This is a genomic window from Tildeniella sp. (assembly GCF_059505325.1).
In genome coordinates, this window is sequence record NZ_JCACKI010000028.1 from 1 (window position 1) to 56,870 (window position 56,870).

Genomic DNA, 56,870 nt, shown 5'->3' on the forward strand with positions numbered 1-56,870 from the left:
AGCTGATAGCTGATAGCTGATAGCTGATAGCTGATAGCTGATAGCTGATAGCTAAATGATTAATCGTTGCCTCTATGCGTTGCCTCTGATGATGCTACGGGCGACCAACGCACCGATCGTTTCCAGCTTGAAGCCCCATCCTTGAGGCAGGTTATCGTCACCATCATTTTGTCCGAGATCGACGAAGATGCGGGGAGGCACAAAGTATTTGCGATCGTCTGCCCCAACAAGCATCTCATCGGCTTTCTGCATGATGCCATCGACTATGGTGTCAAACTCGGTGAAGGAGCTGTAGGACTGGTCAAGCTGCTGACTGACCTGTTCGACAAACTGGCTCACACCAATGACCTTCGGGTCACTCGACGGCAGATTCTGCAAGCCCAACTGTTGCAGAAGCGCGGGTTCCATAAACTTAAAGAGCCGTGCCTGCGCCTCCACTAACTTTGCGTCACCAAATTTTTCGCGCGGTAAAAGCGTGCGGAAGGCACGACGGATTACCTGCGAGATTTTGAAGGGCGGAAAGGAAAGGCTGTTGGGCGCGATCGTCTGCCCATGCTGCGCCATCAGTACATCTAGCGGCGGCAGATCTTCTGGTACGGGCGGCATGGCGAGATTGAACGCTTTGAACTCTGGGTTATCCGTCTTCTTGCTCAGCAGGTTTGCCTGCTTACTATTTTGCAGATCCTTTAGCTCCAAAACTTGCTTCGCTTTGAAGCTGTCGCCATCCAGCAAACTGGTAATGGTTTTTAAGTTAAAGGGATAAATCGGTGTATTCAAGCTGATGAAGATGAATTCAGCACAGTAGGTCTTATTGACGGGGTTGTTGAAGAAGCTCAGCGCGCGCGGATCACCCACCGCAGCAAGAAGACCCTGTTTCAGAAATTCCTTCAGAGCGGCGCGATCGCAGACACGTGTGGGGTCGCCGCCGTTATAGTCTCTGGGAAACTGGGCAAAGGGATTGAGTAGCGCCATCCAGTTAATGATGGAGTTGGTATAACCCCGTGCTTGCTCTGGCGTGACAAAGGATGGAAAAACAAGGCGCTGCGCCACGGCAACGTAGCCATCTTTGCCATACATGCCGCGATGATAGTCATTGGGTTCGTTGAAGGTGCCGAACGAGTCGATCGGTTGCCCTGACTGATCCATTCGTTTCGCAGGGACGATTGCCCCGGCATGATGCCCTTCATTTTTAATAAACGCTTCTTGAAATAATTCTAATGAGAGTGGACGGCGTGTGTCGATCAGCACACCATAGCGTTCTTTGTGCCATTGATAACTCGTAATCAACAAACCATCTCTGGCTAAAAATTTGGCGATGTCTGCATGTCCTGAAACCTTATTGCCTGCCGGATCAGTGACGCTAACGGCATCACTAATGCCAATGTAGCCAGGGACGGCGATCGTCTCAACCTCTAGAGTCGTCGCATCGTCAAGCACAACTTGCTTGGTGAAGAGCTTCTTCAGGTCGGTGATGGGTTGACCTTTCCAATCGCCGACCAGAGCATTAAAACGGCTGATATCAATGGCGCTTGGTGCTCGCAGAGGCAGCTTTGAAGTGGATGATGTGCCGACTGCCGTTTGAGTCGAGGTACCAGAACTGGGTTGCACTGAGGCGATCGGCTTCGGTGCAGTTGCGGTGCTTGCGGAAACGTGAGTAGGAGCACTGACAGCAGGTTGCTCTGAGGCTTTTTGATCTGAAGGCATAGGGTAAACCTTGGTTGTAGATTGTGTAGGGGTTAGACGGCAGTCCTGAGAGGGTCGTGCTACCGTCTATTCCTTAGCAAGAGAGATTGCTATGAGTATCTACAACCGTGGTCATCACTTTCCGGCTAACGGATGCCGCCAAAGACTGCAAGTTCAAAAAACTTAAAAAAACAGTCTACCTGCTGAAACCCGATCGCCCGCAGCCAGTCGCACTGAACCTCAACAGGCGCAAGGATGTTCGCCTTTTTGTCTTCCCGATAAACAAACCGTTGCCCCACCTCTTCTCGTGATAAAACGTCATCTTGCGTCTGGTGCCATGCGTAGATGGCATCGACCAGCGTGTCGTTAAACAACGCCTCGCCCTAAGGTGTGGCGGAGGCAACGTGCTCGATGTTGAGAAAACCACCGCCCGATCGCAGCAAGTGAAAGATTTCACGGTAGAGTGCCTGTTTGCGATCGTCTGGCAAGTGGTGAATGCAGTAGCCCGATAGCACTGCATCAAACGGCTCCAACCCTTTTTGCCAGTCTGGTGTGTAAAGATCTGCTTGCACAATCTCTACCCGTTTGCCAAACGGTTGCAGTCGCTGTTGTGCCTGTTCGAGCATCGGTTCTGAAAAGTCGATCGCTGTGACGTGCGCGTCTGGATAGTGGGTGAGGATTGCGTGGGCGATCGCGCCATCACCACAGCCCAGGTCGGCTACTTGCTGGATGGGTCGATCGAGCTGGTCAAGCACTCGCAGGGCAAGGTTAACTTGTTCTGTCGCAAAGGGAATTGCGCCCCTCACACCCGTCAAAAAATTCTCCGCTACAGTGCGGTTTTGCCAAATTTGATCGGTTCTCATCGTGAATGCCTTTCCTATGCCAAACTGCTGGGGCTAAGGGGAACCATGCTCCCGGCGATCGTTAGCCCTAAGAGCATCGGTTCGTTTGGCTGGATGAGTTTAGCGGTGAGCACGCAGCGTTCTTCCTGCTGTGCTGTAGCAGCGACGGTAGCGCGGATGTCGGTAAGCGAAATTTGAGGTGTGTAGTCTCCCGACTTTTGCTGGACGTACTGCCAGAGCACATCCCGAATGAGTGACTGATAGCCTTGATTACCGGAGAGTTCTTTGAGTTTTTCTTTCAGCTCTCGCTCCAGTCGAATGCTGGTAACTTCCATGTCGGTTGTAGCGGTGCGGGTCAGTATATGCATTACGGTCTCCTTCCTTGTTGGATAGTTCGTAATACAAGTGTAGTATGCCGGGTTGATTCTGGAAGCGATCGCGCCATTACAGCCCCAAAGCCTTACAACCGCGTTTAACTCTGCACAGGCTGAAACAACTCGCGCAGTGTTTGCAGCGATCGCCGAATGTCCTCTAGTTCTTGCTCGTTGAGTTTGCCAAAGCGTTCCTTGAGGTGGGCAATATGAGCTGGAAACACTGCCTCAAAGACGCGATCGCCTTCATCTGTTAGCACAATCATGAAGCAACGACGGTTTTCGGGTGGCACTTCGCGGCGCACCAGTCCTTTGCGTTCCAATCGATCAATAATGCCCGTTAACGTACCCTTTGTGACCAGGGTTTTTTCGGCTAGCTGCCCCATTGTCATGCCATCTGTATTACCTAGCGTGCTGATGACATCAAACTGAGGTGCCGTTAAACCCAATTGCCGGATATGCTCATCGTCGTATGCAGTAAAGGCTTGAAACGTTCGCGCTAGCTCTCGCACGACTGGAAGAAACGGTTCTTTAGCTGCTTGTCGCGTTGCTGCCTGTGGTTCTGATTGATGTTGCTGAATCTCTGCTTGCTTCAAATTGCTGCCTCTAAAATTACGATTCTCACTAGACTCACTCATCAATCCCATGATTTGCAACTAAATTTGCCCTCATCCCCACTCTTCTCCCTGAGGAGAAGGGCTTTCTGACTTTTCCGGTGCCCTCTCCCAGCAGGAGAGGGCTAAGGTGTAGCTTGCTTCCCGAAGGGTGCGCAGCTTTTGCAACCATTTTAGGAAAGTCACACATCGCGTCTAAATCACATAAGGCGATGCATAAGCCTAGTCTACAACACAAACAGTACTAATTCAAACTAATTTTTAGAAGCTGACCAAAGGCGGTTTAGTGCCTGTTTGTTCATGCGACAATGCACATAGATGAAGCTAAGCGGCAACTGTTATGAATCCAGACTTTGAGATGCGTCGCCTTTTGGATGTGATGCCCGCATCTGGTCGCATGGCGACGAAGCTTGTCAGCAAGCCCGAACAGCGGCTCGTAGTGGACAGCACCTTTCCCATGCCCTGGGTGCGCGATCGCCCCATTTGGATTAACTTTGACCTGTGGGAACGGCTTTCTCGACCGCAGCGCGATCTACTCATTCTACGTACCGTGAGCTGGCTGACGGGCGTGAAATGGTTCCGCCCTAGCCTCTATCAAGGTGTCGTGCTAGCAGGTGTTGTTGGTGGCATTGTGGAACTGGTACAGGGCGATCCGGTCGGCATCATTGCAGCGGGTGGGTTGACCGCGATCGCGGGTGCCCAAATTTGGCGCGGCAATCGGAGTACCCAAACCGAGCTTGATGCGGATGAAGCTGCCCTTCGAGTCGCGCAACGACGTGGGTATGAAGAGCCAGAAGCCGCTCGTCACTTGCTGACTGCTATTGAAGCCGTTGCTGAGATCGAAGGACGATCGCTGAATTTTACGGAGTTACTGCGGACGCAAAATCTGCGCTCGGTGGCAGGACTGTCGCCCGTTGGCGTCCCCGATCGTGCTCGACAAAACTGAAGGTGAGGTAGGAGACAGGTTTCGCCGACTCCTTTGCGCGGCTAAAGTTTGGTTACTCTTTCCCGCAAAAGATGAACGATCGCCTTCACCAACACCTCTGGCTCTAGAGGTTTCGTGATGTGAGCTTGAAAGCCTGCCCGGAGTGCTTTTTGCTGATCAAGTTCGGCGGCATAAGCGGTGAGCGCGATCGCTGGAATCGCTCCTCCTTGATTCAGTGGGCGCGAACGAATGTGCTGCATCAGCATATAGCCATCCATTGCAGCCATGCCGACATCACTGACAATCACATCAGGAGTGAACTGCTCTAGCGCCTGCAACGCGGCTAAACCAGAGTCAACCGCTGTCACCGCTGCTCCGTTTTGTTCCAGCAGAAAAGCCTGAAACTCGCGGGTATCAGTGTCATCATCCACAAGCAAAATTTGCAATCCAGTGAGTGGGGAGTGGGGAGTGGGGAGTGAGGGGTTATCCGGCTGTTCCCCATTCCCTACTCCCGATTCCCTACTCCCCGACAGCGGCAGCCTCACGATGAAGGTCGCGCCTTGATGTTCGCCTTTGCTCTCTGCCCAAACAGTACCGCCATGCATTTCAACAATTTGTCGCACGATCGCCAACCCCAACCCCAACCCGCCAAATCTGCGTGTGGTTGACCCGTCTTCTTGTCGAAAATACTCAAACATATGCACCAGGAAAGCGGGCTTAATGCCCTTGCCTGTATCCACTACCCGCATTTGAGCCAATTGGTTGACTTGTCTCAATTCAACCGTTACCTGTCCGCCGTGGGGTGTAAATTTGACCGCATTGGTGAGTAAGTTCCAGACGACTTGCTGCAAGCGGGCAGCATCGCCAGAGATGGGGGCGATCGGATCAAGCTCAAGCTGTAATTCAATGTTTTTCGCTTCTGCTGCTAAACGCACGGTTTCGACTGCCGCAGCAATCACCAAGGGCAAGCTCACAGGAGCCGCTGTTAAGGACAGTTTGCCCTGCATAATGCGGGAGATGTCGAGCAAGTCTTCGATCAGTTGGGCTTGCAGTTCGGCATTGCGTTCGATCGTGGCGAGAGCCTGAGCTGTCTGTGCCTCATCTAGCTTGCCCTGCCGCAACAGCTTTGCCCAACCGAGAATGGGATTGAGCGGCGATCGCAGCTCGTGTGAGAGGACAGCGAGAAACTCATCTTTGATGCGGTTGGCTTGTTCAGCGGCTTCTCGTGCCGCCTGTTCTTGCTGTAAAAGCCGCTCCCGATCGCGCTCAAGCTGCACGCGATCGCTAATGTCGTTGGCGATGCCAATCAACCCAATCACCTCTCCAGCTTCGTTCCGGTAAGGAGCCTTCATGCCCAAAAAGGTGCGAATGCCATCGGGCGATTCTTCCACCACTTCCGTTTGTCCCGATGCCATGACGCGCTGATCATTTGCCATCACCTCAATGGCATCCTCAAGGTTGGGATAGAGATCGCAATCGCGGTAACCAATGACTTCAGAAGCCGCTTTGCCCAGCACCTCAAGCGTCGCCGGGTTAGCATAAATAATCCGTCCCTCGCGATCTTTAACAAAGATGGGGGTGGGGGCTGATTCGTTTACCGCATCCAAAATGGCATTTTTTTGCCGCAGTTCGGCTTCGGCATGTTTGCGAACGGCTTCGGCGCGCTTCGCCTCGGTAATATCTGCCAGAAAAACGGTCAATCCGTTCGGTGACGGATAAATGCGATGGTCATGCCAATGGTTCCAGGGGAAGTAAAGATACTCAAACTGGAGCGGTGTTTGTTCCGTCATTGCCCGCTGGAATTGCACATAAACATCAGTATCAACGGCAGCCGGAAATAGCGTCCAAATGGTTTGCCCCAGAATCTCGGCTCGCGGCATTGCCACCATTTTGCAATAGCGATCGTTAACGTAGGTGAACCGCCAATCACGATCCAGCACATAAAAGCCATCTCGGATGCTCGACAAAATGGTTTCAACCTGCTGTTTTACCGTTTCTGCTTCCAGTCGTAATGCCTGCTCTTGCTGAATTGCCATGCGTCGCAGTTGCGCGAGCTTCAAATTTGCTTCCACCCGTGCTAACAACTCACGGGCAGAAAACGGCTTGGTCAAATAATCATCTGCTCCGGCTGCCAACCCTTCGATGCGGGCTTCCTCTCCAGCACGAGCTGACAATAGAACGATCGGAATATCCTGAGTTGTAGGGTTTGTGCGGAGCAACCGTAACAACTCAAATCCATCCATCTCTGGCATCATCACATCCATTAATACTAAGTCGGGTGGATTTACCTGGATGGCATTCAGCGCTGTCCTGCCGTTGGTTGCAGTTTCCACCTGAAAGTGCAAACTCAACAACCGCTTTACATAGTCGCGCATGTCGGCGTTGTCGTCAGCCAGGAGAATGTGAGGAGGTGAGGGAGTAGGGAGTGGGGAGTAGGGAGTGGGGACAGACATTTCTTCTCCATTCCCCATTCCCCATTCCCCATTCCCCTCTTTTGCTAGCCAGCGCCACGCTTCTTCGACAAACGTTGCGGCTCCCAGCGCCGTTGATTCTAAGGTGTGAGCGGACTGAAGGCGATCGGGCGGCAAATGAGCCGAGCCGAAGGGAATCGCGATCGTAAAGGTTGTTCCTTGATCCACCTGGCTTGTCAGTTGAATCGTGCCACCGTGAAGCTTGACCAACTCTTGTACCAACGCCAGTCCAATGCCAGAACCTTCATAGGTGCGCGATCGCGTGCCACTCACACGATGAAAGCGTTCAAATAATCTTGGTAATTCCGCTTCAGAAATGCCAACGCCTGTATCGGCGACGCTCAAAGCAACGACATCACCAACCGGGTGTAAGCGCACGGTGATGCTGCCAGTAAACGTAAACTTAAATGCATTCGAGAGGAGATTGAGCACAATCTTTTCCCACATCTCGCGATCGACATACACGGGTTCCGGTAGGAGTGGGCAGTCAATGACCAACTGTATTCCCGCCCGTTCAATCAGCGATCGAAAGGTGCTGGCAAGCTCTGCTGTATAGATGGCTAAATTGGTCGGTTCATAGGATGCCTGGACGCGTCCTGCCTCAATCCGGGAGAAATCAAGCAGCGTGTTGACGAGCTTTTGTAGTCGTAAGCCGTTGCGCTGCACTAGCTGTAGCTGTTCTCGTTCTTCTGGCTGCAAGCGCTCATGCAATGCATACGATAGCTCCTCCAGCGGACTCAGCATCAACGTTAAGGGCGTGCGAAACTCATGGCTAACGTTACTAAAAAAGGCGGTTTTAGCGCGATCGAGTTCGGTTAGAGCCTCAGCCCGTTTGCGTTCTGCTTCATAGGTTTGAGCAATGGTGATTGCCATGGCAATCTGTCCGGCAACTTGAGCGAAAAAGTCGCGGTAGTGATCGTCGAGTCTGCGGCGTGGGCTGGCTACGGCGATCAGTACTCCGCTTGCCTTGCCTTGCCCAGGGGCAGCGATCGGCAACACCATTGCCTCTTGTGGTGGCTCTGCCCAGGGACTACCAGGAAGTGCCCCAAAACGTGACACCAGATCATTAACCACTTGGGGCTGGAGGGTACGAGCCGCGAGAGCGATCGACCAGCCGCTAGGATCATCTGCCGCTGCCAGATCGATCACCGCAGGACTCATCGGGCGATCGGACGCGTACCCACTGTCGTTACAGAGTCGGGCATATTTTCCATCTGGGTCAATCAGGTAGAGCAGCGCAAACGGAATGTCAAGCGGATCAGACTTGAGAGCCTCCACCATCAGGGCACCCGCCTCTTCAGCCGTCTTTGCAATCCCAGTTTTCGCTGCCACTTCGCGCAGCAGTTGGGCGCGGCGATCGTTCAACACCCGGTAGGTCGTCTCACTGCCGACGTTAAACACGCCACCAGTCACACCACCCTCACCCTGGATAGGATTGAAGGTGTACTCAAAGAAACATTCTTCGGTATAACCAAAGCGATGCATCGACAACAGGTCATCTTTGTGAAAGGTGCCCTCGCCCGTCGCCAAAACGCTGGCAAGCTCTGAACCGATGTCGTCCCAAATCTCAGCCCAAACCTCACGAGCCGGACGACCAAGCGCCCAGGAATGTTTGTCACCCACGATCGGTCGCCAGGCATCGTTGTAGAGCAGCAAGCAGTCTTTTCCCCAGTAGATGGCAATGGGAAAGCGTGAGTTGAGACAAATACTCAGTGCCGATCGCAGGCTTTGAGCCCACGTCTCAACAGCGCCCAGCGGCGTTTGCGACCAGTCGAGCGATCGCATCAGCCCTGCCATTTCACTATTGCCTGCAAAAATCTGTGCCACTGCTGGATCGTGCTGGGTCATGTTTTTTCCTTCATTCCGCCCACACATCAAGGATCGATCGTCCTGGGTCGCCACCCCTACTGCTTGGCAAGCTGCTTGCTTAAGAGCGCTTCACTGCTATCTCGCAGCGCTTCAGTAGAAGAATAGTTGAGTTAATGCAAGACGGAAGCAACCTTGCCTTGAGGCAAGCAGGGATGACTGCATATGATCGTTTTTTCGACGGTTCAAAGTGCTGTAAGTCATACCCAGCCGCTCTGTATGTTCCTGGTTTGTAGGCTTCTGTGTTAACTGAGTTTGCCGGATTTCTCGAACCAGATTGCCTGCTTCTGGCTGCCTCAGCACGAGAGCTTGTTTAAGAATTACCGATTCTGAAGAAGACCACATTTGTTCATTACGCTGTAGCACGCATCTTAATGATTCTCTACCTTTTGACGGAAGTAGCATTCGATCTATCGATGTAATTTCGACTCAAATATTAAGACTAACTAAAAGCCAGGACTTAACGCAAGGGATGACATAACACCGATTGCAGCGACCTTGTCAACGCCATTCCCTTTACGCGACACGATGCCACTTTCACGCCAATCGTAACACCTGGAACAGACGCTTATTCACACCCAATTGCAGCAGGCGATCGATGGATGTGCAACTCATAGCGATCCTACAGCCGTTTTCATTTGCATTCACCACACCCCACACCCCACACCCCACACCCATATTCGCTTGACTGTGGCTTACCCAATCAGTAACCGCTGTAAATGAATCGTGAGACGCGATATGGCTATCAGCTCTTTGCGATCGGCGGTCAGCGATCGGCGCTCAGCGGTTGAAGAAACGCTAGTAGCTGACCGCTGATGGCTCAACCATTAAGTTCCACTCATCACTGATTTGAGACTGCTATATCTCTTCATCGTCTTAGCTCAATGATTTTCATACGCTTGCCCTGAGTCCCTGTCTTGCCATCAAGCAGCCTGTAACTCATCAGTAGTCGGGGATTTGCGTATGATCTCTCCAATGAGAGAGGGAAGGTTGCCTCCAGTTTTCTAAAACTGTTTGTGATGGAACGTATCGAGCCTGCTAGAACGAATCATCTTAAACACGTTGCAACCCATTGGCTCCTACAACCAAGCGCATTTCTGAGGATTTAAGTCGATGAGGCAGGCTTAAGTCTTCCTATCCTGCATGGTGAAGCTTGCAGTCATCGGAATTGGTGGAAAGACCAGGCAGAGCGAGTTTGCTGCTGCCACGGTTACTGTTGCACAGCGCTGTACGCTTGCTCAGCCAAGGGGCAGCCGATCGCTCACTTGCATACGTCTACCGATGCTGATTCACGCTTGAGGAGACAGGACAAATGGTTGGTCAGTTGCAGAAGTTGCCGACTGTTGAAATAGTAGGGCTGAAATAGTAGGGCTGCGATGAACTCAGATTTCGATCGAACAACAAGCATAAGAGGCAATAGTTGTGAATCAACCCATCAAAGTTGAAAAAACACTGACGATCAACAAACCCGCAGCAGAACTCTACCGCTTCTGGCACAACTTTGAGCACTTGCCTCATTTCATGAAGCATCTTAAAAATGTGAACGTTTACGACGAGAAGCGATCGCACTGGATTACGAGCGCGCCGCTAGATACCACCGTGGAATGGGATGCGGAGATCACTGACGATCAAGAAAACGAACTGATTGCTTGGCGATCGGTCGAAGGCGCTGATGTGGAAAACTTTGGTTCCATCCGCTTTCAGCCAGCCTCACACGATCGCGGTACTGAAGTAAAAGTGATTACCGAATACAAGCCACCTGCCGGGGCGATCGGCTCTGCCATTGCCAAACTCTTTGGCGAATCACCCGAACAGCAGTTAGGCGATGATCTACGTCGCTTCAAAATGCTGATGGAAACAGGTGAAATTGCCACAACCGAAGGTCAATCTTCTGGACGCAAGTAGTTTTTAGCTGTTCTCTACTGACACTGACCATTGACGACTGACCACTGACTAAGTAATCACTAAGGATTTACAACAATGAAAGCTGTTTGCTGGGAAGGCACTGGAAAAGTCAAAGTTGAAACTGTACCCGATCCTAAAATCATCAATCCACGGGATGCGATCGTCAAAATCACATCCACTGCCATCTGTGGTTCCGATTTGCATTTGTATGATGGCTTCAATCCCACTATGAAATCAGGCGATATCCTGGGACACGAGTTTATGGGAGAAATCGTTGAACTCGGTAGTGGCGTTAAAGACGGGAATCCACGCAATAACGGTGAACCGCTTGCTGTGGGCGATCGTGTCGTAGTTCCCTTCACCATCGCCTGTGGCAGTTGCTTCTTCTGCAACCGCACCCTCTGGTCTCTGTGTGATAACTCCAACCCAAATGCCTGGATGGCAGAACAAATGCTGGGGCATTCTCCAGCCGGTCTATACGGTTATTCCCATCTCACAGGCGGCTACGCAGGTGGTCAAGCGGAGTATGCCCGTGTGCCCTTTGCTGATACGGGACTGTTCAAGGTTCCCAGTGAATTGACTGACGAACAAGTCCTGTTTCTGACTGATATTTTCCCCACTGGCTATATGGCGGCTGAAAACTGTGATATTCAACCGGGTGATACCGTCGCTATTTGGGGTTGCGGTCCAGTGGGGCAGTTTGCCATTCGCAGCGCCTTCTTGCTGGGTGCCGAGCGGGTGATTGCGATCGATCGCGTACCTGAGCGTCTCCAGATGGCAAAAGACGGTGGGGCAGAAGTCCTTAACTTTGAAGAAGTCGAAGTGGGTGAAGCATTGAAAGAAATGACTGGAGGGCGCGGTCCTGACTCGGTGATGGATGCCGTGGGTATGGAAGCACATGGAATGGGTTTGGAAGGCTTTTACGATAAAGTATCGCAAGCCGCACGGCTGGAAACCGATCGACCCAATGTACTAAGGCAGGCGATCGTAGCGTGTCGCAAAGGCGGTACTGTATCTGTTCCTGGTGTCTACACAGGCTTCATCGACAAGGTGCCTATGGGTGCGTTCATGAACAAAGGCTTGACGATGAAGACAGGGCAAACGCACATCCATCGGTACTTGCGTCCACTAACCGATCGCATTCAAAAGGGTGAAATTGATCCATCGTTTCTCACAACCCATCGTCTGCCGCTAGAGCAGGCACTGCACGGCTATGAAATCTTTAAGCACAAGAAAGATAACTGCATCAAAATCGTGCTTAAGCCAGGTCAGGCTGCCTAAAAGCCGCACTCAACAGGACGAGAAAACTCTCTTTGTTAAGAACAGCTCATCGATTGTTCCTATAAAGAGGATTACTTAGCTAGAACATAAGCTAAGTAATGTTGAAAGTGCAATGAGAAAAGATTAATTCAGATTGATCCAATAAGCGAAACAGTAACAGGAGAAAAACAATGACTAAGGTAAACCCAATTCAATTGCAGAAGTATCTCAAGGGCGTTGATTACCCTGCCAACAAGCAGGACTTACTCGATCGCGCTCGACAAGAAAGTGCCGACGAAAATATTCTCTCAACCTTAGAGCAACTGTCAGACGAGGAATTTGAAACGCCAGCAGACGTTAGTAAAGCCGTTGGCGCGATCGAGTAGAGACATCCACGAAATGTTTAGAGGCTGTTAAGGAACTTTGTGCTTTAAGGCTTAAGGTGTCATCCAACATCGTAACTAGCTCTTGAAGCCATGAGCTTATTCTTAACAAGCCCTTAGCTCCACTCAACCATCATTGATTTAATTTGAACAGCAAACAAAGGAATGACTACAATGACAGGCAAAAGATTGGCTGGCGAAATTGCAGTGGTCACAGGCTCAGACTCTGGTATTGGACAAGCAACCGCGATCGCCTTTGCTCGTGAAGGAGCAGATGTTGTGATCACTTATCTTGAAGACCGTCAGGTAGCCGAGCACACTCAGAAGTTAGTGGAAGAAGCAGGACAAAAAGCCGTTCTGGTAGTGCTACACAAGTAATGAGGCATTGTAGTGATGGATGAAATACCAGATCGCACCAATGTGATTCTCCAACGATTTTGAGAAGGATCAGGTTTTGCTGCCCGCAGTCTCGACCTTTGAACCGTTGTTTGCCGTTGTGGATGCGACCATTCTTAACCGTGGAGGAAGCGGCACAGAGGGAGCAGGCAGGCATGAGAGGACAGTAAAAAACGCTACTTCTCCATCATTACATCTTGAGCACTACCGCCGTTCTGACTCAGTTGGATCAAAGCAAACCGGAAGCAGTGGCACAGTTGTTCAAAGAGGTTCAAAGCAAGTTAGGTACTCCGGCGGTGCTGGTGAATAATGCGGGTAAAGATTCAGCAGGAACACCTGTTAAAGATATGCCTTACGAACAGTTGGATCAGGCAATTAAGACAAACTTGTATGGTCCTTTTCTCTGTTGTCAACAATTCATTCGCGGCTTGGAAGGCTCTGAGCAGCAGGGAGTGATTATCAACATCACCAGTGTGCATGAAGAGATTCCGCGTGCTGGCTCTGCTGATTACGATGCTGCAAAAGGGGCACTCCGCAACTTAACCAGAACTCTGGCGCTAGAACTGGCTGATAAGAAGATCAATGTGAATAACATTGCGCCCGGTATGGTGATGACACCGATGAACCAATCCTCGTTAGACGATCCCGATACCTGGAAACAGCAGGTGCAATCTATTCCACTCAAACGAGCGGCTGAACCACAAGAGATTGCCCATGCAGCCGTCTTTTTAGCGTCTAGAGATGGACGTTATATTCATGGCACAACGCTGTTTATCGACGGTGGCTTAATGCAAAATCTGGGACAGGGCGCTTGATGAGCGATGGCTTTCCTGAGATTCGTGATTTAGCCATTATTGGCGATCGTCGAACTGCTGCTCTGCTGACCACTACAGGTACGATCGTCTGGTACTGCCCTAAACAGTTCGATCGCCCGTCGCTGTTTGCCGCTCTGCTTGATCCAAAAGGCGGCTCCTGGGCGTTGCATTTACCCAATGCTACCTTTGCCAGTCGTCGTTATCTCGAAGACAGCGGCATTCTTGAAACGACCCTGACCACACCAGCGGGTGAACTACACATCACTGATTGGATGTCGATGGGTGATCAAACACCCAGAGGCATTTGTCGTCGCTTTTCTCCCGTACCTGCTCAGCTCATAGTGACACTGCAAGCGGCTCCAGACTACGCTCGACGCGCTCCCAATCTGCACCATCAGAATCAATGTATTCAGATTGATCAGCACTATCTCTATGCGTCTCATCCGCTTAAAATTGTCAGCGAGCACGTTGAGTTAACGATTCCTGTTGGTGAAGCAGGTTGGACAACTCTAGTTGATGAACCGCTGACAGAGCCGATCGCGCTAGACACCTGGTTGGAGACAACGCTGGAGTGCTGGCGACAAATTGCGTCTCATGCCGTTTATCACGGACCCTACGAGCGCCAGGTGGCTGCATCCATGCGTGCCCTACGGCTGCTGACGTTTGAGGAGACAGGCGGTGTCATTGCAGCACCCACGATCGCGTTACCAGAGGTCATTGGCGGCAAACGAAACTACGACTACCGCTATGTGTGGTTACGAGATGCAGGCATGATTGTGAGTGCGCTGACTCGTGCAGGTAGTGATGGCACCGAAGAGCGACGGTTTTTAGATTTCATCTGTACGTGCGATCGTGATGGAACCCTTCCCATCTATCCCTTTTCTACTATCAACGGTCAGCCAGTATCCCACGAAGAAACGCTTGCTTTGAGGGGCTACCGTGAAAGTACACCCGTCACGATCGGTAACAGTGCAAGCAATCAACTTCAGCTTGATGCCTATGGCAATGTTCTGCTCGCCGCGAAGCTGATTTACAGTTGCTTTGACACCCGTGAACATTGGTCGTTAATTGAGCAACTCGCTGACTTTCTAGCAGCACACTGGCACAAGCCGGATCATGGGCTGTGGGAAGAGCAGGTGCAGCAACAATACACATCCAGTAAGGTCATTGCTGCCTGTGGCTTAGAGTACATTGCTGAGTTTGCCCAAACAGACTCGCAGGCTCAACGTTGGCAAACTGCGGCTCAAGCAATCCGTAAGTTTGTGACGCGGGAGTGTCTCACGTCCGCAGGCGCTTATGCAGTGGTAGCAGGGAGTGACGCGATCGATGTCTCGGCAGCGCTCTTTCCCGTGTGGGGTTTCACTGCCCCAGACACGCCAGAGATGTTGGCAACGATCGAGGGGTTAGAGCGTGACTATGCAACCGCAAATCTGTATCGGCGGCACCTGGAAGAGTTTGATTCTCGTCAAGAAGGTGCCTTTCTAGCAGGCACTTTCTGGGTCGCTCAGTACTGGATCATGCGTCAAGACTTTCAACGCGTTCATGCGATCTTAAGTGCTGCTTTGGAGTATGCCAATGATTTGGGGCTGTTTGCAGAAGAAGCAGACACAAAGACGGGACGGATGCTGGGAAATTTTCCACAAACGTTTGTTCATGCTGCCTTTATTGGTGCAGTCATTGACCTCAAAGCCGAGGGCATTTCTTGGCAATGTTAATTTCTTAGCAGTGTCAAAGAGAAGCAAAGGCTTGCTCGACAGCGCTTAGAGCTTGATCGATCTCAGCTTCAGTGACAATGAGGGGGGGCACAAAGCGGACAACTTTGGGACCCGCAGGCACAAGCAAGAGACCATTTGCCATTGCGACTTTGACAATATCGGGAGAAGTCAGCGGCGAATCGGCTTTGAGTTCAAGACCATTAATGAGTCCCCAGCCGCGTACTTCGGCAACGTGATTAGGGAATTTTTGCGCGATCGCCCCTAATCCCTCTCTCAGTTGCTTACCCCGATCGCGTACCTTTGCCAACAGGTTTTCGCACTCAATGGTTTGGCACACTGCGAGTGCAACACCACAGGCAAAGGGATTGCCGCCAAAGGTGCTGGCGTGATCGCCGGGTTGAAAAACATCGCAGGAAGACTTGCAGAGCATGGCACCGATCGGGATACCGCCACCGAGACCTTTTGCTGATGTGAAAATATCGGGTTCAATGCCGAGATTTTCGTAGCCCCAGAGTTGCCCAGAGCGACCCATCCCCACCTGCACTTCGTCGAGAATCAGCAGGATGCCGCGCTCATCGCAGAGTTGCCGGACGCGTTGGAAGTAGGCGCGATCGCCCGGACGCACACCGCCTTCCCCTTGCAACGCTTCGAGCAGGATGGCAGCAACTCGCGGTTCGCCACTCTCTAATTCATCCAGTGCTGTTTCTAGCGCAGTGATATCGTTATAGGTGACGTAGTGGAACCCAGGCACCAGCGGACTGAAACTCTTCTGATATTTCGGCTGACCAGTGGCAGTCACAGTTGCCAGGGTGCGCCCGTGAAAGCTGGCGTGTGCCGTAATGATGATCGGATCAGCAATCTGTCGGACTTCATGGGCATATTTCCGCGCCAGTTTGATGGCACCTTCGTTTGCCTCAGCTCCAGAGTTGCAGAAAAAGGCGCGATCGGCACAAGAATGCTCGACTAGCCATTTCGCCAGTGCGCCCTGTTGCGGTACGTAGTAAAGGTTTGAGACGTGGTGCAGCGTTTGAATCTGCTCTGTCACCGCTTGCACCATCACTGGATGCGCGTGACCCAACGTGCAGGTAGCGATTCCGGCAACAAAATCCAGATACTCGCGCCCGTTTGTATCCCACACGCGGCAGCCTGTGCCTCGCTCAAGGGCGATCGCATAACGAGCGTAGGTCGTCATCACATGCTCGTCAAAGTCCTCTGCACTGAAAGAACTTGCATGAGACAAGGGTGGGGCGATCGTGGGTAGGGTTTGAACTAGCGCTTCTGGACTCACTGAAATAGCTCCTCAAGCTGACACAATAATTTGGGGAGAGTACCCTCTAGACGTTGAACTGTACACTTGAGACTCTAGACTGCTGGAATCTGTTAGCGATGCCATCTTTGCGTTTGGTCTAATCTTTGCTTTTAGTCTAGAGTGAAGCGCTCACGTCTAAAGCACTGAACCTGACTATAGCTTATCCATTTGTCAGCTTTCTGCATTGACTCTCAGGTCAAATTCCCATGACATGTCTCCTTGCGGTTGCAGGCAGTGAACAGTCGAATGCGGCTCAATTAGTCACTGTTTTGATCATTCTCTTGCTGGTTGCAACAGGCGTAGCGCTGGTGTCGCGGCGGCTCCGCATTCCTTACGTCACGGGTTTAGTCGTTGCCGGACTTGCCATTACCGAACTGCTGCCCCGCCGCATTGGACTCGATTCGTCCCTGATTCTTAACCTTTTCTTACCCATTCTGCTGTTTGAAGCCGCCATCAACACCGATATCAGTCGCCTTCGCACGACGGTAAAACCTGTGACCTTACTGGCTGGTCCGGGGGTCATCATTGCTTCTGGTGTAACGGCGGTGATCCTGAAGTTTGGCTTGGGCTTGCCGTGGGTTTCAGCACTGCTGGTTGGCGTGATTTTGGCGATTACCGACACTGTTTCGGTGATCGCTGTCTTTAAGGAAGTGAGTGTACCACCGCGACTGAGCACGATCGTCGAGGGCGAAAGTCTGTTTAACGATGGGATCGCGCTAGTGCTGTTTAGCCTGATTTTGAAGGTGAATACAACGGAAGCACTTACGGTTGCTGATGGTATCCGGGAACTGGTGGTGGTGATTTTGGGTGGTGGGCTAGTGGGCTTGGCGCTTGGTTATCTAGGCGTGGGGCTTTACGCTCGATCGGACGATTCCCTGAGCAATATTCTGTTGACGGTTGCGATCGCCCTCGGCACCTTTCAGCTCAGCCAATTTTTTGGGATGTCGGGCGTGGTGGCAGTCGTGGTAGCAGGGCTGGTTGTAGGCAATATGGAGCGCTCCCAGACGGTTTCTGCGTCTAACCGCATCACAGTGCTCAGCTTTTGGGACTATGCAGGCTTTGGGGTCAACACCTTCATCTTTTTGCTCATTGGCATCGAAATCAATCTAGAAACGCTGTTGAGAACCCTGCCTGCTGTGCTTCTGGCAGTCTTAGCTTATCAAGTCGGGCGCTTTCTATCGGTCTACCCGCTGCTGGCGATCGTCAAACACGTCGATCGCAACTTACCGTTACGCTGGCAGCACGTCCTGTTTTTGGGCAACATCAAAGGCTCATTATCGATGGCATTGGCACTAAGTTTGCCATCTACCTTGCCCGATCGCGAGGCATTGATTGCCCTGGTTTTTGGTACCGTGCTGGTGTCGCTGGTCGGACAGGGCGTAAGTTTGCCCTGGCTGGTGCGTCGGCTCGACCTTGTCCAGACCTCCGAATCGCAGCAGTGGATCGAGTCGCTCCAGTCTCAGCTCATCACTGCCAAAGCCGCACAGGATGAACTGGAGACGCTGCTCAAAACGGGTGTGTTACCCAAATCTGTTTACGAAGAAATGCGTGCTGGCTATCAGGTACGAATCGCCGCCGCAGAACGCTCTTTGCGCGACTTTTATAATCGTCGCCCGGACAAATTGACTGCTGCCAGTGGCAGAATTGCCCGTCTTGATGCCATCCGCCGTCGGTTGCTGCTGGCAGAGAAAGATGCCCTCAACGAAGCACTCCGCAAGCGGATTTTGTCGGAAGATGTAGTAAAAGCGCGTGTACAGGCGATCGATCAACAACTGCTGAATCTGGAAGATGACTAAGCGCAGAAGAAGGAGTTATTGGGTGTTAAAGGCTGACCGCTGACCGCTGACCGCTGACCGCTGACCACTGACCGCTGAAAGCTGACCACTGACCGCTGAAAGCTAAAGACATTAAATCTTTGCCGTTCAAGCTCTTGCCCTCAATTTCTACCGTCTCACTAGACTGGAATACAATTGAATTAGTTTGGATCAATTTGACCACCTTCACCCACTCTGCATCGCCGCAGGCTCAACATCTATGGAATCTCTGATTGCCGCCCTGGCTCTAGCAGTGGTTGGCTACATCGCTGGTTCAATCAAAATTATCAACGAAGGTAACGAAGGTCTTGTAGAGCGGTTAGGGCAGTATCGTCGCACCCTTCAACCGGGGCTAAATTTCGTCATCCCCATCTTCGATACCGTTCTGGTCGAATCAACACGCGAACAAATTCTGGATACGGCTCCTCAGCAGACAATTACTCGCGATAATGTACCGCTGACGGTAGACGCTGTCATGTTTTGGAAAATTCTTGATGTCCAAAAAGCCTACTACGGTGTCGAGGATCTGGAATCAGCCTTGACTAACCTGGTAGTCACTGCTCTCCGAAGTGAGATTGGTCAAATGGATCTACGGGAAAGCGTCTCAGGTCGAAACAAGATTAATCAAGCACTCCTCCATCAACTCGACGAAGCCACAGAAAGCTGGGGGGTGAAGATTATGCGGGTTGAAGTTCAAGAACTCGCTCCCTCAAAAGCCATACTAGAGTCGCTAGAGCTAGAGCGATCGGCAGAAAGCAAGCGCAAAGCAGCAATGTCAGAAACTGAGTCGATGGTCGAGTCGATTCAACGCATTTCTAGAGCACTTCAAGGACAGACTAACTCGCAAGCAGTGCTGCAATACCTTTTGGCACAAAAGTATGTTGATGCCAACCTGAAGTTGAGTGAAAGCGATAACTCCAAGATTATCTTCATGGATCCCAAGGCGCTTACAGAGACGATCGGTGAACTGATCTCAGCCGATCAGACCGAGTTAGGAAACAATGGGAGTGGTAACAATCCTTAACGGCTGTGAGCGGCTAGGTTAACCAGGAGAGAAAAGGCTATGGCTGATGAAGAGCAGATGGCGTTGCTGAAACAAGGGGTTCGCGTTTGGAATGATTGGAGGAGAGACAATGCTCAGGTGATTCCCAGCCTGGTTGGTGTTGACCTCAGCCATATTGACCTGAGTCAAGCCGACTTCCAGACTGCCGACCTGAGCGGTTCTGATTTTAGTGGCGATAACCTCAGTGGTGCGAACCTTCATCAGGCTAACCTCAGTGGTGCCAACCTTACGGGAGCACAACTAACAGGAGACGATCTCATTGAAGCCAAGCTTCGTGGTGCCAATCTCATTGGTGCCGATCTCAGCGGTGCTGATCTGAGCGCTGCAAACCTAATCGGAGCGAATCTCATTGGGGTCGATTTGAGCGACGCGAATCTAACTGATGCCGTTTTTCGCAGCGCGAACTTACGCTATGCAAAGTTACAGCGTGCCAACTTGACGAATGCTGACTTTACCGATGCCATCCTTAACCACGCTGACCTCACTGACGCAGTGCTGACAGGCGTACTGCTAACAGGTGCAGATATCAGCAGCGCGAAGCTGAAGCAGGCAAGCGTTGGGGGGTAATTAGAGGTGGCTCGAAACATTGAGCAGACTGGAGCATTAATGCGATCGCACGGTTTAACCAAGCCCCAGGTACGTTTTGCCCAGGTAGCTCGTTAAGCGCTTGAGTGGGTTTGCTGAGAGGGCAAGGCTGGCTGCATCTCCACCATCCGCTACACCCAGCAATGTTGCAAATTCAGCATCAGATAACTCGCCTGCCTGATGCCTCTGGAACGCCTCAACGACAGCAACGAGATCTTCGGCAGCAAAGGCGAAGCCGTTCTGAGCAGCAAAGGCAGCAACAGTAGGGGCACGTTCTCCCTTTAAAGCCTCGGTTTCGGCTGCATCTAGCTCTGCTTCACTGCTAATGTTGCCATCACCTACACCCAGCAGCGCTTCGAGCGCTTGGCGCAGGGCTTTGTCTTCAGCGGTCTTTTGCATGAATCGCAATACGGTTGCAGGTGCCATATCAAAAGTGTCCCGATCGGTTTTCCGTCAAGATGCTAGCAAACGTTTACAACGATGCTGCTTAATAAAAGTTGAAGTTTAGTCCTAATAAGCGGTTATTACTAAAAATTTCCTCCCCCTAAGGCGTTGTACAGAAATAACAGCATGGTCTGTAGCCGTCAGCCGTCAGCTAAAAACTGATAGCTGATAGCTGATCCAAAGTGTGCAGTTATTTTTTTAGCAAGCTCTAAGCGCAGTACGGTGGAAAAAATGGGTAGCCTTATTATGAGCCTGTGATATTGAAAGCCCTAAGGTAGAATGAACGATCGTGCTAACGTCTAAGTTCTGGTTTTCTTGCAGGTCTGCCGAAGCAAGCAATGTCATCCTCTGCAACGGCTTTAGATCCAGAGATGTGGTTGCTTAGAGAGAGTTCCGATCGCCACGCGAAGGTAATGTGCTGCAACAATGACCAATCTAATGCCAAAAGTCGCTGTTCTGGACGATGACGAAACCTGGTGCCTTGCCATCAAGCGTTTCTTCAGAACTCATTTTGATGTCACTACCTTTACAGATGCTCAAAGTTTTCTGAATTCTGCCCTCGATTCGTATGATCTTGTCATCATCGATTTTACGATCGCGCCCAACCATCGCCACGAAACGTCTACGAATGGCATCGAAATCATTCATCAGCTAAAAACCTCACTGAAGCAGCCACCCCTGACGATTCTGACTTCAGCCTTTATTAGCCGCAGCGATTTAGTTCTCGATCATACGCTGGGCTTGCAAGCAGATCTCATCATGCCTAAAGATTGCGGCTTGGATGAAATTTTGCAAACAACGCAACAATTGTTGAACTCTAGAGAGCTTTTAAGCAATTAGCGGTCAGCTATCAGCCAAAGCCCCAGGACGATAAGGTAAGAGAGACACAAGCAATCCAACGCTAGTTGCTGACTGCTGATCGCTCCCAAAAAACATACCTCTCGCCAGGAAGGTCGCTCAGAAATGGTCGCTTCAAGCTTGACGATCGATGATACCGCCGCCCAACAGCACTTCGCCATCGTACCAGACGGCTGCTTGACCCGGTGTGATGCTGGATTGAGGCTCGTCGAAAACCACACGAACGCGATCGCTGGTGGGTGAATCGCTCTCCAGCGGCATGATCGTTGCAGGCATAGCCAGCGAACGATAGCGAATTTGCACGTCTGCACGGATGGGTGCGGTTGGTGCCGCGATGGAAACCCAGTTCAGCCGCTGCACCGTACAGTCTGATGCAAGTGTGGCAGTACGATCGCCCACAATCACGCGATTGTTGGCGGCATCCAGCGCCACGACATACAGCGGTTCACTATGGGCAACGCCCAGTCCTTTACGCTGACCAATGGTGTAGTGATGCACACCTTCATGCTGCCCCAGAATGTTCCCAGCCTGGTCAACAATGTTACCCGACTGTGGCGTAATGTACTTGTCCAAAAACGCCCGCATGGAGCCATTTGCTTCCACCAGGCAGAGATCCTGGCTTTCGGGCTTGTCGGCAGTGTGCAAGCCAAACGCAGCGGCAACACGGCGAGTTTCAGTCTTAGGCTGTTCGCCTAGTGGAAAAATGACTCGTGCCAACACGTCTTGCGACAGGTCATAGAGAAAGTAGGATTGGTCTTTTGTCCGATCGATCGCTCGTAGAAGCTGATAGCGTTCAGAGGCTGCATCGTAGCGAGTGCGCGCATAGTGCCCCGTGGCAATACGATCGATGCCCAGAGTCTCTTGCGCGTAGTGCAACATGGGACTAAACTTCACCGCTTTGTTGCACTGAGAGCAAGGCAGCGGCGTAATGCCTGTGCTATAGCCAGCCACCAGGTAATCCACAATGTTTTCCTGGAAGGATTCTCGCGTATCAACGATGTGATGAGGAATGCCTAACTGCTCACATAGCTGAGCCGCATCCACCATACCTTCTGAGCAGCACTGCCCTTTGCCCTTCATCAGCCAAAGCGTCAGCCCCACGACCGAGTAGCCTTGATCATGCAGAATGGCAGCGGCTGTTGAACTATCGACTCCGCCTGAGAGTCCTACCACAACGTTTTTCATGGACAGTGAAGCAAAGATGCTTGCAAAAGACTGCTCCTCTAGGCTAACACCCGTGAAGGATTGACGGCTTGCTTGAATGTAGAAACCGGGTTTCTTCACGAAGCCACAGGTAGATGGGCATTGCCCACTCTACTGGTGCTCAGGGTGCAACGTCACAGGTAACGGGCATTGCCCATCCTACTGGTGTTGCATGGTGCTTATCGACTCAAACCACAGGTCTCTAGCAAGGTTGCTGATACCTCAAACGTTCTGACAAACGTCTCTCAAGCAAGAAAACATACACAGCACTCGCCAATCGCTTGAGCGAAGTGAACTGAATCTTTAGCGATCGCATCACTGGATATGCCATCCGGTTTGATTGATGAAAGTCATGCTGGATTCGCTTTCAGCTCTAGCTCTCGACGCTCACCGCTGACTACTGACTACTGACCGCTGACCGCTAAACCACTGCATACTTTTCACGAATGATTCAGAACTGCTACAGCAACTCACCCAAGCGACCAGGTGAGCGATCCTTAGAACTTCGACAGCCTGTCTTTTGACGCAGTAGACAGTCGAGTAAACAATAGAGCTTACCGATGCTTTGTTGTGACAAGGGGAACGACTGTGAAAAAACTGTTTGCTGTGCTGCTGGCGATCGTGTGCGCCCTCTGCTTTGCTAACCCGGTGCAGGCAGATGACTCAACCGCTCTCACTGCCAAGGGTGCAAAAGTGTTCAGCGCTAACTGTGCCGCCTGCCATCAGGGGGGAAACAATGTGGTTGCTGCTAATAAGAACCTGAAAGCAGCCGCGCTGAAGCAATATGGGATGGATTCTGCTGAAGCGATTATTACTCAAGTGACAAACGGTAAAGGTGCCATGCCGTCTTTCAAAGGTCGTCTGAAAGAAGAGGACATTAAAGCTGTTGCCGCTTATGTGTTAGACCAGTCAGCAAAGGATTGGAAGAAGTGATGTCATGACGGATCTGTGGCTGGTCATGTTGCTGGGGCTGTTGGGCAGCTTTGGACACTGTGTGGGCATGTGTGGACCGCTCACGGCTGCGTTTGCCCTTTCGCAGCAGTCCTCGCAGCAGTCCTCGCAGCACACGCCAACCTGGCAGCAGCGGCTTGCCTTTCATGGGTTGCTTAACCTGGGTCGCATTATCAGCTATGCACTGGTTGGCGCTGGGATTGGTGCGCTGGGATCGGTACTGGTAGCGGGCGGGCAATTGGCAGGCATTGGGAGTGGGTTGCGGCAGGGGCTGTCGATCGCCACCGGACTCCTGCTAATCTGGATGGGACTCACGCAGATTAACCCGAAGCTTTTGCCGGGTATCCCCCTGCTCCATCCCATGCTTCAGGGTGGCTTTCATGAGCGGCTGAGTACGGGCATGATGAAGCTCTCCAGCCACGCACATTGGTGGACTCCAGCACTGCTCGGCATGACGTGGGGGCTGATTCCCTGTGGCTTTTTGTACGCGGCACAGGTAAAAGCGGCTGAAACAGGCAATTTGTGGCATGGCACCGCTACTATGCTGGCGTTTGGTTTGGGTACTGCACCCTCGATGCTGGGCATTGGACTTTCGACTTCGCTGCTGAGCCGCGATCGCCGGAGCCAGCTTTTTCGCATGGGCGGTTGGGTCACGCTGGCGATCGGTCTGCTCACCCTCCTCCGCACGGATGGAATGGTCGATTACACCGGGCACGCTGCCATCTTCTGCCTCATGTTGGCGCTGCTTGCCCGTCCTGTCAGCCGCTTCTGGCAGTTTCCTCTGCGCTATCGTCGCGTTTTGGGTGTGGGAGCCTACGTTCTCTCGCTGGCACATACGGGGCACATGCTCGCCCATACGTTTGAGTGGGATCTTCAAGGTCTGCCCTTTTTGCCGATCGAACAACAAGTCGGGATCTGGGCAGGCATTGTGGCGATCGTGCTACTGACTCCCGCAGCTCTCACCAGCTTTGATTGGATGGTCAAGGCACTGGGCGATCGCTGGCGCTACATCCACCTACTTGGAGTACCCGCCCTAATCCTTGGGGTAGTTCATACCGTGCTGGTTGGCTCCCATTACCTCGGCGCAACCGAATGGACAGCAGCTAATAAAGCACTTTCTGGCTGTGTCATTGCAGCAACAGCGGTAATTTTGCTCGTGCGGCTGCCGTGGTTTTGGTCGCTACCGTTCTTGAAGCCGTTTTATAGTCCGCCAGGTGGCGCTCAAGAGGCAGAAGGCAGAAGGCAGGAGGCAGAAGGCAGGAGGCAGAGGGCAGAAGGCAAGAGTCGCGTACTGTGATGATGGTGGCGCAATTAGCCTCCTAATTAGCCTCCTACGGTCACGCTGTAGTTGAGCTGAAACGATCGGAAGGTTGCGGGTGCCTTCGCTGTACCACTAAGCCGCAATTCATACTCCCCTGCTTTGGGAAACACAATGTCGGCACCTGGAACGCCTTTAAACGTTGACGCATTTACTGCCTTGAGAGTGGGTTGTAGTACTGGCGAGGCATTGCTAGCACGCGGCACTGCATACACAGCCAACCGACAATTGCACTGCGATAGCGGAATCGTGCTGCCCCCTTTGCGCGTTAACCCAAACCAGGCTTGAGACGGCACACCGGCTTTAGGATTGTGGTTTGGTTCAATATGAAATGTGGCTGCCACATCACCTGAAACCTTGACTGTGTGTGCGAGAACGGGTGTTGCCAGAAGCACAGGGAATATGAGCCAACCGATCGCCCGACGAAACTCTCTAACGCAAACCATAAAACCCCATCACAACATCTTGCCTATTTTTGGCGAATGCTGCTCTGACTGTCAAAAGACAGACTGTCGAAGCGATTAGAGGAAGCGGCAGGGAAAGAAGAGGGGAGCAAAGACAACCTGAAGCGGCTTTAATTTGTTGTGGTGTGCTTCTGGGGGTGTCTGAAGCGTGAGTCTTGGAGAATATCCAGCGAGTTTTTGACACTCGTGCGCGAGTCTTGAATACTCGTGCGTGAGTTTTGAATACTCGTGGACGAGGCTTTGATACTCGTGCGTGAGTCTTGAATACTCGTGGACGAGGCTTTGATACTCGTGAGTGACTCTCTGACACTCGTGAATGAGTCTCTGATACTCGTGAGTGAGGCTCTGACACTCGTGCGTGAGTCTTGGTTACTGGTAAGTGAGGCTTTGATACTCGTGCGTGAGTCTCTGACACTCGTGAATGAGGCTTTGATACTCGTGAGTGAGTCTCTGACACTCGTGAATGAGGCTTTGATACTCGTGAGTGAATCTTGGTTACTCGTGAGCGAACCTTGATACCAATTCAACTAATCATGATGGCAGATCGTCAACCTCTAAACGCGCCCCCTCTGCCCCCTCTTCCCCCTCTCCCCCTGCCTCCCCTCTCCCCTCACTACTTAAAGTAGATCAACAGATTCAACCCTGGAATCGTGCGCGAGAGCGTCCATAGCAGGAGGGCGATGTAGAGAATGCCCAGGCTCCACTGATACCAGACGATCGCGGTAATCAACCCAGGAAGATGTTCATCGCGCAGGCGAATGTCGTTGAAGCCGAACTTAAGCAAATTGTTGAGGCTGAAGTCAAAGTAATTGAGCCAGCTCCAGCGACGATCCCACAGCAGCGGCATATAACGTTCACGAAACAGCTCGAAGCGGGGAATGGTGGGCAACCGTCCGATGAGGATTCGCAGTTGGCGCAGCGACCCTTCTTCGGTGAAGTAGCTGACATCCATCATGGGGTGATAGCGCCCCACTTTGTAAAGCCGAATGGTTAGCAAAGCAGGCACAGGAATGATGAGTGCCGCAATACTGGCGATCGTCAGCCAGGGGCGATCGCCAGCCCGAAAGATTGAGACAAGCCCCCACAAAGACAGAACGCTGAATAATGACAGTACCCACAATGTTTCAGGGAGCTTTGGTAGCACGGGTCTGGGCGTAACGCGTCGCCAGCGATCGACCAGCCAAAACAGCACGCTAAAGTACGCGCTTGCCACTAGCCCCACCCCAAAAATCAGCCAGAAATCCGTGCCATAGCGTGTGAGCAGCAGCAATTGGCTCAAGCCCAGCCAGCTTAAACCTGCCGAGAGACGATTGAGTGCTTCTAAACTCGGCGTAACGGCTTCTTTGGCAATGATGCGATCGCGCACGTTGATATAGGTCGCCAGATCAACGCTGCCGACAATCAATAGATCAGCCGTGCTGCGAAACGGCTGTTGCGTCCGACGCTGGACGATCGCGGTTGCCTGCGTTTGCGAAAACCCCACATCCAACAACTGTGCTATGGGTGCTGTGTTGATATTGATACCAACTAATTGCTGACGCAGTTCTCGCAGGCGTAACCGTTCACGCATATATTCCAACTGGTTGGCATCGGGAATTTGTTCCAAACGCCGGAAATTTCGCACCAGTTCCCGCAGCAGGTTTTCGTTGCCTTGTAGCGTTGGCACTGAGATCACGCGGCTGATTTGTCCTGGATTGCCGATAATTTTGGCGCGATCGGAGTCAAACCGCAGTCCTGGCACATTCAAATAGGCACCTTTGGCAAACCCGGTATAGCCAAACTCCGCTCGATCGAGAATCGACGCACCGCGCAAGTTTACCGGGCGGTTGAACTGCGCTTCTCGAAACAAAACTGTTTTTTCAAACACCGCGTCTGTTAGAAAAAACGACTGATTAAACGTATCCTTTGTAAAAATCGCCTGGTCTTGCCAGTGCGCCTGTGCAAAGTCGGCATTGCCCAACCATTGCACCCGCGTAAAATTGGTCGGCTGCTGAAATAACGCTTGATTGAAGTTTGCCGTCGCTTGAAATTCGCTGTTCTGAAAATTCACGGCACCGCGCCATTGTGTCTGCGTAAACTCTGTTTTGGCAAAGAAAATGCTGCTGCGAAAGCGAGCATCCCGCTCAAAGATGGCTCCCGCAAAACTGGCATTCTGACTCAAACGCGCCTGTGACCAATCCGCCAACTGAGCAAACTGCACGCTCTGCGCTTCGACCCGATTGAGAAAAAACGTGTTTGTAAAGTCAGCTAACCCTGTGAAGCGAGTCTGAATCAGCTTCAGCGGTCCTCGAAACACCGTAATTTGCAGCGGTGCTGGCTGAATCCCTGCATCGGGTGTGGAAAGCAACGACTGCGAAAGGGTGCTGAGGCGGGATAAGAGTCGTCGATCGCGCTGTAGCTGTTTCTGTTCAGCAGGTGTAAAGATCGGCGAGAGCGATTGCCCATACAGCGGTGCCCGTAGCCCCAACTGGCTGATCTTAAACTCACCCTGAAGTTGCGAGTAGCTGAGATCTAATCCGACTGGTGTACCAGGACGTTGTAGCTGCCCCTGCACGAGACTGTAAAACTGATCGCGAAAGGCGGCGTTTTCTGAACGCAAATCGATCGTCAATCCGCTCAAGTCGAGAATACGCACTCCATCGCTCTGCATGGGATTCTTCAGCCGCTCTTGCAAAAGCTCCAGAGTGAGGGGCACCCGATCGGGTTGGGCGATCGCTGCCCACGTCGGCTGAGGCATGGCAAAGAACACCACTGCCCAGACAAGCAGCAACAGCAAAGCATAGAAAGGTTTTCGAGACACTGCGATCGCTCTGGAACTAGCTGCTATCAGAATACAGATAACCGTGCCGCTATAGGCGATTGCCTCGGCATTGCAAAAGCAGCTATTGGTTGGGGCATCAAAAGGTGGAGCCGTTTGCAAAGCCGCGATCGTAGGCAGCATCATAACCAGGAGGCACCTGTCGCTGCTGGTGAAGCTTGGCATCCCAGTAGCCAGCATCCCACCAGAGATAGTCCGATCGCTGGCTGAAGGCGTAAGGGTTCAACACTTCTGGCTGTAGCTTGAGTACGTTAAGACTGCGCTGTCTAGCCTGTAGCCCTGCCTGCTGCGACAGCATCAGGGCACGATCGATCGCCAGCAGGCGACGCTCCTGATCGTGACGAATGCTGGGTTCAATGTTGCCCAATCCGGGCGCGTCCCACCGATTTTTTTGAGGATTCCAGTAGCTCCACACGCGAGCCTCAAGGATGGCATCCTGTCCGTTGAAGCCCTTTTGCTTTGCCTGCAACAGGCGATCGATGTAGCCCTGATCGCTCAACGCAGCCAATGGGGCTTGATTTGCCAGGTCAATGCCATTGAGTTGCTCTGCCAGCGTCATCTGGAGTTTGACCACTGCTGCTTGTTGCAGTAACGCAACATGTTGAGACTGCAAGCGACGGAGTTGACGATCGTCCGCTGCTTCGGGTGTCGAGCAGTTGTAGCGAACCTCTCGGCAGTGCTGAAAGGAGAAGCTGCCCAGATTCCAAACTCCGTTACCAGGATCTTTATGCCCGTAATAGGCACGGGTTTTTCTGCCGTCTGGGGTGCGTGTGCCTTCAGCATGACCGACCGTCCGCGCTACCAGCGAATTTGAGCCGCCTGCGAAGAGCGTCTGTCGCATTCCGATCGGAGCACTGTGCGATTCAGCGGCAGCAGGCTGGTTGGCTGTGGCTGCAATTTTGACAGCAGGCTGGATGCGTTTATCAAAATCTGCTTTCCAGGCAGGAATGCAGGTGACGATCAGCAGTGCCATACCCACCCATCCAGCGTGAATTAGCAAGAGTAGTTCAGACTCCCGCGATCGCCTGCCTTGTCGTTGTACTGGCGGTGTGGTCGATCGCGCCGTCCTCACCGTCGTAGCCCGATAGCGCGGCGATGGCTCAGGGATGGTGGCTTGGGTGGACGATTTGAGCAAAGCAACAAGCCTCAGATCAACTTAACGTAAAGCGACACGCTTGATGTCAGGACAACTGTTCTACTGCATTCTACCGTGCTGGCTCAGCTAGTCATAGCTTTGGTCTAGATCTGAAAGAGAACGAGCGATCGCCATGCTTGTAGCCGAGTTCACACTGTCGCTGGCTTGCGCTCACAGCGTGTTAAAGCTTTTAGACAGCGTTGCTACCCAAGCTGGTGATCCAGTCAGGTGATTGAGGGGTCACGCGATCGGGTGAATTTGACCATGCTGCGGCTGTTTTTTGCGTAATGCAGTCAATTTAACTAGAGGAATAAAAAGTAGCCTACTTAACCATTTCTTGCTCGGTAGCCTACTTAACCATTTTATTCTGTAAGGAGATTTTGTAGCTGCACCACTTTTCGATGACTGCTGAAAACCCTGGTCACGTTGCTCACGTTCTAGCAGAAGTTTTGCAGGGCGCGTGTACCCTCTTCCCACCGCATCCGGGTAGCTTCATGGCGATCGCACTCGACGACTATGGCACGATGATTGAGGTCTACCCTGCTGAAACTGAGCTGATGCCAGGTTCTGGTACCGACCAGGTCACATTTTCTAGCAATGCGTTAGCGTCCCCGTTTAGTGCCACTCACGTTGCGATTTCAGTGCCTACCAGCCAGGCAGAAATTGAACGCATTGGCACACGGGAAGGCTGGCGCGTTGTTCGTTGCAATCGTGATGGTTTCTTTGACGTGCTCGAATTTTGGGTCGAGAACAAGTTGATGCTAGAGTTTCTCACACCCGCGATGGCGGCAAAGTATCTTGAGTTTATGCAGCCTCAAAACCTGCAAAAATTCTTTGCAGAAGCGGGTGAAGCGGTGGCAGTTTGAACGCCTTAGATGCGTACGATGACATTAGGACTTACGTATTTTGACCAAAACCTTAGAGGGTGAAGCCACTCTGTTCACGATGCTTGCTGCCTGGTTAAAACCTCTGAGGGTTGCGTAAGTCCTAGACATTTGCGCGATCGCCCCACGCCTCTTCTCATGCGCCCCAATCGCTCAATCGACGCATAGCGCCATAGACTGAAACATCTCCACCGATCGCGCCTACAGATTGTTCCATCAGCCGTTGACGATCGCACTTTCCTCGACAGGTTTGGGCTAATCTCTAGAAGCGACTATCTCTACCTGACGTGCGATCGGTGCAACCCCATGCCACAGTTTGAGAAAGACCCCGATTTCAAGACGGTCATCCTACAGCACTTTGAGCAAGATGGCTGGACGGCAACCCTTGCCCCACCCAACACGCTGGGCTATGACATTGAGTTGGTACGCGGCAGCGAATGTGTTGCGATGCAGGTAAAGTCTCAGCGGGCGAAAGTCCATGCGGGTCAACTAGAGAAATTTATTGATTTTTTAGAGCGACCCGCAGCGGCTAAATTTACACGCGGGTTTCTGCTTTCGGCATCGGGGTTTACGCCGTCTGTCTTTACATATATGCGGACAGAAGAGGTTGTAGATGTCGCGCTGGGTAGCTTTAGAGAGGATCAGCTTGTCTGGGAAGATGGTGACATTCCCCCACCGCAACCGAAAGCGCAGCTCACCTACATTGGCGTGTTTACTTGCAAGGGTGGTGTGGGCAAAACGACGATCAGCGCTCACCTTGCAGGAGCCTTTGCGCTCAACGGGTACGATGTTGTGCTGATTGACCTCGATCGCCAGAGCAACCTGCGAAAGCTGCTTGGGGATGGCGTTTATATTCCCGGACGACGAGGCGGCTTGGGCGCAACGATTACCGTCCTCAACCACACCGAATGGCGCGAAGAAGAATATCCCGATACCCGCGTTGTCATTTGCGATTGCAGTCCGGAGTATGACGCGAATCCAGAGGCATTCATCGAAAAATTCAACTACTGCCTGATCCCCACAACGCTCAACCCGTTAGGGATCAACAAAAACGCTGATGTTATCCGACGTACCTTTGCAGCCGTGCGACGCAGCAATAGCAATGCCGAACTATTTGTCATCGTCAACAACTACCACAGCGACGAACCCAGACGCAACGAGGTGCTCAATCGCATCTTAAAGACCGAATTTGAAACCTTGATGGCAGATGATCCCAAGTGCCATTACATCGACCCCGAAACCGTCGCCATTCGCTTTAGCAAGCAGCTTTTGTATTGGGGCTACCACATTGTTGAAAATGATAAACCACAGCTAGCCTTTCGAGAAATTGGGGGTCGATCGCTCCCTCGCGTCGATTTTCTCAAACTGGTTGATTATCTAGAAGATCACACCAACATCGAAACAGCGAAAGCTCAAGAAGCCCTGGCACCCAACAACTAACAACCAAAAACTCTCACTCACGCCCCCATCCCCGAATACTGCTTTAGCCCCTTGTGCCACAGCCAGCGGTAGGTCGTGAAAAAAATAGCCGTCCAGCCCAGCATGACAAGCAACCCTTGACCGAGGTTGACAGGCAGACCAACCAGCAAGCTGGCGGGGAAGTGAATCAGGTAGGGAAACGGTGTCCAAAGGACGATCGCCCGCATCTGCGGTGGATATACCTCCAACGGCGCGACCATGCCCGACAAAAACAGGTAAAACAGAAACCAGAACTGCTCTAACGCACTGGCACGCTCCGTCCAAAAGGCGAACATGGACAAGGTGTATTGCATTAAAAACCGCAGCGCAAAGGCAAAGACAGCCGTGATCAAAAACAAGAGGAAGCCGCCCAGACTCGGTAGCCAAAGCGCCTGTGGGTAAAGCCAGAAGAATAACGCAATCAGCCCAAACGCAAAAGGCAGACGGGCAAAGCGCTCTGCAAAGTGGGAGAAAAAGTAATGCCACGCGGGATCAAGCGGCTGCAACAGGCGGAAGGACAGCTTGCCCTCGATAATCTCGCGCTCAAATTCCCAGATGACCCAAACCACAGTGAACTGACGGACGACGAATGCAGCCAAAAAGTAACGGGCAAACTCAATCGGCGTTAAGCCAAAATTTCCGTTTTGCGCCGCCTGCATCCAAATACCCATCAGAATAATTGGCAACGAACCCGACAGCACCCACAGCAGCAATTCAGCCCGATACTCCACCATATAGGCGTAGTACACAGAGGTCATGGTTTGGGCAATTTTGATGATGCGATTCATAGTAAGAATTTAGCAATTAGCGGTCAGCGGTCAGCTTTAGAATTGTTTCTTTCAGCTTATCGTTCTAGCATTGAGGCTAATAGCTGATAGCTGATAGCTGATAGCTGACCGCTGATAGCTGATAGCTGACCGCTGGTAGCTGACCGCTCTTTCACGCCACCCCCGATCGCAACACCCGTCCAATCACTTCCTCGATCGGCGGTTCTGTGACCGACAAATCCACCACCTCTAGTTCAGATAAGAGTTTGGCAACCGTGCGAGTGAGGCGTTCTTGCGGCACCAAAAATTTGGCAAGCAAACCATCCACCGACTCCAAATCGCCATAGAGAGCCAGCTTTTCGGCAGAGTAAGGATTTGCCAGTTCGATATTAACTTCGCGGCAGGGGGCAAAGCGATCGACCAAGCCATCCAGACTGCCATCGTAAATCAAGCGCCCTTCATGAATCACCAGCACTCGCTGACACAGCGCCGTGATGTCTGCCATGTAGTGACTGGTTAGCAAAACCGTTGCCTGATAGCGCTGGTTGTACTCGCGCAAAAATTCGCGGACGCTGACCTGAGCATTCACATCCAGTCCCAATGTCGGCTCATCTAGAAAGAGGACGTGCGGCTGGTGGATCAGTGCTGCGAGTAGTTCGGCTTTCATCCGTTCACCGAGGGAGAGTTTACGGACTGCCTGAGTGAGCTTTCCTTCTAGAGACAGCATTTCGGTGAGTTCGCCGACGCGGGTTTTGAAGTCGCGATCGCTGATCCCATACACTGCCGCATTGATCCGCAGCGAATCCAGCGCGGGCAAATCCCAGATCAACTGCTGCTTTTGCCCCATTACGAGCGTGATGTTCTGCAAAAAAGCAAATTTGCGCTGAAACGGTATGTGTCCCGCAACGTTGATGCGTCCCTCAGATGGATGGATCAGTCCCGTAAGCATCTTCAGCGTTGTCGTCTTACCCGCTCCGTTTGCGCCTAGAAAGCCGACGATTTCTCCCGGTTCGATGGCAAACGAAATCGACTGAACGGCTTTGATTTGACGATAGGTTCGCCGCAAAAAGTGCTGGAATGTCCCTTTTAGCCCCGGTTCTTTCACCGCAACGGGATACAGCTTGCTCAGGTTCTCAGCCAGAATGACAGGCATGGTTACTCTTGCTACGAAATTGCACCAGTTCATTGTGTAGCTATCTGGACGCGCGCACTTGTCGCACGATCGCCACCCCTTCTTTATAAACCTTAAACGCGATCGCCCTCAGCCTCTGGCCGCTGATAGTGCGGCTGAACTTAGTGCGCCTGAACTTAACGGAGTCCCCACCGTGTCTACTCTATTGTCTACAAATATCATCATGCGTCCCTACGCTGGTGAAGCAGATTTGCCCGCGATCGCCGACCTGCTCAACGCCTGCGAAGCCGTCGATCGGTTAGATGCAGGCACCTCGGTTGATGAGCTACGCCAGAAGTTTACTGATCCCGACTTGGATTTAAGCCGCGATGTCCGCGTATGGCAGGACGATAACGATCTCATTGGTTTTGCAGCCATTTGGGTACTGCCACCGGGCGACAACCATAGCGGCTTTTTGTGGTGTAACGTTCATCCAAAGGCACGGGGAAGCACTCTGGAAACTCAGATGCTTGCCTGGAGTGAACAGCGGATGCGTGAAGTTGCCCATGAACGCGGTGTCTGTGTCTACCTACGGGCAGGCGCTCGCTCTACCCATCACTACCGCGTCTCGCTGCTAGAACAGCATGGCTTTGCGATCGAACGCTATTTCTACCGCATGACGCGATCGCTATTAGCACCCATCCCCGAAGCTCAGTTTCCGGCGGGGTTTAGCGTACGTCATATAGATAGCGATCGCGATGCCGAAGCGTGGGTTGCTATGTTCAACGAGTCGTTCATCGATCACTGGAACCATCACCCTCTCACGATCGAACAGTTCAAGCATGAGACGACGGAACCTGACTACAATCCTGCGCTCGATCGCATTGCCATTGCTGCCGATGGCACCTTTGCCGCCTTTTGCGCTGGGCATATCTACCCAAAAGACAATCAACGCAACGGGCGAAACGAAGGCTGGATCAACATACTGGGCACTCGCCGAGGCTTTCGCAGATTGGGGTTGGGTCGTGCCATGTTGCTCTCAGGGCTACAGCAGCTCAAGGCGATCGGCGTTGAGACAGCCCTGCTGGGCGTAGACTCCGAAAACCCATCCGGTGCACTGCGGTTGTATGAATCAGTCGGGTTTAGCAAGCTCTATACGTCGATCGCTTATGCGAAAGAGGTGAGGGGTGAGGGGTGAGGGGTGAGGAGATGGGGGAGCAGGGGGAAGCAGGGGGAGATGGGGAAGCAGGGGAAGCAGGGGAAGCAGGGGAAGCAGGGGGAGCAGGGGAAGCAGGGGAAGCAGAGGCAGCAGAGGCAGGTTTGAACGCCTTCTGCCTCCCTACTCCCTACTCCCTACTCCCTACTCCCTACTCCCTACTCCCTACTCCCTACTCCCCATTCTCTCAAGTTGCCAAAACTGTAACCAAACATACCTTCTGACAATTCAGTGGCAGAGTGAATACAGTCAAACCATTTCACTTCATCGTTTTTTGTGAGGAGATCTTACTGTGATGCATTCAACCCCTTCGATCGTTAAAACTGCTTCCTGGAATCGCTTGAAGACGCTGATCGTCAGCGCCGGACTGTTGAGCCTTGCGATCGCCAATCCCGTCCTCGCACAAGAAAAAATGCTGCGGACGCTGACCGTCACTGGGCGCGGCACAGAAATGGTTGCTACAACGATTACTCAAGTGCGTTTAGGTGTGGAGGCACAGGGCAAAACAGCGAATGCGGTGCAGGAAGAAGTGGCACGGCGATCGAACGCAGTTGTCAATCTCTTGAAAGCTCGCCAGGTAGACAAGCTGGAAACGACAGGCATTAACCTCAGCCCAACCTACCAGTACGACAATGGCAAACAGACGCTGACGGGCTACTCTGCCAGCAACATTGTCAGCTTTCGCATTGCAACCACTAAAGCAGGTGTCTTACTGGATGAAGCGGTTAAGGCAGGCGCATCGCGGATTGACGGCGTGAGCTTTATTGCCACCGATGAGGCGATCGCAGCGACTCAAAAATCTGCGCTCCGTGAAGCGACCCAGGATGCTCAGGCACAAGCGGATGCCGTCTTTAGTGCCCTCAACCTGAGCAAAGGACAGATTGTCAGCATTCAGGTTAACGGTGCGTCTGCGCCTCCACCACGTCCCCTTGAGGATTTTCAAGCCATGCGAACTGCCGCTGCACCAAAAGCACCCAGTCCTGTGATCGGTGGTGAGCAAGAAGTCCAAGCCTCAGTAACGTTGCAAATCAGCTATTAGGTGAATCGTAGGGACGTTACATGTAACGTCCCTACAGAAGGTCTTTCTAAAACTCCTCATCGTAGCCGCCGCTGTTGGCTCCTGCTTCATTGTCGCGTTTGGAGCCTAGTAGATCGAGCCGTTCGACGCGAATGATGGGCTTGGAGCGATCGTCCCCCGTGCTGCGATCTTTCCACGTATCAAACTTGAGCGCGCCAGTTACGCCAATCAGACTGCCTTTACGAACATAGTTAGCAGCGACCTCAGCCGTTTTGCCCCAAAGCTCTAGATTGAACCAATCTGGCTGATCGTTGTTGCGAGTTTTGCGATTGACCGCCAGCGTTAAACTACACTTGACGCTGCCCGATTCAAAATACTTCACATCTGGATCACCACCAACACGACCTACCAGGGTTACAGCATTCAGACTCATATCTGTTAACTCTTTTGCATGAACAGGTTTTGCATGAACAGGTTACACGGCAGACTTTGCTACCCAATCTCATCTTAAGAGTTGAGTCCTAAGATATCGACTGGTACAAGCGTATTTTAGCAGCTATACGCTGTTTGCGAGTAGTTCCAACCGTCTGGCGATCGACCCTCAGCCCTCTACCTATGTCTGATTGGTAGCAATTGACCCATAATGACGATACGTTTCTAGTTAAGATTACTACTATGGTGCTTACCTTAGCTATTTGAGGCAATTTTTCGTGATTGATATATTATGCTGACTGGACTCACAGCTAAAAACATAATAGGATCCAACCTTGATTGCACGTATAGTGATGTAGGTGCAAAATGATCCAGTCATCCATTTGTTATTTGAGAGGCATAGAAGCTCGTGGGACTTTTTAGTCGCTTTTCCCTTTCGCGGGATATGGGCATTGACCTTGGCACAGCAAATACATTGGTTTACGTGTCGGGCAAGGGTATTGTCCTGCAAGAGCCGTCCGTTGTTGCTATGGATCAGGATTCTAAGCTACCGCTGGCAGTCGGTGAAGACGCAAAGCGGATGCTTGGTCGTACCCCTGGCAATGTCATTGCACTTCGCCCGCTTCGCGATGGTGTAATCGCTGACTTTGACACGGCTGAGCTGATGCTGAAGCATTTTATTACGCGGGTTCATGAAGGTAAAACGCTAGTATCGCCTCGGATTGTCATTGGCATACCTAGCGGTGTTACAGGTGTGGAGCGACGAGCCGTGATGGATGCTGCGTCTCAGGCAGGCGCACGTGATGTTTACTTAATTGATGAGCCAGTAGCCGCCGCGATCGGGGCAGGCTTACCTGTTGCAGAACCGACAGGCAACATGATCATCGACATCGGTGGCGGCACAACCGAAGTTGCGGTGTTGAGCTTACAGGGTACCGTGCTGAGTGAGTCTGTTCGCGTGGCAGGCGATGAGTTGAGTGAGGCGATCGCTCAATACATGAAGAAAGTGCACAACCTGGTGATTGGTGAACGCACCTCTGAAGAAATCAAAATTACGATCGGCTCTGCGTATCCGGTGGATGATGACACCACGATGGAAGTCCGAGGGCTGCACCTGCTTTCTGGATTGCCGCGCACAGTTGCCGTGAAAGCACCCGAAATCCGTGAGAGTATGTCGGAACCGTTGGCAGTGATTGTTGATGCCGTCAAGCGCACACTGGAGCGAACTCCACCCGAACTTGCAGCAGATATTATCGATCGCGGTATTATGCTGGCAGGTGGTGGTGCTCTTTTGAAGGGAATCGATACGTTGATTAGCCACGAAACTGGCATTGTTGTTCATGTGGCAGCTGATCCATTGAGCTGTGTCGTACTCGGAACCGGGCGCGTCCTGGAGAACTTTAAGCAACTGGAGCGAGTCTTCAGTGGTCGATCGCGCAATTTTTAGCGATCGCGTTTGTGTCATTGCGCTGCTAGCTAATCTATTCAATTCAATTCGTCCTGAGTCGTCACATGCCTTCTATTCAATCTTGCTAGATTCAGTTAACGCTCGCTTAACGCCTAAATTGCTTGCATGTATACCCTACGTCGCTGGTGGGATCGGCACCGGCTAAGAGTTTTTCTAGCGAGCATGGCTGTTGGTTCGGCTCTGCTCATCCGGCAGACCCAGGCAATGCCCGTGTTTGAAACCTATCAATTGTTCTCCCGTCTTTTCCAGCCAAATCCAGCGAAACAAACTCTGCTTGAGAACGCTCAACTGCAAGAATTGCAGCAGCGACTCACTGAGATCGAAAGTCAAAACCAGCGCCTGCGTGAGCTGTTGGGCTATGCCTCGGAAAACAAGCAGTCGGGGATTACAGCTCCGGTGGTTGGACGGAGTGCTGACCATTGGTGGCAGCAACTCATCCTGGGACGGGGCAGCAACGACAACGTCAAGGTTGGCTACGTGGTGATGGCTCCTGGTGGAGTCGTTGGTCGCGTTACAGACGTTACGCCCAATACCAGCCGAGTTTTGCTTTTGAGTGATCCGTCGAGCCGCATTGGGGTGACGATTAGCCGCAGTCGCTTTATGGGCTATATGCGTGGGCAATCAACAAGCCATGCCGTCATGGAGTTTTTTGACAAAGTCCCAGATGTGCGGCGCGGTGATGTCGTGTCTACTTCGACCTTGAGCCAGTTCTTTCCTGCTGGAATGCCGATCGGTCGTGTGGAGTCGGTCAATCTCAACAAAAGTCCTGCACCTGAAGCCACGATCGAGCTTTCTGCCCCTGTTAGTTTTCTGGAGTGGGCGGTGATTTACCCCCACGATCAGTCTGGACAGCCCATTAGAGCGCCTAACCAGGTACCTGGCAAGAAGCCTGAGCAATGAAAAGCGAAGCGTTAGTAACCACTTGGCACGAAAGCCCATCGCAACGATTAGTTGTTAACTGCGTTGTGACAGTAGGTTCATTGCTGCTATGTTTGCTCATTTTACCGACTCGTCTGCCTGGCATGGAACTGGCAGGCATTGGACCTAACTGGCTGCTCATTTGGGTGGTTGCCTGGAGCGTTAACCGAACCATGTTTCAAGGGGCATTGGCGGGGCTGGTGCTGGGTTTGATTCAAGATGGGATGACGGCTCATACACCAACCCACATTTTGAGCCTGATGGTCGTTGGCGTTTTGACGGCACGCTTGCGGAAAGGGCGATATATTCAGGAAGACTTTATTTCAGTCGCGCTGATTGCCTTTGGTACCGCAGTCATAGCCGAAACCGTGATGGCAATTCAGTATAGTTTCCAAGCCGATCGCTCCCTGGTGGAAATCTGGACGTATCACCAGCTTATTGCTTTGAGTTCTGCGATTCTGAGCAGCTTGTGGGCACCTGTCATCTACTTTCCGCTCAACCGCTGGTGGCAGTGGATCGAGAGTCTGGAAAAAGAGTAGGGCAAGCCTGCGATCGCCTTATGGGGTCTCTATTAACGAGAGTAAGCGCGAGAACCAGTAAACAATTTCTGGGTCACAGTGAGTGGTCAAGTGAGCAATGTCATTGGCAAGCTGATACGCTATTTCTGCTTTGGGATGACCGCTCAAGCGTGCATGATGTATCAATGCTGTTTTCAAATCGCCCGGATAGGTCGGCAAACCCTGTTCGCCCACACATTGAAGCTGTTTAAGAATCGGGCTCCAATCAATTTCGTTGACGGTAATACTTGCGCTCATAAATTTTTTATGCTCTAAAGTCTTTGCTTCTAGGCTAAAGGCTATAGCTCATCAAAGCAAACATTCTTTGTTTTCCAAAGCATCAATTAAATTTATGAGTTGGCGTTAGCCTCAATGATACGCAACGGCGATCGCTGACTGAAAGGCTTAGAGCTATACGTGACGTAGCCCCATATCCAGCTTCCGCTCAACGGCACCCAGGTATTCGTCTGCGACATCGTCTGTACGACCCATCAGGCGGATGCAGCCCCGATCGAGCCAGATCGCACGATCGCATAGCTTGTGAATATCGTTCATGCTGTGCGAAACCAGCAGCACTGTAGAGCTACCGTCCCATAGCTGCTCCATCCGCTGCTTACATTTTTGCTTAAAACTCTCATCACCGACTGACAGCACTTCATCCAAAATCAAAATATCAGGCTGCACATCTGTTGCGATCGCAAACCCCAGGCGTGCGGTCATCCCTGACGACAACGCTTTGACAGGAGCTGACGCATAGTCCTTTAACTCTGCAAATTCTAAAATAGAAGGCGCTCTAGTCAGCATTTCATCTCGCCGAAAGCCTAGCAAGACACCGTACAGGACAATATTTGCCATCACGGTCATTTCGGCATCAAACCCTGCACCAAGCTCAATGAGTGGTGCAATTTGCCCCCGCACTCGCAAAGAGCCATGAGTCGGTTGCAGAATACCAGAAATCAACTTGAGTAGGGTTGACTTGCCAGAGCCATTCGCGCCAATGACACCAACTTTTTCGCCTGCTTCTATAGACAGGTTGATATCGTCCAGCACTAACTTTCGTGCTGGTTGACGGTATTTGCCTTCTACAAAAGACAGCAGCGTTTTTTTCAAGTCATAGGAGAACTCTTCTTGAGTTCGTCGTGCCAGTGAAACGTGATCGAGACGAATGACTTCCATCTAAAGTAAATCCATAAACTGCGGTCGCCACCATCTGAAGCAACTCCAGCCCAGCCCAAAGATGACAACGCTGCTTAGTAGCGCTCGCACGAGCATACTGACATCGGGAGGTTCGCCTGAAAGCACAATTTGACGAGTGCATTCAATAATCGGGAAGAGCGGATTCAGTTCTAAGAGCGGTCTGACCTGAGGTGGCACAATGGACGCTGGATAAAACACGGGACTACTAATCCAGAGGACGAAGACGATTAGCTCATAGAAGTAAGGCAAGTCTCGAAAGAACACATACAGGGCGCTGACAAGGAACCCGACTCCCAAGCAAACCAAGGTAAGAGCGATCAGTGGAAGCGGAAAAATGGCTAAATTAATCAAGCTTTTAGTCACAATCGCTGCCACCAATTCTGGCAACGGCAGGGGAGCGGTAAGCTGACTCAAGACATGATGTCTGACGTTAACGACCGTCATGATCGCCAGCAATGGCATGGGACCGACCAGAAGCTGAAAGACGTTCGCTGCGTTTATCGATACAGGAAACACACTTACCGGCAAACGAATTTTGTTCAGCAGCGGACCATTGCCCACAACGCTCGTCAGTGCCTGCGCTGTTGCCGCCGAAAAAAAGTTGATGATCACAAGCCCAGCGAATGCCGCTTGAGCGTAGCGAAACAGTGAGCCGTAGTACTGAACGGCAAAGACACCCCCAAAAATGGCAGTGTAGAGTCCAGTCATGGTGACTGGGTTGAGCAGCGACCAAAACACTCCCAGAATCGAACCTCGATAGCGGGTATGCAGGTTACGCTCTACCAAAACACGAAGCAACTCCCAATACCGCTGTGCCTCCGATCGGGACAGGTTTTTCTGAATTGAGATTGCCATGTTTAAATGAAACCGAACTAAATTCTAATTACGATCGCTGATCTAAGTTCTCTGGAATCGGTACCGATGTCAACTAGTTTACGTTACGACTGTTGCTAAACCACTCCAGTTGCCAAACCATCCAGCAACAAGAGGATAACAGGCATGACGCTAGTTTGCACACTGCCGCTTTAGAGACGATGCAAGCGATTTCATTGTTCCATCAGTCCAGACTAGGGCTATGACACGGTTACTCTGTGAACGAAGAAAGCCTCTCAAGCCTCAGGCACTCATCCTATAATGCCTATCTCCTTCAGTACTTGCTGAATCGCCTGCTGCTGCTCCAAATCGTATCTCCAGCGCTCCAAAAACGTTTGATAAGCGCCCGTTTTTGTTTCGATCGCCCCTGCCAACTGCCGTGCTTCGAGCTGCACTTGCGGCAACTGGAGCTGATCAATGAGCTGTGCTGTGCGCGATCGCACCCGCTCTGAACCCCTTACCATCGCTTCATCCTGGTTGCGGTGATGCGTGAGCGCCATTGCCGTAGACATCGCCAGATTTTTCACCAACAGCAGTGCCACGATCGCAGGCGACGTTCTCAACGCTGCCACGATCGCTGGTGCTGGCTGGTCCGCTAATGAACGATCGTCGCTCAAGTACGTCACGAAAAAGCCCCTGGCACCATTCTCGCTGCCCATTAGAGCACACACCGTTGCTTCAAGTGCTGCTGCGGTCACGGTACCTTGCTCAAGACTGTCCAAGAGCGTTTGGGTGAGCGCGATCGCCTCTGGAAAGCTCACGGCATCAGGGACGGTGAAACTAGACTCAACTGCCATCTTCTCAAGTTCTCTAAGTGTGCCTCATGTTTAGCGGTCAGCTATCAGCGGTCAGCTACCAGCTTCAACACTGGGACGATTAAGATTAAGAGGATCGAGCACTTCCATGCCTGACGGCTCACAGCTGATTGCTTCCCCAAAGTATGGCAATAATCTCCTCCAAGCAACCGTCTCCAGATGCGGATGGTCAAGAGCCTGACGATCAGTTGCCTTTAGACACTGGCAATGGCAAGCTACCGAAATCTGGTTCTCTGCTGCAACCAAATCCAGAACCCGAAGAACGGGGCAAACAAGAAGAGCGCTTACGCCCTCAGCGCTTGGCGGAGTACGTTGGGCAAAAAGACCTGAAAGAAATCCTGGATATTGCCATTCGTGCCGCCAAAGCTCGCAAAGAGACCCTGGATCATCTGTTGCTCTACGGTCCTCCTGGCTTGGGCAAAACAACGATGTCGCTGATTTTGGCAACGGAAATGGGCGTGAATTGCAAAATTACCAGTGCGCCAGCGCTAGAGCGCCCTAAAGATATTGTGGGACTGCTGGTCAACCTACAACCAGGAGATGTTCTCTTCATTGATGAGATCCATCGGCTCAACAAAGTCAGCGAGGAACTTCTGTATCCGGCAATGGAAGATTTTCGGGTTGATTTGACGATCGGGCAAGGTTCCAGCGCCCGTATGCGATCGCTCAAATTACAGCCTTTTACGCTGGTGGGTGCCACCACACGAGTAGGTGCGCTTACGTCACCCTTGCGCGATCGCTTCGGGCTGATTCAACGTCTGCGCTTTTATGAACTTGATGAGCTGACGCAAATTGTGCTGCGAACAGCGAAACTCCTCACTACGGCTGTCACGTCTGACGGTGCCACCGAAATTGCCCGTCGTGCTCGTGGCACACCCCGCGTTGCCAATCGGTTGCTCAAACGAGTGCGTGACTATGTGCAGGTCAAAGAGCTGGGAACCATCAATCAGGCGATCGCGGCTGAAGCCTTAAAGCGCTTTAATGTTGATCCCTGCGGTCTGGATTGGACCGATCGCCGACTACTCACCGTGATGATCGAACACTTTGGCGGCGGTCCGGTTGGGCTGGAAACAATGGCAGCGGTAACGGGCGAAGATGCTCAGACGATCGAAGAAGTCTATGAACCCTATCTGCTGCAAATTGGCTATCTCAACCGTACTGCGCGAGGTCGCATTGCCACTGCTGCCGCCTGGAAACATCTGGGGTACACTCCGCCCGATACCCAGCTCTCAGTGCTCTAGACGGCTCATCGACGCGCACTCTACTTATAAACCCTGACAAGAGAGTGAATTTTGAGAAAAGATGGAAACGACTGGCATGTTGGGGTTGCTCAAGCAGAGGGTATTCTCTACTCAAGGACAGCAGACAAACCCCAGACCTTTGCTAACCTTACAGAGAACCCTGCGTTTTGCCTTTGATATCGGACTTTCTTGAGAAAGAATGCAATGTTACCCGCGCTAAGAAACCATTCTTGACCTGTGCAGATCATCATCCGGCTTACTTTGCTGTTCATTGGGTAGTCTTCCTATGATTCGGTTTCTCTTTGTTTTGCTGAGCGTCTTGCTTATGAGCGTGCTCACCGTACCGCCTAGTTTGGTGCTGGCGGCGGAGCAAGCCCCCGTGACAGCGTCGACACCATCGACTACACCTGCTCAGCCAGAGTTGTCAGCACCGCCGACAGAAGCCTCAGCACCGCCTCAACCGACGGCGTTGGATTTATACAAGCAACTGGATGCGATCGCCGACAAAGCCTTCAAAGCCACCAATGAAGGCAACTTTCGTACCGCAGAAGACTATTGGACACAAATCATCGAGAAACTGCCGCAAACTGCTGCCGCCTGGAGCAATCGCGGTAACGCTAAAGTGAGCCAGAATAAGCTGCAAAGTGCGCTGGTTGATTACAACAAGGCGATCGAGCTGGCACCAGATGCCCCTGATCCATACCTCAATCGCGGGACAGCGCTCGAAGGGCTGGGCAAATGGGAAGAGGCGATCGCCGATTATAATCGCGTCCTGGAACTCGATCCCAAAGATCCCGCCGCCTTCAACAATCGCGGCAATGCTGAAGCTGGGCTGGGGCAATGGGAAGCCGCAGCGGCTGACTACAAACAAGCGACTGAGCTTGCCCGTGACTATGCCTTTGCAAATGCCAACTACGCACTGGCACTTTACCAGCTGGGTCAGCACGATCAGGCGGTGCGTAAAATGCGAAATCTGGTACGCAAGTATCCTCAATTTGCCGATATGCGAGCTGCCCTCACCGCCACGCTTTGGGCACAGGGTAAACAGGGTGAAGCCGAAAGTCAGTGGGTCTCAGCCGTTGGTCTCGACTCGCGCTACAAAGATCTGAAGTGGCTCAAAGACAACCGCCGCTGGCCCCCAGAAATGGTGGCGGCGATGGAGAAGTTTTTGAAGCTAAAAGCTTAGAGAGGAGAGAGGAGTGAGGGGCTGGAAGGCTAAAGGCTAAAGGCTGAAAGCTGAAGGCTAAAGCTGAAGTTAGTGATCAGGAGTCGAAATTGATTAAGACACACAACTTGATTTATGACTTGATTTACGCCTTGCGCTTTACTAATTGCTCGATCGCGCCTACCGTCAACGCCTCAACATTGTTGTAAACCACTTGTGCTCCTGATTGCCAAAGCGTAGCGGTGTAGGCTTCTCTGTGAGCGTCAACGTCCTGAACGTGGGGTGGCAAGACACCAACCGCGAACCAGGGTCGATCGGGCTGGAGTTGTCGCGCATTGGCGATCGTACGCATATCTGCCACCGTATCGCCCACGTAGACTACAGGATCAGTGTCGGCACCATTGAGCAAGCGCACCGTCTGCAAAAGCCCGGTTGGATCAGGCTTACCGGGTGCATCTTCCATTGCTACCAGTACGGGCGATCGTAGACCCAAACGCTGCTCCAGAACATAACGTGCCGAGCCAGTTGTGGCACCACTGAAAAAGCCCCATCGGATGCCTGCCTGCGTCAATTGATCGAGATAAGTGGGTTGCAGCAGCAGCGGCTCCTGGCAAATGTAGCCTGTCCAATGCAATGGGTCAGTGCCACGATAGCGAGACTGAAAAAAGGCGACCAGTTCGTTGTAATCAAGCCTGATCGGGTCTGTAGCACTGGGTTGTCGCGATTCTCTTTCAGAGACCCTGCGCGATCGACCCTGCGCCTCAAAATAGCGATACAGCAATTCTTGCGAGGCTTCCCAGTCGTTATTCCAAATGCCTTCTGCCTTCAGCGCATCAATCTCCCACGGAGAAGGGCGATACGCTCCATCTGTAAACTGTTCTACGGTGTCTGCCAGCGCTCGCCGATACGATCCACCCACATCGCGGATCACGCCATCAATGTCAAAGATAACGATCGCGCTCAAACCATGACTTGCGCTTAAATCACTTGCCTGTTCCACCGCTACGGCTGCCTCCATACCGATCACAAACCACGTTAAAAACTCTACACCCCATACCCTACACCCAACTCCAATAGTCTGCTGTTGATCAGCACGACTACTGTGGTGATCCCTCCAACAGTGAGATAGAATGGTAAGCTGCGGAAATAATCGCAAAACTGCACGCAAATCGAAAAAGTCTGGGACATGCTGGAGGTTGGGTTGTCGAAGTTTATTTTAAAAGTTCTCTGGCTAGATGAGAACGTTGCATTAGCTGTTGATCAGGTTGTGGGTAAAGGGACTAGCCCTTTGACTTCTTACTTTTTTTGGCCCCGCAATGACGCGTGGGAACAGCTAAAAACCGAGATGGAAGCCAAACACTGGATTTCTGAGGTTGACCGGGTTGAACTGCTCAACCAGGCAACCGAGGTAATTAACTACTGGCAAGAGGAAGGCAAACGGCGACCAATGGCAGAAGCGCAGGCGAAATTTCCAGAGGTCACGTTTACAGGCAGCGCCTGACCAACGGTTGAGTGCACTCTCTACCGCGCAACGCACGCTCCGTCAGTGTTTTGCATCCAAAGATTGAGCAAGCGTTAAAAGCGTGTCAACCAATCTAATCGCCCTGACTTGTAAATGATAGAGTTAGGGCGTGTTTTGTATTCATACTCTTATCGCCTTGTTTCTTGTCGGTTGCATGATGCATCGATCGCCGCGCAGCTCTGTCGTTTACGAAAAATTACGTATTGGTGCAAATAAATTTGAGACTTTAACCATGATTTGCTACGGTTTATTACAGTTGATTACGCATCATTTAAATTTCTTTGCGGCTTAATAATTTTGCTTAGGCAGGTAGCTTCATGACAGTGACCATCACCCCAGATCAGGTAGAGCGGATCGTTTGGAATCAGCATCATGATCCGTTTGAAGTGCTGGGTCCTCACGCCTCAGAGAACGGTGGTCAAGTATCCTGGGTTGTGCGGGCTTATCAGCCGAGTGCCGATGCCGTTTGGGTTGTGTTGCCAGAGCAACGGGCAGAATACCCCATGCAGGCAACCCACCATCCTCACTTCTTTGAATGTACGATCGATGGGGTTGAGCTTACCAACTACCAGTTTCGCTTAAAGGAAGGTGAGCACGAGCGCTTTATTTATGACCCCTATGCCTTTCGTTCGCCTTACCTGACTGATTTCGACGTTCACCTCTTTGCAGAAGGCAATCACCATCGCCTCTACGAAAAGATGGGCGCGCATCTGACCGAGATGAACGGGGTCAGCGGTGTCTACTTTGCTGTCTGGGCACCCAATGCTCGCAGTGCCTCTGTGTTAGGTGATTTCAACCACTGGGATGGTCGCAAGCACCAGATGCGAAAGCTGGGTGGCGGCATTTGGGATCTCTTCATTCCTGAAGTGGGAGTAGGCGACAGCTACAAGTACGAGATCAAGAACCAGGACGGTCACATTTACGAAAAGTCAGATCCCTATGGCTTTCAGCAAGAAGCGCGACCCAAAACAGCGTCGATCGTCACTAACTTAGACACCTATACCTGGAACGACGATGAGTGGATGGCGCAACGCCGTCATACCGAACCACTGACCAAACCCATCTCTGTTTACGAGTGCCACATTGGTTCCTGGCTTCACGCTGCCTCTAGTGAACCAGCGCTGTTACCCAACGGCGAACCAGAACCTGTTGTTGTTGTCTCAGAACTCAAGCCTGGAGCACGGTTCCTGACGTACCGAGAACTCGCTGCCAAACTCATTCCCTACGTGAAGGAACTGGGCTTCACTCATATTGAACTGCTACCGATCGCTGAACATCCGTTCGACGGCTCCTGGGGCTATCAGGTTGTTGGTCACTATGCCTGCACCTCTCGCTACGGCACCCCGCAAGATTTTATGTATTTTGTGGATCAGTGCCATGCCAACGGTATTGGTGTCATTGTAGACTGGGTTCCTGGTCACTTTCCTAAAGACGGGCACGGCTTAGCCTTCTTTGACGGCACCCATCTTTATGAACATGCTGACCCGCGTAAAGGCGAACATAAAGAATGGGGCACGCTCGTTTTTAACTACGCCCGTAACGAGGTGCGGAATTATCTGGTTGCGAACGCGCTCTTCTGGTTTGACAAATATCACATTGATGGCATTCGGGTCGATGCCGTTGCGTCGATGCTCTATCTCGACTACTGCCGTGAACCGGGCGAATGGGTCGCTAACCAATATGGCGGCAGAGAGAATATTGAAGCGGCAGAGTTTGTCCGTCAGATGAACCATGTGATCTTTAGCTATTTTCCTGGCATTCTCTCCATTGCCGAAGAGTCAACCTCATGGCCCATGGTGTCGTGGCCCACTTATGTTGGCGGCTTGGGCTTTAACCTGAAATGGAACATGGGCTGGATGCACGACATGCTGGATTATTTCCACATGGATCCGTGGTTCCGCCAGTTTCATCAAAACAACATCACCTTCAGCATCTGGTATAACCACACCGAAAACTTCATGCTGGCGCTCTCGCACGACGAGATTGTCCACGGCAAGAGCAATATGCTCGGCAAAATTCCAGGTGATGAGTGGCAAAAGTTTGCGAACCTGCGCTGTCTTTACGCCTACATGTTCACGCATCCTGGCAAGAAGACACTGTTCATGAGCATGGAATTTGGTCAGTGGAGTGAGTGGAACGTTTGGGCTGACCTGGAATGGCACCTGCTCCAGTATGAGCCGCACCAAAAGCTGAAGCACTTTCTGTCGGCGTTGAACCAGCTTTATCGTAGTGAGCCAGCGCTTTATACTCAGGATTTTGGTCAGGATGGGTTTGAATGGATTGACTGTAGCGATAATCGCCATAGCGTCGTTGCGTTCATCCGTCGGGCAAAAGATTCGGATGAGTTTGTCGTAACGGTGTGCAACTTCACCCCTCAACCCCATTCGCATTATCGCGTGGGAGTGCCAGAGCTGGGCTTCTACACCGAGCTGTTTAACAGCGACTCGCGGGAATATGGCGGTAGTAATATGGGTAACCTGGGCGGCAAGTGGACAGAGGAGTGGGCATACCACAATCAGCCGTATTCCATCGATCTCTGTTTGCCGCCGCTGGGAACGTTAATCTTGAAGCTCGATCGCCCCAAAACGGCAAAAGCGTTGCAGGGCATAACTGACTAATAGCAATATTTACCATCCTGCATGGCTGTACGCTCTCTGCCAGTGCGTATTGCTCCCAGCAAGGTAGAGACAATCACGCAGCGTTTGACTTTGCCACCCATTTTGCCAGACAAGGTGAGTCGTCCGAGCTGACCGTTAACGTTGCCTTCGTGGTCAAACTGCACTCTGCGGACTCCACCCGCCTGCTGTAGTGTTGTTTCTGCATCCATTTGAATGGCTGAGTCGAGGTTGCGCCAAAGGGACGGTGCAGGCGTGGTGCCCGCTGGGTGAATTGCCCATTGCACAACGCCGTTGGGGTTTTGGAAGCTGGCTTGCCAAACGACGCGACTTTGTTTAGCGCGACTCTGGGCATCCCGCATCGCCAGTAAAACCTGTTCCTGCCCACCATTGAGGCGCTGTACATTCAGAAATGCCGTCCATCCAGGAGCCATAATGGCAAACAAGATGCTGATGATCACGACGATGACAATCAATTCCAGCAGCGTAAAGCCACCAATGGGTGAACGTTTTACAGGTTGACAGTGTGAGGCGATCGCGCCTTTGATGCAACGTCGGGTCGAGTCGTGTTTGGTTTGTTGGCTCATGGTAGGGCACTCTGATAAAAGCAAAGACGTGGATGCGTCTATTTCAGATTTCCCAGAGAATTTGAGCTGGTAACGCTCTGTTTGTGATGGTTGCCGGATCGGTCGATTGCGATCGTGTAGTCAGCTTGAAGTTATACCAATTTAAAGAGCAAACATGGCAGATGGAAACGGGGTGCAGGGGTAGAACCCCTGGCTGGGGGCAACGCCCCCACACCCCCATCTGTAACCCTTATTTTTTAAATTGGTATTAGTTATGCTTGCGTAAAAGCGCTGTGTCTGTCTGCGTTGTAGAGCAGTGACAGCGCTGGCAGAAGGATAGGATATGCGTCAGCACAAGTGGGTTAATCTCAAGCCGAATCAATTTTTGAGCAGTTTGAGACGCTCGACAGTACGACTGTCGAATTTTTGGCAGTGGTACGCACAGCGATCGCCCTGGAGCATGGTGCTGACGCTGGTGCTGCTGTGCCTGGTGGTGCGATCGCTCCCTTACCTGGCTCCCATTCGTGCCGCTGCGTTAGTGCAAGATCAGCAAGCGATCGCGTTTACCGATCGCAATGGGCTGCCCCTGGGAACTGTCTTGACTCGTGACCAGGAACATACCGTCACGGTGCCGTTACAGCAGGTATCCACAAGCTTTAAGCAGGCGATCGTCGCTGCCGAAGATGGGCGCTTCTATCAACATGGGGCGCTGGATGGACGGGCGATCGTTCGTGCCGTTTTAGAAGCGATGCAAGCCCGCCAGATCGTCAGCGGTGCGTCTACGATTACGATGCAGCTTGCCCGAATGCTGGAACCATCGCCCCGCAACCTGTCAGGGAAAGTCAAAGAAATCTGGACATCCTGGCGGCTGACGGCTGGCATGAGCAAAGATGACATTCTCCAGGCATACATGAATCGGCTGCCAATGGGCGGCAATATTTATGGAATCGAAGCCGCTGCCCGTATTTATTTCGGCATTCCCGCCAGTGAGCTGAACGTCGCTCAGGCAAGCCTGTTAGCAGGACTGCCCAATGATCCCACTCGCCTTAATCCTTATGATCGCTGGCAGGCATTGAAACGGCGACAAACCTACGTGCTCGATCGCATGGTTCAGGAGCGCTATTTGAGCCGTGCTGAAGCCGATCGAGTGTTCCAAGAAGAACTGTCTCTCCAACCACGACAGCAAGGTATTGTCGCTGCACCGCACTTTCTGTTCTGGCTAGCTGAGCAGCGATCGACCCATCCGGCTACGGTGCAGACGACGCTCGATCGCTCTTTACAGCAGTTTGTCGAAGCACAGGTGCAGCAGGTGATTCAATCTTTAGCCCCGCACAACGTCCATCATGCGGCAGCTTTAGTGCTAGATAACCGCTCTGGCAACGTGCTGGCGTATGTGGGATCGCCCAATTACTTTGCCGATGCTCAGGTTGTCGATACCCAGGGCGGACGGAATGATGGTGTGCAGGCGCTGCGTCAGCCTGGTTCCACGCTCAAACCATTCCTCTACGAACTTGCCCTGGAGCAACGAGTGATTCATCCGAATACAATTCTTGCCGACATTCCCACCCGCTATGCCATTCCTGGAGCCAAGCTCTACACACCGTCAGATTACAGCGAAACGTTTCAAGGACCTGTGCGCGTGCGGGTAGCATTGGCAAACTCTTTGAATATACCAGCCGTACGTGTTTTGGAGAAAGTCAGTGTCAAAGCCTTTCTCGATCGCCTGCACCAACTAGGCTTTACCCATTTGACTCGATCGCCTGACTACTACGGTTTAGGGCTGGCACTCGGCAGCGGCGAAGTCAGCTTATGGGAACTGGCACGGGCATATTTGACATTGGCAAACCAGGGGAAGCCGATCGGGTTGAGGGTAAGGAGAGAGGAGAGAGGAGAGGAGAGAGAAAAGGCAGAGGGCAGAAGGCAGAAGGCAGAAGGTAAAAGGCAAGAAACACTCAAGACTCAAGACTCAGAACGCCCCTCCTCTTCCCCTGCCTCCCCATCTCCCCTATCCCCCATCTCCCCATCCCCCACCTGGTCGCTCATCACCAATATGCTCAGCGACACCCATGCCCGCGCTAAAACATTTGGAGTCGATTCACTGCTGCGTTTGCCGTTTCCCACTGCTGTCAAAACTGGCACATCCTCTGATTTCCGTGATACCTGGACGATCGGCTTCAGCACAGACTACACGGTTGCGGTTTGGGTCGGTAATTTTGACGGGGCACCGATGCGTCAGGTGTCAGGAGTAACGGGTGCGGCTCCGTTATGGAATCGGATCATGCTGCATTTGCATGAACAGCGGGAGCCAGGTACTTTTCCATTGCCCGCTGGGTTGGTCAAGCGTCCAATCTGTGCGCTGTCGGGTGCGCGTCCTACGCCTGCCTGCCCGTCAGTCGTACAGGAATATTTTGAGCCACAGGATTTGGGAGAGTACGATCGCCAAGCTGAGCCGTTCTATCAGGCGGTGACTGATGGCAAGGGACAGCGCCAGTATCGCCTCAAACTGCCACCTGAGTACAACGAATGGCTGGCAACGCAACCGCCGATGCCGTCCGCTGGTTTGAGCATTCTCTCTCCTCGCAATGGCGATGTGTTCCTATTGGACGCTGGAGCAAGCGCCGAGTCTGTTCAACGACTCCAGTTCAAGCTGGCAAGTCCATCGACTCAGAGCGTTGAATGGCGGCTGAATGAACAGCCGTTGGCGACCAAAACGTCAGATTCTGTGTTCTGGGTGCCAAAGCCAGGACATTGGACATTGCAGGTGAAAAGCGATGATGAGAGCGATCGCGTCACGTTCGAGGTGCAGGTAGCAGAACGCCGATCCATTCGCAAGGGCTTTTCGTTCGCCCAGTGAAGTCATAAGGCTGACGCAGAAACCGGATTGCTTCACGGGGCAATCTCGTTTGAGCAGTCAGGTTGCGTCCAGAAACTCGGTTTTCCTTAAACCGCGCCGATTAGTTGTCGAATTTTTTCTGCTGTCGCGGGTGCCAGCAAAACACCATTGCGGTAATGCCCTGTTGCCAACAGCACATTGCAGTAGCCAGGGAGACGCTCCACGATCGGCGCTGGACGACCTTCAGGACGGGGACGCAAGCCTGACCAGGAACGAATAACGGTGCCGCTTTTAAGCTCAGGACACAGCGCGACTGCCTGCTTCATCATGTTGTTGAAAATCGCTGAGTTTGCAGTTGGAAGCAATGCTGTGTCAGGAAACTCCACTGTGGCACCAACCCAGTAATCTCCTTGACCCAGCGGGACAATGTGGACATCCTCACCCGTAATGACAGGCTGACACTGAGCCTGCCCCATCGGTTTGGGTAAGCGCGCATGGATGGCTTGCCCCAGCACTGGACGAATATCGACGGTTTGCTGAAGCATCGCGGTGAGCGGTGTAGACCCCAAACCAGCAGCAATAATCAGCCAGTCCGTTGTCAGCGAACCCTGTGTAGTGTAAACCTGCTGGCATTGCTGGAGAGCGGTTTCGGATAGTGGAACCGAGCGATCGCGCGGCTCCACCCCGACCACAGTGGTATCAAACTGAAACGTCACACCTTTTTGAGCAGCGGCAGCCACCAATGCTTGAGTCAGCGCTGTGGGATCAACCTGTCGATCGTACGGCGAGTAAACAGCCGCCGTAATCCGCTCCAAATTTAGTTGGGGATAGTTAGTTACAAGTTGATTGCGATCAAGAATCTCTAACGACAAACCCTGCGATCGCCTCACTTCGACCAGGTTCCGCCATCCATCCAGTGTCTCTCCTTCAAAGCAAAGGCGAAGTATCCCTTGCTGATTAAACAAAATTTTTTGACCTGTTACGGCTTCTAGCTCAGGCACCCAGGTGTTGTAGCGCTCAATGCCTGCCAGCCGCATCCGCAGATTGTTGCCTTTCGTTTTCTGGCTAATGGCTCCCATTAGCACACCCAGCGCTGCGCCTGTTGCTGCTTTGGCTGGTTGCTGGCGATCGACCACCGTAATCGCCAGCCTCTCAACGTGGCTCAGCTCGTAGGCGATCGCGGCTCCCACAATACCACAGCCGACGATAACAACATGAGCCATAAGCAGTGAGAAAACTCAGTAGCGCTCTAACCTTGGGGAACGAGTTCCAAAAACGAGTCCAATCCTTTAATCGTTTTGTCAAGGCTGCGAACGGCTGCTTTGTAATCTTCCTTCTCGGCTGCCGCATCGATCGCTACCAGGCTCTTGAAGGTTTCTTTGGCGCGATCGCGGGCTTTGATCTGATCATCTGGAAGCAGATTCCGCGAAATGTACACCATTTTGGTACGCAGTTCTCCCAAGGGTCCATGAATAAAGTTCCGCACAAACGTCCAGTTCTGCTTTTCAACCAGCGTTGCTAACTCAGGCAGACGATCGCGCAGTTCCGAAACCTCGGCAGCATAGGTTTGGATTTCCTCGACCTGGGTAGTGGTGTAAGACACCGATTTTTCTGCTGCGGTGCAGCCAAAACTCACGCACGTGACTGTGATCAGCATCAAAATAAACGCGATAGCAGACCGATACTTAACCATGATTCATTCCGATTCAATGAGGTCAACAATGCGAGGCGGACCCTACAGGATTTGAACCTGTGACCGACCGCTTAGAAGGCGGTTGCTCTATCCACTGAGCTAAGGGTCCCTGGTGCAAAATAACGTGATAAAACCAGCATAAACCAAGAAGCTCTTGCGTTCGCTCTGAACTTTGAGCGATCGACCGTCGAGAATGCGTTAGATGTGTTTCGGCTAAACCGTGATCAACTCTTGTTTTCTGCGCTACTCTTGCTCTATCTGCGCGATCAGTGCCTTATCAAGCGACGCAATCTGGACGGCAAATGGCGCTGAGGTTCACATGGAGTCTTTGGTCTCGCACGAGAGACAGTCAGCCTCGCCGTTTGAGTTTCTAAAGTTTAGTCACACATGCTCAGCCACTGTTGATGTTCAATACGATTAGAATTCAAAAAGACCCAAACCTTGAGGTGATGTAAACTAATCACCCAAAAAGGGGAATTGATTAAGGTATGGTGTATTTTAGTTTGCTTTAAGCAGCCTCTTATCTTGGATCACCCCAGCTAACTGTCACTGTAGTTAACGGCTATCGCAAGTTAACGGCTATCGCACCATCGCTTTATTGACTGGCGAGATCACATCAGATAATCCCGCTTAAACGCCCAGCCCAGACAGGAGTTAATTGGCAGCGTCATGTTTATTCTGAAAAGGCAGGATGTTGAGATTACAAGTGTCCAGCACCCGAAGCGGGATCAGCAAATTCCGATCCTTACTTATCAGGGGCAAACGTTTCGCTTGCTGAATGTCTTCAATGCTAGCCAGGAAGAAGATGCAAAGACATTCTGGCGCGATCTGACAGACAACCAGGGGAAAGCCTGCGTGCTGCTGGAGGAGCCGGAGCGCTACAGCGTCTGGGGCAAAATTCGGATGGAGCAACTGACCGCCGATGCGGATGCTGGTGGTGGAGAAACGACGGCAACACCGATTTACATCAGAGCATGTCTTCTCATGCTACAGGGAGTTTATATCGATATTGAAGATTTGTTGGGTCATCGGCAAGTAGGGCTATTTCAAAAGGACATTGCTGAAGTCTTTAAACAGTGGCGGTTTCCACAGGCAGACTCGCCAGAGGCAATTAAATATTTGCTGACAGTCGATCCCCTTGATGCTGCCCAAATTCCTCCCTGGCAAGAGCACCACCTGAATACGCTGTTACAGGAGCTGCATCGTTTAGGCAAGGCTTATTTTGGGAATACTTCGTTTGCAGACCGCGCGATCGACACCTTGCAAGATCTGTCGAGCAACGATCGCACGGTTTTTCAGGCTTGGCTCAATCAATCGCCGCTAGGCAAGATGTGGCATTAGCTTAAAGAAATGTTCACGCCCTGTCTCATCACCATTACTTTCGACTACGATGCGAGTCTTGCTGTAGACATGCTTGCTAACCGCCTGTTTCACATCCGCTCAACATTCCCTTTTTAAGCTTGGTAGGCAGTTCCTTGGACAAATCATCGAGTTCTCCTAAGTCGTTTCCATCGGTACAGACGATCGTCCTGGCTGAAATTGTCCTGGCAGTCCTGGCGTTGCTGTTCTTTCTCCTCTTCAGCGTGCCTCTACCGGGACAAGATCGCCCACTGTGGTATTCGATCGGCACCACAGCGTTTGAAGAAATCGCTTACTTTGTTGCCGCCTGGTTGTGCTTTAGAAACTGGCGTAGCCCACAAATTGTCAGCGGTCGCAACGTATGGCTATGCATTGGGCTAGGTCTCTTGTTCTACTTCCTGGGCGGGTTACTCTTTTTCTACTGGGAAACGATTTTAGGACAAGAGGCTGATGTCTCTCCCGGAGATTTCTTCTACATCCTCACCTACATTTTTCTCATTGTCGGCATCGTTCTAGCCGTTGCTTCCAGGCGGCTTAATCTAGAACTCTGGCAGTGGGGTGTGGTTACCGTGATTGCAGCGATCAGCATTGTGATTGCGTGGTTTGTCTCGTCGCCCGTATCTGGCAGTATGCCGCAAGCTCTTTTGATGCAGCCTGTAGCGGCACAAACAGCACCTGCCACGAAGCCAACGGCGAAACCAACGGCAAAGCCAGGGGTTCTGAAAGCGAGTCCCAAGTCTGCTCCGGCTGTGAAAGCGAAGCCAGCAGTGCCAGTCGCGTCCCCGTCTGCCCCAGCTGTCATCGCACCTGTACCGACGGCAGGAGAGAAAAAAGCGCCAGCAGAGGCAGTGCCGGGAAATCAAACGGTACCTGTTCCTGCTGCTGAGCAGAAAGCCCCACCGCCAGAGTGGGTGCTTGCATTAGAGGAAACGCTGAAACCGCTGAAACCTTATGTGAATGGCTACTACATTGTCTGTGATGTGTTGCTGCTCATCATTGCAACGACGCTGCTGTTAGCATTCTGGGGAGGGCGATTTGCCCAGTCCTGGCGCATGATCGCTGCCGCTGCGTTTTCGCTTTACATTGCGGATATCTGGTTCAAGTACACGACGACGCACTTAGCTAACTATCAAAGTGGCGGCTTTTTAGAAGTGTTTTGGGTGTTTAGCGGTGTACTGTTTGGCATCGGTGCGGCACTAGAGCACGATTTGTCGAGTCGTGCCCGCAGTCGAACAGGTGGTCGCAGACGTGCCTCGTCCTAACGCTGCGATCGCCGCTTGCAGCCGATCGCCGAAGTCGGCAGAGAAGCCATTTTGGATGCTGTACCATCTTTGGTTTTGATTGCGCGATCGTCTCCAGATTGGCAGTGCTTCAGCATAGAATGAAGCAAATGGCATGTTCTCTCCGCAGCCTAACGCATGACCCCTCGAAAACTGACCGAGTCTGATAAACAAGAAATGCTGCAACTCTATCGGCATCCAGGTGAGACCACGTCAACCCTGGCAAGTCGGTATGGGGTAAGCAACAGTACAATCAGCCGCATTCTCAAAAATAGTTTTTCTGAAGCGGAGTACGATACGCTCATTCAGACAAAACGCGGCAGCCGTGCTTCTAGCGAACCCTCTCTCTTAGATTTAGACTCTGAGGTGATGGATTCTGATGTCGTGGAGTCTGCGGTGATGGACTCTGAAGCCGTTGCCTCTGATCCATTAGTCGTCGCGACCACTGAGCAGCGCGGCTACGAGGAATTGGTCGCTCCAAGTACGGATGCGGTTGCAGACGCGATCGCGCTGCCTTCACACGTATCGCTGCCTAAAATATCCACAGAAGAAACCCTGCCAGAAGAGTCGCTGCCTGCGTCGCAAACGGCAAATGGACGGCGACTGCGGAAGCGCTCCTCGGCTCCGGTCGAACCAGATCCGTCTACTCCTCCTATTGCGCCGCCCACAATCAA

53 protein-coding genes, 1 tRNA gene and 3 pseudogenes (1 of these 57 running past the window's edge) are annotated in these 56,870 nt (G+C 52.0%); 29 read left to right on the top strand and 28 right to left on the bottom strand.

Features of this window, described 5'->3' with window-relative positions:
• Nucleotides 1-72 precede the first annotated feature (72 nt).
• The 5 genes from AC5JO6_RS11400 to AC5JO6_RS11420 form a co-directional block, all read right to left on the bottom strand.
• Nucleotides 73-1,704, bottom strand: a complete 1,632-nt coding sequence (locus AC5JO6_RS11400) for a hypothetical protein (protein WP_496081185.1) — start codon at nt 1,702-1,704, stop codon at nt 73-75.
• 125 nt (nt 1,705-1,829) lie between these two features.
• Nucleotides 1,830-2,057, bottom strand: coding sequence for a hypothetical protein (locus tag AC5JO6_RS11405; RefSeq protein WP_496081186.1), 228 nt, complete (start codon nt 2,055-2,057; stop codon nt 1,830-1,832).
• A gap of 9 nt (nt 2,058-2,066) precedes the next feature.
• A complete protein-coding gene (locus tag AC5JO6_RS11410) occupies nt 2,067-2,546 on the bottom strand; it encodes a class I SAM-dependent methyltransferase (RefSeq protein WP_496081187.1) in 480 nt (159 codons plus the stop codon).
• A 14-nt stretch (nt 2,547-2,560) separates the two neighbouring features.
• Nucleotides 2,561-2,893 (bottom strand): ribbon-helix-helix domain-containing protein, encoded by a 333-nt coding sequence (locus AC5JO6_RS11415; RefSeq protein WP_496081188.1) that lies wholly within the window; start codon nt 2,891-2,893, stop codon nt 2,561-2,563.
• A gap of 104 nt (nt 2,894-2,997) precedes the next feature.
• Nucleotides 2,998-3,534 (bottom strand): MarR family winged helix-turn-helix transcriptional regulator, encoded by a 537-nt coding sequence (locus AC5JO6_RS11420; RefSeq protein WP_496081189.1) that lies wholly within the window; start codon nt 3,532-3,534, stop codon nt 2,998-3,000.
• Nucleotides 3,535-3,850: 316 nt separating this feature from the next.
• Here AC5JO6_RS11420 and AC5JO6_RS11425 point away from each other — a divergent pair, with 316 nt between their 5' ends.
• Nucleotides 3,851-4,456: a DUF3318 domain-containing protein gene (locus tag AC5JO6_RS11425; RefSeq protein WP_496081190.1), complete on the top strand. Its 606-nt coding sequence runs from the start codon at nt 3,851-3,853 to the stop codon at nt 4,454-4,456.
• Between the two features lie 41 nt (nt 4,457-4,497).
• Here the strand turns inward: AC5JO6_RS11425 and AC5JO6_RS11430 are convergent, their stop codons facing one another.
• Nucleotides 4,498-8,754 carry an ATP-binding protein gene (locus AC5JO6_RS11430; protein WP_496081191.1) on the bottom strand — a complete coding sequence of 1,419 codons (4,257 nt, stop codon included), beginning with the start codon at nt 8,752-8,754 and terminating at the stop codon, nt 4,498-4,500.
• A gap of 713 nt (nt 8,755-9,467) precedes the next feature.
• Complete coding sequence (locus AC5JO6_RS11435) at nt 9,468-9,596, bottom strand: hypothetical protein (RefSeq protein WP_496081192.1); 129 nt, start codon at nt 9,594-9,596, stop codon at nt 9,468-9,470.
• Between the two features lie 598 nt (nt 9,597-10,194).
• Between AC5JO6_RS11435 and AC5JO6_RS11440 the strand changes: the two genes are divergently transcribed.
• The 4 genes and pseudogenes from AC5JO6_RS11440 to AC5JO6_RS11455 all read left to right on the top strand — a co-directional run.
• Complete coding sequence (locus AC5JO6_RS11440) at nt 10,195-10,677, top strand: SRPBCC family protein (protein ID WP_496081193.1); 483 nt, start codon at nt 10,195-10,197, stop codon at nt 10,675-10,677.
• Nucleotides 10,678-10,752: 75 nt separating this feature from the next.
• Nucleotides 10,753-11,958 carry a zinc-dependent alcohol dehydrogenase gene (locus tag AC5JO6_RS11445; protein ID WP_496081194.1) on the top strand — a complete coding sequence of 402 codons (1,206 nt, stop codon included), beginning with the start codon at nt 10,753-10,755 and terminating at the stop codon, nt 11,956-11,958.
• A 170-nt stretch (nt 11,959-12,128) separates the two neighbouring features.
• Nucleotides 12,129-12,323, top strand: a complete 195-nt coding sequence (locus tag AC5JO6_RS11450; protein WP_496081195.1) for a DUF2795 domain-containing protein — start codon at nt 12,129-12,131, stop codon at nt 12,321-12,323.
• Between the two features lie 171 nt (nt 12,324-12,494).
• Nucleotides 12,495-12,683, top strand: a pseudogene (locus tag AC5JO6_RS11455) (SDR family oxidoreductase); the annotation flags it as partial.
• Nucleotides 12,684-12,686: 3 nt separating this feature from the next.
• On the opposite strand, the pseudogene AC5JO6_RS11460 reads toward AC5JO6_RS11455, so the two are convergent.
• A pseudogene (locus AC5JO6_RS11460) lies at nt 12,687-12,767 on the bottom strand (IS1 family transposase); the annotation flags it as partial.
• A gap of 19 nt (nt 12,768-12,786) precedes the next feature.
• Nucleotides 12,787-12,873, bottom strand: a pseudogene (locus AC5JO6_RS11465) (IS1/IS1595 family N-terminal zinc-binding domain-containing protein); the annotation flags it as partial.
• 40 nt (nt 12,874-12,913) lie between these two features.
• Here AC5JO6_RS11465 and AC5JO6_RS11470 point away from each other — a divergent pair.
• Nucleotides 12,914-13,531 carry an SDR family NAD(P)-dependent oxidoreductase gene (locus tag AC5JO6_RS11470; protein ID WP_496081196.1) on the top strand — a complete coding sequence of 206 codons (618 nt, stop codon included), beginning with the start codon at nt 12,914-12,916 and terminating at the stop codon, nt 13,529-13,531.
• Nucleotides 13,531-15,246, top strand: a complete 1,716-nt coding sequence (locus tag AC5JO6_RS11475) for a glycoside hydrolase family 15 protein (protein ID WP_496081197.1) — start codon at nt 13,531-13,533, stop codon at nt 15,244-15,246. The genes AC5JO6_RS11470 and AC5JO6_RS11475 overlap by 1 nt, the downstream gene beginning before the upstream one ends.
• A 13-nt stretch (nt 15,247-15,259) precedes the next feature.
• On the opposite strand, the gene AC5JO6_RS11480 is transcribed toward AC5JO6_RS11475, so the two are convergent.
• Complete coding sequence (locus AC5JO6_RS11480) at nt 15,260-16,534, bottom strand: aspartate aminotransferase family protein (protein ID WP_496081198.1); 1,275 nt, start codon at nt 16,532-16,534, stop codon at nt 15,260-15,262.
• A 227-nt stretch (nt 16,535-16,761) separates the two neighbouring features.
• On the opposite strand from AC5JO6_RS11480, the gene AC5JO6_RS11485 reads away from it, so the two are divergent.
• Entirely contained in the window at nt 16,762-18,351 is a 1,590-nt protein-coding gene (locus AC5JO6_RS11485; protein WP_496081199.1) for a cation:proton antiporter, read from the top strand.
• 25 nt (nt 18,352-18,376) lie between these two features.
• Here AC5JO6_RS11485 and AC5JO6_RS11490 read toward each other — a convergent pair whose 3' ends face one another.
• Nucleotides 18,377-18,553, bottom strand: a complete 177-nt coding sequence (locus AC5JO6_RS11490) for a hypothetical protein (RefSeq protein ID WP_496081200.1) — start codon at nt 18,551-18,553, stop codon at nt 18,377-18,379.
• A 36-nt stretch (nt 18,554-18,589) separates the two neighbouring features.
• Here AC5JO6_RS11490 and AC5JO6_RS11495 point away from each other — a divergent pair, with 36 nt between their 5' ends.
• Nucleotides 18,590-19,393, top strand: a complete 804-nt coding sequence (locus AC5JO6_RS11495) for an SPFH domain-containing protein (RefSeq protein WP_496081201.1) — start codon at nt 18,590-18,592, stop codon at nt 19,391-19,393.
• A 39-nt stretch (nt 19,394-19,432) separates the two neighbouring features.
• On the top strand, nt 19,433-19,999 hold the full coding sequence (locus tag AC5JO6_RS11500; protein ID WP_496081202.1) for a pentapeptide repeat-containing protein: 567 nt from the start codon (nt 19,433-19,435) through the stop codon (nt 19,997-19,999).
• Between the two features lie 54 nt (nt 20,000-20,053).
• Here the strand turns inward: AC5JO6_RS11500 and AC5JO6_RS11505 are convergent, their stop codons facing one another.
• A complete protein-coding gene (locus tag AC5JO6_RS11505) occupies nt 20,054-20,416 on the bottom strand; it encodes a hypothetical protein (RefSeq protein WP_496081203.1) in 363 nt (120 codons plus the stop codon).
• A gap of 483 nt (nt 20,417-20,899) precedes the next feature.
• Here AC5JO6_RS11505 and AC5JO6_RS11510 point away from each other — a divergent pair, with 483 nt between their 5' ends.
• A complete protein-coding gene (locus AC5JO6_RS11510) occupies nt 20,900-21,301 on the top strand; it encodes a hypothetical protein (protein ID WP_496081204.1) in 402 nt (133 codons plus the stop codon).
• 132 nt (nt 21,302-21,433) lie between these two features.
• Here AC5JO6_RS11510 and mnmA read toward each other — a convergent pair whose 3' ends face one another.
• Nucleotides 21,434-22,504, bottom strand: a complete 1,071-nt coding sequence (gene mnmA, locus AC5JO6_RS11515; protein WP_496081243.1) for a tRNA 2-thiouridine(34) synthase MnmA — start codon at nt 22,502-22,504, stop codon at nt 21,434-21,436.
• A gap of 606 nt (nt 22,505-23,110) precedes the next feature.
• On the opposite strand from mnmA, the gene petJ reads away from it, so the two are divergent.
• Nucleotides 23,111-23,455, top strand: coding sequence for a cytochrome c6 PetJ (gene petJ, locus AC5JO6_RS11520; RefSeq protein ID WP_496081205.1), 345 nt, complete (start codon nt 23,111-23,113; stop codon nt 23,453-23,455).
• A 4-nt stretch (nt 23,456-23,459) separates the two neighbouring features.
• Nucleotides 23,460-24,770 carry an urease accessory protein UreH domain-containing protein gene (locus AC5JO6_RS11525; RefSeq protein ID WP_496081206.1) on the top strand — a complete coding sequence of 437 codons (1,311 nt, stop codon included), beginning with the start codon at nt 23,460-23,462 and terminating at the stop codon, nt 24,768-24,770.
• 26 nt (nt 24,771-24,796) lie between these two features.
• Here the strand turns inward: AC5JO6_RS11525 and AC5JO6_RS11530 are convergent, their stop codons facing one another.
• The 3 genes from AC5JO6_RS11530 to AC5JO6_RS11540 form a co-directional block, all read right to left on the bottom strand.
• On the bottom strand, nt 24,797-25,237 hold the full coding sequence (locus tag AC5JO6_RS11530; protein WP_496081207.1) for a hypothetical protein: 441 nt from the start codon (nt 25,235-25,237) through the stop codon (nt 24,797-24,799).
• A gap of 631 nt (nt 25,238-25,868) precedes the next feature.
• Nucleotides 25,869-28,199 carry a helix-hairpin-helix domain-containing protein gene (locus AC5JO6_RS11535; RefSeq protein ID WP_496081208.1) on the bottom strand — a complete coding sequence of 777 codons (2,331 nt, stop codon included), beginning with the start codon at nt 28,197-28,199 and terminating at the stop codon, nt 25,869-25,871.
• Nucleotides 28,153-29,208, bottom strand: coding sequence for a hypothetical protein (locus tag AC5JO6_RS11540; RefSeq protein WP_496081209.1), 1,056 nt, complete (start codon nt 29,206-29,208; stop codon nt 28,153-28,155). Before AC5JO6_RS11540 ends, AC5JO6_RS11535 begins: the two co-directional genes overlap by 47 nt.
• Before the next feature lie 401 nt (nt 29,209-29,609).
• Between AC5JO6_RS11540 and AC5JO6_RS11545 the strand changes: the two genes are divergently transcribed.
• Nucleotides 29,610-30,074: a hypothetical protein gene (locus tag AC5JO6_RS11545; RefSeq protein ID WP_496081210.1), complete on the top strand. Its 465-nt coding sequence runs from the start codon at nt 29,610-29,612 to the stop codon at nt 30,072-30,074.
• A gap of 324 nt (nt 30,075-30,398) precedes the next feature.
• Nucleotides 30,399-31,532, top strand: a complete 1,134-nt coding sequence (locus tag AC5JO6_RS11550; RefSeq protein WP_496081211.1) for a nucleotide-binding protein — start codon at nt 30,399-30,401, stop codon at nt 31,530-31,532.
• A 17-nt stretch (nt 31,533-31,549) separates the two neighbouring features.
• On the opposite strand, the gene AC5JO6_RS11555 is transcribed toward AC5JO6_RS11550, so the two are convergent.
• The gene (locus AC5JO6_RS11555) at nt 31,550-32,338 is read right to left on the bottom strand and encodes an ABC transporter permease (RefSeq protein WP_496081212.1); all 789 of its coding nucleotides are present in this window, start codon (nt 32,336-32,338) and stop codon (nt 31,550-31,552) included.
• Nucleotides 32,339-32,489: 151 nt separating this feature from the next.
• The gene (locus AC5JO6_RS11560; RefSeq protein WP_496081213.1) at nt 32,490-33,470 is read right to left on the bottom strand and encodes an ABC transporter ATP-binding protein; all 981 of its coding nucleotides are present in this window, start codon (nt 33,468-33,470) and stop codon (nt 32,490-32,492) included.
• A 172-nt stretch (nt 33,471-33,642) separates the two neighbouring features.
• On the opposite strand from AC5JO6_RS11560, the gene AC5JO6_RS11565 reads away from it, so the two are divergent.
• The 3 genes from AC5JO6_RS11565 to AC5JO6_RS11575 all read left to right on the top strand — a co-directional run bounded on the left by AC5JO6_RS11565 (nt 33,643) and on the right by AC5JO6_RS11575 (nt 35,683).
• The gene (locus tag AC5JO6_RS11565) at nt 33,643-34,626 is read left to right on the top strand and encodes a GNAT family N-acetyltransferase (RefSeq protein ID WP_496081214.1); all 984 of its coding nucleotides are present in this window, start codon (nt 33,643-33,645) and stop codon (nt 34,624-34,626) included.
• A gap of 11 nt (nt 34,627-34,637) precedes the next feature.
• On the top strand, nt 34,638-34,868 hold the full coding sequence (locus AC5JO6_RS11570; RefSeq protein WP_496081215.1) for a hypothetical protein: 231 nt from the start codon (nt 34,638-34,640) through the stop codon (nt 34,866-34,868).
• 71 nt (nt 34,869-34,939) lie between these two features.
• The gene (locus tag AC5JO6_RS11575) at nt 34,940-35,683 is read left to right on the top strand and encodes an SIMPL domain-containing protein (RefSeq protein ID WP_496081244.1); all 744 of its coding nucleotides are present in this window, start codon (nt 34,940-34,942) and stop codon (nt 35,681-35,683) included.
• A gap of 46 nt (nt 35,684-35,729) precedes the next feature.
• On the opposite strand, the gene AC5JO6_RS11580 is transcribed toward AC5JO6_RS11575, so the two are convergent.
• Entirely contained in the window at nt 35,730-36,095 is a 366-nt protein-coding gene (locus AC5JO6_RS11580) for a single-stranded DNA-binding protein (protein WP_496081216.1), read from the bottom strand.
• Nucleotides 36,096-36,539: 444 nt separating this feature from the next.
• Between AC5JO6_RS11580 and AC5JO6_RS11585 the strand changes: the two genes are divergently transcribed.
• The 3 genes from AC5JO6_RS11585 (at nt 36,540) to mreD (ending at nt 39,019) form a co-directional block, all read left to right on the top strand.
• Entirely contained in the window at nt 36,540-37,541 is a 1,002-nt protein-coding gene (locus AC5JO6_RS11585; protein WP_106257400.1) for a rod shape-determining protein, read from the top strand.
• A gap of 126 nt (nt 37,542-37,667) precedes the next feature.
• Nucleotides 37,668-38,462 carry a rod shape-determining protein MreC gene (mreC, locus tag AC5JO6_RS11590; RefSeq protein ID WP_496081217.1) on the top strand — a complete coding sequence of 265 codons (795 nt, stop codon included), beginning with the start codon at nt 37,668-37,670 and terminating at the stop codon, nt 38,460-38,462.
• The gene (gene mreD, locus AC5JO6_RS11595) at nt 38,459-39,019 is read left to right on the top strand and encodes a rod shape-determining protein MreD (protein ID WP_496081218.1); all 561 of its coding nucleotides are present in this window, start codon (nt 38,459-38,461) and stop codon (nt 39,017-39,019) included. Before mreC ends, mreD begins: the two co-directional genes overlap by 4 nt.
• A gap of 18 nt (nt 39,020-39,037) precedes the next feature.
• Here mreD and AC5JO6_RS11600 read toward each other — a convergent pair whose 3' ends face one another.
• From AC5JO6_RS11600 to AC5JO6_RS11615, 4 genes are all read right to left on the bottom strand, one after another.
• Nucleotides 39,038-39,295, bottom strand: coding sequence for a hypothetical protein (locus tag AC5JO6_RS11600; protein WP_496081219.1), 258 nt, complete (start codon nt 39,293-39,295; stop codon nt 39,038-39,040).
• Nucleotides 39,296-39,448: 153 nt separating this feature from the next.
• Nucleotides 39,449-40,213 (bottom strand): ABC transporter ATP-binding protein, encoded by a 765-nt coding sequence (locus AC5JO6_RS11605; protein ID WP_496081220.1) that lies wholly within the window; start codon nt 40,211-40,213, stop codon nt 39,449-39,451.
• The gene (locus tag AC5JO6_RS11610; protein ID WP_496081221.1) at nt 40,214-41,089 is read right to left on the bottom strand and encodes an ABC transporter permease; all 876 of its coding nucleotides are present in this window, start codon (nt 41,087-41,089) and stop codon (nt 40,214-40,216) included.
• Between the two features lie 269 nt (nt 41,090-41,358).
• Entirely contained in the window at nt 41,359-41,904 is a 546-nt protein-coding gene (locus AC5JO6_RS11615) for a sll1618 family protein (protein ID WP_496081222.1), read from the bottom strand.
• Between the two features lie 143 nt (nt 41,905-42,047).
• Here AC5JO6_RS11615 and ruvB point away from each other — a divergent pair, with 143 nt between their 5' ends.
• Nucleotides 42,048-43,163, top strand: coding sequence for a Holliday junction branch migration DNA helicase RuvB (ruvB, locus tag AC5JO6_RS11620; protein ID WP_496081223.1), 1,116 nt, complete (start codon nt 42,048-42,050; stop codon nt 43,161-43,163).
• Between the two features lie 286 nt (nt 43,164-43,449).
• A complete protein-coding gene (locus tag AC5JO6_RS11625; protein ID WP_496081224.1) occupies nt 43,450-44,349 on the top strand; it encodes a tetratricopeptide repeat protein in 900 nt (299 codons plus the stop codon).
• A gap of 124 nt (nt 44,350-44,473) precedes the next feature.
• Here the strand turns inward: AC5JO6_RS11625 and AC5JO6_RS11630 are convergent, their stop codons facing one another.
• Entirely contained in the window at nt 44,474-45,346 is an 873-nt protein-coding gene (locus AC5JO6_RS11630) for a TIGR01548 family HAD-type hydrolase (protein WP_496081225.1), read from the bottom strand.
• 183 nt (nt 45,347-45,529) lie between these two features.
• Here AC5JO6_RS11630 and AC5JO6_RS11635 point away from each other — a divergent pair, with 183 nt between their 5' ends.
• Nucleotides 45,530-45,829: a 30S ribosomal protein PSRP-3 gene (locus tag AC5JO6_RS11635; RefSeq protein WP_190447847.1), complete on the top strand. Its 300-nt coding sequence runs from the start codon at nt 45,530-45,532 to the stop codon at nt 45,827-45,829.
• Between the two features lie 338 nt (nt 45,830-46,167).
• Entirely contained in the window at nt 46,168-48,468 is a 2,301-nt protein-coding gene (gene glgB / locus AC5JO6_RS11640) for a 1,4-alpha-glucan branching enzyme (protein ID WP_496081226.1), read from the top strand.
• Here glgB and AC5JO6_RS11645 read toward each other — a convergent pair.
• Nucleotides 48,465-49,052, bottom strand: coding sequence for a prepilin-type N-terminal cleavage/methylation domain-containing protein (locus AC5JO6_RS11645; protein WP_496081227.1), 588 nt, complete (start codon nt 49,050-49,052; stop codon nt 48,465-48,467). The genes glgB and AC5JO6_RS11645 overlap by 4 nt on opposite strands.
• A 439-nt stretch (nt 49,053-49,491) precedes the next feature.
• On the opposite strand from AC5JO6_RS11645, the gene pbpC reads away from it, so the two are divergent.
• The gene (gene pbpC, locus AC5JO6_RS11650; RefSeq protein ID WP_496081245.1) at nt 49,492-51,885 is read left to right on the top strand and encodes a penicillin-binding protein 1C; all 2,394 of its coding nucleotides are present in this window, start codon (nt 49,492-49,494) and stop codon (nt 51,883-51,885) included.
• Nucleotides 51,886-51,971: 86 nt separating this feature from the next.
• Here the strand turns inward: pbpC and AC5JO6_RS11655 are convergent, their stop codons facing one another.
• The 3 genes from AC5JO6_RS11655 to AC5JO6_RS11665 all read right to left on the bottom strand — a co-directional run bounded on the left by AC5JO6_RS11655 (nt 51,972) and on the right by AC5JO6_RS11665 (nt 53,666).
• Nucleotides 51,972-53,087: an NAD(P)/FAD-dependent oxidoreductase gene (locus AC5JO6_RS11655; RefSeq protein ID WP_496081228.1), complete on the bottom strand. Its 1,116-nt coding sequence runs from the start codon at nt 53,085-53,087 to the stop codon at nt 51,972-51,974.
• Nucleotides 53,088-53,113: 26 nt separating this feature from the next.
• Entirely contained in the window at nt 53,114-53,557 is a 444-nt protein-coding gene (psbQ, locus tag AC5JO6_RS11660) for a photosystem II protein PsbQ (protein ID WP_496081229.1), read from the bottom strand.
• Nucleotides 53,558-53,593: 36 nt separating this feature from the next.
• Nucleotides 53,594-53,666 (bottom strand) — tRNA-Arg (locus AC5JO6_RS11665).
• 560 nt (nt 53,667-54,226) lie between these two features.
• Here AC5JO6_RS11665 and AC5JO6_RS11670 point away from each other — a divergent pair.
• The 3 genes from AC5JO6_RS11670 to AC5JO6_RS11680 all read left to right on the top strand — a co-directional run.
• The gene (locus AC5JO6_RS11670) at nt 54,227-54,898 is read left to right on the top strand and encodes an Npun_F0813 family protein (RefSeq protein ID WP_496081230.1); all 672 of its coding nucleotides are present in this window, start codon (nt 54,227-54,229) and stop codon (nt 54,896-54,898) included.
• Between the two features lie 134 nt (nt 54,899-55,032).
• Nucleotides 55,033-56,178, top strand: coding sequence for a hypothetical protein (locus AC5JO6_RS11675; RefSeq protein ID WP_496081231.1), 1,146 nt, complete (start codon nt 55,033-55,035; stop codon nt 56,176-56,178).
• A gap of 156 nt (nt 56,179-56,334) precedes the next feature.
• On the top strand, nt 56,335-56,870 hold the beginning of the coding sequence (locus AC5JO6_RS11680) for a helix-turn-helix domain-containing protein (RefSeq protein WP_496081232.1). The gene runs 613 nt beyond the window's last position; the window shows 536 of its 1,149 coding nt (coding positions 1-536); its start codon is at nt 56,335-56,337; its stop codon lies off the right edge, out of view.

What these genes read in the sequence shown, in the direction of transcription:
- pbpC (WP_496081245.1), top strand. Translation starts at nt 49,492, where the DNA reads ATGGTGCTGACGCTGGTGCTGCTGTGCCTGGTGGTGCGATCGCTCCCT.
- AC5JO6_RS11425 (WP_496081190.1), top strand. Translation starts at nt 3,851, where the DNA reads ATGAATCCAGACTTTGAGATGCGTCGCCTTTTGGATGTGATGCCCGCA.
- AC5JO6_RS11500 (WP_496081202.1), top strand. Translation starts at nt 19,433, where the DNA reads ATGGCTGATGAAGAGCAGATGGCGTTGCTGAAACAAGGGGTTCGCGTT.
- psbQ (WP_496081229.1), bottom strand. Translation starts at nt 53,557, where the DNA reads ATGGTTAAGTATCGGTCTGCTATCGCGTTTATTTTGATGCTGATCACA.
- AC5JO6_RS11485 (WP_496081199.1), top strand. Translation starts at nt 16,762, where the DNA reads ATGACATGTCTCCTTGCGGTTGCAGGCAGTGAACAGTCGAATGCGGCT.
- mreC (WP_496081217.1), top strand. Translation starts at nt 37,668, where the DNA reads ATGTATACCCTACGTCGCTGGTGGGATCGGCACCGGCTAAGAGTTTTT.
- AC5JO6_RS11630 (WP_496081225.1), bottom strand. Translation starts at nt 45,346, where the DNA reads ATGGAGGCAGCCGTAGCGGTGGAACAGGCAAGTGATTTAAGCGCAAGT.
- mreD (WP_496081218.1), top strand. Translation starts at nt 38,459, where the DNA reads ATGAAAAGCGAAGCGTTAGTAACCACTTGGCACGAAAGCCCATCGCAA.
- AC5JO6_RS11545 (WP_496081210.1), top strand. Translation starts at nt 29,610, where the DNA reads ATGACTGCTGAAAACCCTGGTCACGTTGCTCACGTTCTAGCAGAAGTT.
- AC5JO6_RS11560 (WP_496081213.1), bottom strand. Translation starts at nt 33,470, where the DNA reads ATGCCTGTCATTCTGGCTGAGAACCTGAGCAAGCTGTATCCCGTTGCG.
- ruvB (WP_496081223.1), top strand. Translation starts at nt 42,048, where the DNA reads ATGGCAATAATCTCCTCCAAGCAACCGTCTCCAGATGCGGATGGTCAA.
- AC5JO6_RS11670 (WP_496081230.1), top strand. Translation starts at nt 54,227, where the DNA reads ATGTTTATTCTGAAAAGGCAGGATGTTGAGATTACAAGTGTCCAGCAC.
- AC5JO6_RS11450 (WP_496081195.1), top strand. Translation starts at nt 12,129, where the DNA reads ATGACTAAGGTAAACCCAATTCAATTGCAGAAGTATCTCAAGGGCGTT.
- AC5JO6_RS11415 (WP_496081188.1), bottom strand. Translation starts at nt 2,893, where the DNA reads ATGCATATACTGACCCGCACCGCTACAACCGACATGGAAGTTACCAGC.
- AC5JO6_RS11610 (WP_496081221.1), bottom strand. Translation starts at nt 41,089, where the DNA reads ATGGCAATCTCAATTCAGAAAAACCTGTCCCGATCGGAGGCACAGCGG.
- AC5JO6_RS11575 (WP_496081244.1), top strand. Translation starts at nt 34,940, where the DNA reads ATGCATTCAACCCCTTCGATCGTTAAAACTGCTTCCTGGAATCGCTTG.
- AC5JO6_RS11570 (WP_496081215.1), top strand. Translation starts at nt 34,638, where the DNA reads ATGGGGGAGCAGGGGGAAGCAGGGGGAGATGGGGAAGCAGGGGAAGCA.
- AC5JO6_RS11505 (WP_496081203.1), bottom strand. Translation starts at nt 20,416, where the DNA reads ATGCAAAAGACCGCTGAAGACAAAGCCCTGCGCCAAGCGCTCGAAGCG.
- AC5JO6_RS11585 (WP_106257400.1), top strand. Translation starts at nt 36,540, where the DNA reads ATGGGCATTGACCTTGGCACAGCAAATACATTGGTTTACGTGTCGGGC.
- AC5JO6_RS11555 (WP_496081212.1), bottom strand. Translation starts at nt 32,338, where the DNA reads ATGAATCGCATCATCAAAATTGCCCAAACCATGACCTCTGTGTACTAC.
- AC5JO6_RS11530 (WP_496081207.1), bottom strand. Translation starts at nt 25,237, where the DNA reads ATGGTTTGCGTTAGAGAGTTTCGTCGGGCGATCGGTTGGCTCATATTC.
- AC5JO6_RS11655 (WP_496081228.1), bottom strand. Translation starts at nt 53,087, where the DNA reads ATGGCTCATGTTGTTATCGTCGGCTGTGGTATTGTGGGAGCCGCGATC.
- glgB (WP_496081226.1), top strand. Translation starts at nt 46,168, where the DNA reads ATGACAGTGACCATCACCCCAGATCAGGTAGAGCGGATCGTTTGGAAT.
- AC5JO6_RS11580 (WP_496081216.1), bottom strand. Translation starts at nt 36,095, where the DNA reads ATGAGTCTGAATGCTGTAACCCTGGTAGGTCGTGTTGGTGGTGATCCA.
- AC5JO6_RS11525 (WP_496081206.1), top strand. Translation starts at nt 23,460, where the DNA reads ATGACGGATCTGTGGCTGGTCATGTTGCTGGGGCTGTTGGGCAGCTTT.
- AC5JO6_RS11400 (WP_496081185.1), bottom strand. Translation starts at nt 1,704, where the DNA reads ATGCCTTCAGATCAAAAAGCCTCAGAGCAACCTGCTGTCAGTGCTCCT.
- AC5JO6_RS11420 (WP_496081189.1), bottom strand. Translation starts at nt 3,534, where the DNA reads ATGAGTGAGTCTAGTGAGAATCGTAATTTTAGAGGCAGCAATTTGAAG.
- AC5JO6_RS11510 (WP_496081204.1), top strand. Translation starts at nt 20,900, where the DNA reads ATGCCAAAAGTCGCTGTTCTGGACGATGACGAAACCTGGTGCCTTGCC.
- AC5JO6_RS11605 (WP_496081220.1), bottom strand. Translation starts at nt 40,213, where the DNA reads ATGGAAGTCATTCGTCTCGATCACGTTTCACTGGCACGACGAACTCAA.
- AC5JO6_RS11645 (WP_496081227.1), bottom strand. Translation starts at nt 49,052, where the DNA reads ATGAGCCAACAAACCAAACACGACTCGACCCGACGTTGCATCAAAGGC.
- AC5JO6_RS11535 (WP_496081208.1), bottom strand. Translation starts at nt 28,199, where the DNA reads ATGATGCTGCCTACGATCGCGGCTTTGCAAACGGCTCCACCTTTTGAT.
- AC5JO6_RS11495 (WP_496081201.1), top strand. Translation starts at nt 18,590, where the DNA reads ATGGAATCTCTGATTGCCGCCCTGGCTCTAGCAGTGGTTGGCTACATC.
- AC5JO6_RS11430 (WP_496081191.1), bottom strand. Translation starts at nt 8,754, where the DNA reads ATGACCCAGCACGATCCAGCAGTGGCACAGATTTTTGCAGGCAATAGT.
- AC5JO6_RS11410 (WP_496081187.1), bottom strand. Translation starts at nt 2,546, where the DNA reads ATGAGAACCGATCAAATTTGGCAAAACCGCACTGTAGCGGAGAATTTT.
- AC5JO6_RS11445 (WP_496081194.1), top strand. Translation starts at nt 10,753, where the DNA reads ATGAAAGCTGTTTGCTGGGAAGGCACTGGAAAAGTCAAAGTTGAAACT.
- AC5JO6_RS11615 (WP_496081222.1), bottom strand. Translation starts at nt 41,904, where the DNA reads ATGGCAGTTGAGTCTAGTTTCACCGTCCCTGATGCCGTGAGCTTTCCA.
- AC5JO6_RS11600 (WP_496081219.1), bottom strand. Translation starts at nt 39,295, where the DNA reads ATGAGCGCAAGTATTACCGTCAACGAAATTGATTGGAGCCCGATTCTT.
- AC5JO6_RS11625 (WP_496081224.1), top strand. Translation starts at nt 43,450, where the DNA reads ATGATTCGGTTTCTCTTTGTTTTGCTGAGCGTCTTGCTTATGAGCGTG.
- AC5JO6_RS11550 (WP_496081211.1), top strand. Translation starts at nt 30,399, where the DNA reads ATGCCACAGTTTGAGAAAGACCCCGATTTCAAGACGGTCATCCTACAG.
- AC5JO6_RS11475 (WP_496081197.1), top strand. Translation starts at nt 13,531, where the DNA reads ATGAGCGATGGCTTTCCTGAGATTCGTGATTTAGCCATTATTGGCGAT.
- mnmA (WP_496081243.1), bottom strand. Translation starts at nt 22,504, where the DNA reads ATGAAAAACGTTGTGGTAGGACTCTCAGGCGGAGTCGATAGTTCAACA.